At 71.7% G+C, this 56,357-nt stretch carries 49 protein-coding genes and 1 pseudogene (2 of these 50 only partly in view); 20 read left to right on the top strand and 30 right to left on the bottom strand.

All coding sequences use genetic code 11. The annotated features are described in order from the left end of the window. Nucleotides 1-561, top strand: partial view of a hydroxyacid-oxoacid transhydrogenase gene (locus tag EDC57_RS05455; RefSeq protein ID WP_123400818.1) — the 3' end only. The gene continues 720 nt to the left of window position 1, outside the view; only the last 561 of its 1,281 coding nucleotides appear in the window; its start codon lies off the left edge, out of view; its stop codon occupies nt 559-561. Between the two features lie 16 nt (nt 562-577). On the opposite strand, the gene EDC57_RS05450 is transcribed toward EDC57_RS05455, so the two are convergent. The 3 genes from EDC57_RS05450 to efp are packed head-to-tail and all read right to left on the bottom strand — an operon-like array spanning nt 578 to nt 3,970. Next, nucleotides 578-2,365, bottom strand: a complete 1,788-nt coding sequence (locus tag EDC57_RS05450) for an acyl-CoA dehydrogenase C-terminal domain-containing protein (RefSeq protein WP_123400817.1) — start codon at nt 2,363-2,365, stop codon at nt 578-580. Between the two features lie 59 nt (nt 2,366-2,424). Next, the gene (gene epmA / locus EDC57_RS05445; RefSeq protein ID WP_123400816.1) at nt 2,425-3,384 is read right to left on the bottom strand and encodes an EF-P lysine aminoacylase EpmA; all 960 of its coding nucleotides are present in this window, start codon (nt 3,382-3,384) and stop codon (nt 2,425-2,427) included. A 16-nt stretch (nt 3,385-3,400) separates the two neighbouring features. Then, complete coding sequence (efp, locus tag EDC57_RS05440; RefSeq protein WP_123400815.1) at nt 3,401-3,970, bottom strand: elongation factor P; 570 nt, start codon at nt 3,968-3,970, stop codon at nt 3,401-3,403. 74 nt (nt 3,971-4,044) lie between these two features. Between efp and EDC57_RS05435 the strand changes: the two genes are divergently transcribed. The 7 genes from EDC57_RS05435 (at nt 4,045) to EDC57_RS05405 (ending at nt 14,023) form a co-directional block, all read left to right on the top strand. Next, the gene (locus EDC57_RS05435; protein WP_245995131.1) at nt 4,045-5,082 is read left to right on the top strand and encodes a KamA family radical SAM protein; all 1,038 of its coding nucleotides are present in this window, start codon (nt 4,045-4,047) and stop codon (nt 5,080-5,082) included. Nucleotides 5,083-5,138: 56 nt separating this feature from the next. Then, nucleotides 5,139-6,842, top strand: coding sequence for a hypothetical protein (locus EDC57_RS05430; protein WP_123400813.1), 1,704 nt, complete (start codon nt 5,139-5,141; stop codon nt 6,840-6,842). Between the two features lie 12 nt (nt 6,843-6,854). After that, nucleotides 6,855-8,924, top strand: coding sequence for an EAL domain-containing response regulator (locus EDC57_RS05425; RefSeq protein ID WP_123400812.1), 2,070 nt, complete (start codon nt 6,855-6,857; stop codon nt 8,922-8,924). A gap of 84 nt (nt 8,925-9,008) precedes the next feature. After that, nucleotides 9,009-9,740, top strand: a complete 732-nt coding sequence (locus EDC57_RS12930) for a cytochrome c3 family protein (RefSeq protein WP_211331880.1) — start codon at nt 9,009-9,011, stop codon at nt 9,738-9,740. A 73-nt stretch (nt 9,741-9,813) separates the two neighbouring features. Beyond that, nucleotides 9,814-11,085, top strand: coding sequence for an HlyC/CorC family transporter (locus EDC57_RS05415; protein ID WP_123400811.1), 1,272 nt, complete (start codon nt 9,814-9,816; stop codon nt 11,083-11,085). A 17-nt stretch (nt 11,086-11,102) separates the two neighbouring features. Continuing rightward, the gene (gene amaB, locus EDC57_RS05410; protein WP_123400810.1) at nt 11,103-12,599 is read left to right on the top strand and encodes an L-piperidine-6-carboxylate dehydrogenase; all 1,497 of its coding nucleotides are present in this window, start codon (nt 11,103-11,105) and stop codon (nt 12,597-12,599) included. Between the two features lie 71 nt (nt 12,600-12,670). Then, complete coding sequence (locus EDC57_RS05405) at nt 12,671-14,023, top strand: TrpB-like pyridoxal phosphate-dependent enzyme (protein WP_123400809.1); 1,353 nt, start codon at nt 12,671-12,673, stop codon at nt 14,021-14,023. Nucleotides 14,024-14,038: 15 nt separating this feature from the next. On the opposite strand, the gene radA is transcribed toward EDC57_RS05405, so the two are convergent. The 7 genes from radA to rpsF form a co-directional block, all read right to left on the bottom strand. Further along, nucleotides 14,039-15,391, bottom strand: coding sequence for a DNA repair protein RadA (radA, locus tag EDC57_RS05400; RefSeq protein WP_123400808.1), 1,353 nt, complete (start codon nt 15,389-15,391; stop codon nt 14,039-14,041). 320 nt (nt 15,392-15,711) lie between these two features. Beyond that, nucleotides 15,712-16,815 (bottom strand): alanine racemase, encoded by a 1,104-nt coding sequence (alr, locus tag EDC57_RS05395; protein WP_123400807.1) that lies wholly within the window; start codon nt 16,813-16,815, stop codon nt 15,712-15,714. Continuing rightward, the gene (gene dnaB / locus EDC57_RS05390; protein WP_123400806.1) at nt 16,812-18,203 is read right to left on the bottom strand and encodes a replicative DNA helicase; all 1,392 of its coding nucleotides are present in this window, start codon (nt 18,201-18,203) and stop codon (nt 16,812-16,814) included. The genes alr and dnaB overlap by 4 nt, the downstream gene beginning before the upstream one ends. Before the next feature lie 49 nt (nt 18,204-18,252). Beyond that, the gene (gene rplI / locus EDC57_RS05385) at nt 18,253-18,705 is read right to left on the bottom strand and encodes a 50S ribosomal protein L9 (protein ID WP_123400805.1); all 453 of its coding nucleotides are present in this window, start codon (nt 18,703-18,705) and stop codon (nt 18,253-18,255) included. 5 nt (nt 18,706-18,710) lie between these two features. After that, nucleotides 18,711-19,622, bottom strand: coding sequence for a hypothetical protein (locus EDC57_RS05380; RefSeq protein ID WP_123400804.1), 912 nt, complete (start codon nt 19,620-19,622; stop codon nt 18,711-18,713). Nucleotides 19,623-19,685: 63 nt separating this feature from the next. Continuing rightward, on the bottom strand, nt 19,686-19,910 hold the full coding sequence (rpsR, locus tag EDC57_RS05375; protein WP_123400803.1) for a 30S ribosomal protein S18: 225 nt from the start codon (nt 19,908-19,910) through the stop codon (nt 19,686-19,688). Nucleotides 19,911-19,941: 31 nt separating this feature from the next. Next, the gene (gene rpsF / locus EDC57_RS05370; protein WP_123400802.1) at nt 19,942-20,337 is read right to left on the bottom strand and encodes a 30S ribosomal protein S6; all 396 of its coding nucleotides are present in this window, start codon (nt 20,335-20,337) and stop codon (nt 19,942-19,944) included. Between the two features lie 163 nt (nt 20,338-20,500). On the opposite strand from rpsF, the gene cimA reads away from it, so the two are divergent. From cimA to EDC57_RS05350, 4 genes are all read left to right on the top strand, one after another. Then, nucleotides 20,501-22,108 (top strand): citramalate synthase, encoded by a 1,608-nt coding sequence (gene cimA / locus EDC57_RS05365; RefSeq protein ID WP_123400801.1) that lies wholly within the window; start codon nt 20,501-20,503, stop codon nt 22,106-22,108. A 99-nt stretch (nt 22,109-22,207) separates the two neighbouring features. Beyond that, the gene (locus tag EDC57_RS05360) at nt 22,208-24,046 is read left to right on the top strand and encodes a SulP family inorganic anion transporter (protein WP_425454786.1); all 1,839 of its coding nucleotides are present in this window, start codon (nt 22,208-22,210) and stop codon (nt 24,044-24,046) included. Between the two features lie 66 nt (nt 24,047-24,112). Then, a complete protein-coding gene (locus tag EDC57_RS05355) occupies nt 24,113-24,739 on the top strand; it encodes a YbhB/YbcL family Raf kinase inhibitor-like protein (RefSeq protein ID WP_123400800.1) in 627 nt (208 codons plus the stop codon). A gap of 25 nt (nt 24,740-24,764) precedes the next feature. Continuing rightward, complete coding sequence (locus tag EDC57_RS05350; protein ID WP_123400799.1) at nt 24,765-25,436, top strand: SOS response-associated peptidase; 672 nt, start codon at nt 24,765-24,767, stop codon at nt 25,434-25,436. On the opposite strand, the gene EDC57_RS05345 is transcribed toward EDC57_RS05350, so the two are convergent. Then, nucleotides 25,381-26,151 carry a helix-hairpin-helix domain-containing protein gene (locus EDC57_RS05345; protein ID WP_123400798.1) on the bottom strand — a complete coding sequence of 257 codons (771 nt, stop codon included), beginning with the start codon at nt 26,149-26,151 and terminating at the stop codon, nt 25,381-25,383. The two genes, EDC57_RS05350 and EDC57_RS05345, sit on opposite strands and share 56 nt — an antisense overlap. 85 nt (nt 26,152-26,236) lie before the next feature. On the opposite strand from EDC57_RS05345, the gene EDC57_RS05340 reads away from it, so the two are divergent. The 3 genes from EDC57_RS05340 to EDC57_RS13295 all read left to right on the top strand — a co-directional run bounded on the left by EDC57_RS05340 (nt 26,237) and on the right by EDC57_RS13295 (nt 28,957). After that, on the top strand, nt 26,237-27,565 hold the full coding sequence (locus EDC57_RS05340; protein ID WP_123400797.1) for a YhjD/YihY/BrkB family envelope integrity protein: 1,329 nt from the start codon (nt 26,237-26,239) through the stop codon (nt 27,563-27,565). 115 nt (nt 27,566-27,680) lie between these two features. Further along, entirely contained in the window at nt 27,681-28,352 is a 672-nt protein-coding gene (gene bamJ / locus EDC57_RS05335; protein WP_148051434.1) for a BamJ family beta-barrel-assembly machinery protein, read from the top strand. Continuing rightward, nucleotides 28,235-28,957: a methyltransferase domain-containing protein gene (locus EDC57_RS13295; RefSeq protein ID WP_123400795.1), complete on the top strand. Its 723-nt coding sequence runs from the start codon at nt 28,235-28,237 to the stop codon at nt 28,955-28,957. Before bamJ ends, EDC57_RS13295 begins: the two co-directional genes overlap by 118 nt. 15 nt (nt 28,958-28,972) lie before the next feature. Here the strand turns inward: EDC57_RS13295 and hemN are convergent, their stop codons facing one another. The 5 genes from hemN to EDC57_RS05305 all read right to left on the bottom strand — a co-directional run bounded on the left by hemN (nt 28,973) and on the right by EDC57_RS05305 (nt 33,947). Further along, on the bottom strand, nt 28,973-30,361 hold the full coding sequence (hemN, locus tag EDC57_RS05325; RefSeq protein WP_123400794.1) for an oxygen-independent coproporphyrinogen III oxidase: 1,389 nt from the start codon (nt 30,359-30,361) through the stop codon (nt 28,973-28,975). Nucleotides 30,362-30,383: 22 nt separating this feature from the next. Beyond that, a complete protein-coding gene (locus EDC57_RS05320) occupies nt 30,384-30,725 on the bottom strand; it encodes a general secretion pathway protein GspF (protein ID WP_123400793.1) in 342 nt (113 codons plus the stop codon). After that, nucleotides 30,722-31,672: a 50S ribosomal protein L3 N(5)-glutamine methyltransferase gene (gene prmB / locus EDC57_RS05315; RefSeq protein ID WP_123400792.1), complete on the bottom strand. Its 951-nt coding sequence runs from the start codon at nt 31,670-31,672 to the stop codon at nt 30,722-30,724. Before prmB ends, EDC57_RS05320 begins: the two co-directional genes overlap by 4 nt. Nucleotides 31,673-31,918: 246 nt before the next feature. Continuing rightward, nucleotides 31,919-33,616 carry an ATP-binding SpoIIE family protein phosphatase gene (locus tag EDC57_RS05310; protein WP_123400791.1) on the bottom strand — a complete coding sequence of 566 codons (1,698 nt, stop codon included), beginning with the start codon at nt 33,614-33,616 and terminating at the stop codon, nt 31,919-31,921. 25 nt (nt 33,617-33,641) lie between these two features. Next, entirely contained in the window at nt 33,642-33,947 is a 306-nt protein-coding gene (locus EDC57_RS05305) for an STAS domain-containing protein (protein WP_123400790.1), read from the bottom strand. Nucleotides 33,948-34,089: 142 nt separating this feature from the next. Between EDC57_RS05305 and ettA the strand changes: the two genes are divergently transcribed. Then, the gene (ettA, locus tag EDC57_RS05300; RefSeq protein WP_123400789.1) at nt 34,090-35,757 is read left to right on the top strand and encodes an energy-dependent translational throttle protein EttA; all 1,668 of its coding nucleotides are present in this window, start codon (nt 34,090-34,092) and stop codon (nt 35,755-35,757) included. 143 nt (nt 35,758-35,900) lie between these two features. Then, nucleotides 35,901-37,310: an undecaprenyl-phosphate glucose phosphotransferase gene (locus EDC57_RS05295; protein WP_123400788.1), complete on the top strand. Its 1,410-nt coding sequence runs from the start codon at nt 35,901-35,903 to the stop codon at nt 37,308-37,310. A 16-nt stretch (nt 37,311-37,326) separates the two neighbouring features. On the opposite strand, the gene EDC57_RS05290 is transcribed toward EDC57_RS05295, so the two are convergent. From EDC57_RS05290 to EDC57_RS05235, 12 genes and pseudogenes are all read right to left on the bottom strand, one after another. Beyond that, a complete protein-coding gene (locus EDC57_RS05290; protein ID WP_245995129.1) occupies nt 37,327-38,049 on the bottom strand; it encodes a WecB/TagA/CpsF family glycosyltransferase in 723 nt (240 codons plus the stop codon). Between the two features lie 97 nt (nt 38,050-38,146). Next, complete coding sequence (locus tag EDC57_RS05285; RefSeq protein WP_123400786.1) at nt 38,147-39,319, bottom strand: glycosyltransferase family 4 protein; 1,173 nt, start codon at nt 39,317-39,319, stop codon at nt 38,147-38,149. Beyond that, nucleotides 39,273-40,739, bottom strand: coding sequence for an O-antigen ligase family protein (locus EDC57_RS05280; protein WP_123400785.1), 1,467 nt, complete (start codon nt 40,737-40,739; stop codon nt 39,273-39,275). Before EDC57_RS05280 ends, EDC57_RS05285 begins: the two co-directional genes overlap by 47 nt. Next, complete coding sequence (locus tag EDC57_RS05275) at nt 40,732-41,964, bottom strand: glycosyltransferase family 4 protein (RefSeq protein ID WP_123400784.1); 1,233 nt, start codon at nt 41,962-41,964, stop codon at nt 40,732-40,734. Before EDC57_RS05275 ends, EDC57_RS05280 begins: the two co-directional genes overlap by 8 nt. 13 nt (nt 41,965-41,977) lie before the next feature. Next, nucleotides 41,978-42,643 (bottom strand): class I SAM-dependent methyltransferase, encoded by a 666-nt coding sequence (locus EDC57_RS13105; protein WP_281272254.1) that lies wholly within the window; start codon nt 42,641-42,643, stop codon nt 41,978-41,980. 98 nt (nt 42,644-42,741) lie between these two features. Continuing rightward, the gene (locus tag EDC57_RS05265; protein ID WP_123400782.1) at nt 42,742-45,096 is read right to left on the bottom strand and encodes a hypothetical protein; all 2,355 of its coding nucleotides are present in this window, start codon (nt 45,094-45,096) and stop codon (nt 42,742-42,744) included. A gap of 129 nt (nt 45,097-45,225) precedes the next feature. Beyond that, nucleotides 45,226-45,384, bottom strand: a pseudogene (locus EDC57_RS13100) (DapH/DapD/GlmU-related protein); the annotation flags it as partial. 370 nt (nt 45,385-45,754) lie between these two features. After that, entirely contained in the window at nt 45,755-46,939 is a 1,185-nt protein-coding gene (locus EDC57_RS12635) for a lipopolysaccharide biosynthesis protein (protein ID WP_148051432.1), read from the bottom strand. Nucleotides 46,940-47,022: 83 nt separating this feature from the next. Continuing rightward, complete coding sequence (locus tag EDC57_RS05250) at nt 47,023-48,072, bottom strand: GDP-L-fucose synthase family protein (protein ID WP_123400779.1); 1,050 nt, start codon at nt 48,070-48,072, stop codon at nt 47,023-47,025. Next, nucleotides 48,065-49,147, bottom strand: a complete 1,083-nt coding sequence (gene gmd, locus EDC57_RS05245; RefSeq protein WP_123400778.1) for a GDP-mannose 4,6-dehydratase — start codon at nt 49,145-49,147, stop codon at nt 48,065-48,067. The genes EDC57_RS05250 and gmd overlap by 8 nt, the downstream gene beginning before the upstream one ends. A gap of 35 nt (nt 49,148-49,182) precedes the next feature. Further along, nucleotides 49,183-49,545, bottom strand: a complete 363-nt coding sequence (locus tag EDC57_RS05240; RefSeq protein WP_123400777.1) for a MarR family EPS-associated transcriptional regulator — start codon at nt 49,543-49,545, stop codon at nt 49,183-49,185. A gap of 88 nt (nt 49,546-49,633) precedes the next feature. Further along, complete coding sequence (locus EDC57_RS05235) at nt 49,634-50,506, bottom strand: pentapeptide repeat-containing protein (RefSeq protein ID WP_123400776.1); 873 nt, start codon at nt 50,504-50,506, stop codon at nt 49,634-49,636. A 79-nt stretch (nt 50,507-50,585) separates the two neighbouring features. Between EDC57_RS05235 and fliK the strand changes: the two genes are divergently transcribed. The 3 genes from fliK to EDC57_RS05220 are packed head-to-tail and all read left to right on the top strand — an operon-like array spanning nt 50,586 to nt 52,305. Next, a complete protein-coding gene (gene fliK, locus EDC57_RS05230) occupies nt 50,586-51,587 on the top strand; it encodes a flagellar hook-length control protein FliK (RefSeq protein ID WP_148051431.1) in 1,002 nt (333 codons plus the stop codon). After that, nucleotides 51,587-51,895, top strand: a complete 309-nt coding sequence (locus EDC57_RS05225; protein WP_123400934.1) for an EscU/YscU/HrcU family type III secretion system export apparatus switch protein — start codon at nt 51,587-51,589, stop codon at nt 51,893-51,895. The genes fliK and EDC57_RS05225 overlap by 1 nt, the downstream gene beginning before the upstream one ends. Continuing rightward, complete coding sequence (locus EDC57_RS05220) at nt 51,892-52,305, top strand: 6-pyruvoyl trahydropterin synthase family protein (protein ID WP_123400774.1); 414 nt, start codon at nt 51,892-51,894, stop codon at nt 52,303-52,305. The genes EDC57_RS05225 and EDC57_RS05220 overlap by 4 nt, the downstream gene beginning before the upstream one ends. On the opposite strand, the gene EDC57_RS05215 is transcribed toward EDC57_RS05220, so the two are convergent. After that, nucleotides 52,290-55,721, bottom strand: coding sequence for a bifunctional diguanylate cyclase/phosphodiesterase (locus EDC57_RS05215; RefSeq protein ID WP_123400773.1), 3,432 nt, complete (start codon nt 55,719-55,721; stop codon nt 52,290-52,292). The genes EDC57_RS05220 and EDC57_RS05215 overlap by 16 nt on opposite strands. A 142-nt stretch (nt 55,722-55,863) precedes the next feature. Continuing rightward, a protein-coding gene (locus EDC57_RS05210) for an ammonium transporter (RefSeq protein ID WP_123400772.1) crosses the window boundary here: on the bottom strand, nt 55,864-56,357 show its 3' end. Its footprint extends 730 nt past the window's final position; 494 of the gene's 1,224 nt are visible here — the last part of the coding sequence; its start codon lies beyond the right edge, outside the window; the stop codon is at nt 55,864-55,866.

Here is a 56,357-nt window from a genome sequence, read left to right as displayed (position 1 = left end):
TGGGCGGCGGAGGCGATCCGGCTCGGGGCGCGCTGGCTCGCCCGCGCCTACCACGAGCCGGGCGACCGCGAGGCCCGCACCCGTCTCATGCTCGCCGCCACCTACGCGGGCATGGGCTTCGGCAACGCCGGCGTGCACCTGCCCCATGCCATGTCCTACCCCATCGCGGGGCTGGTGCGCGGCTTCCGCCCCCGCGGCTGGCCGGGCGAGGGGCCGCTGGTGCCGCACGGGATCTCGGTGGCCCTCGGCACGCCGGCGAGCTTCCGCCACCTCGGCCCCCACGCCCCGGAGCGCACCCGCGAGGCCCTGCGCCACCTCGGCGGCGACGCCGGGGCGGTGGCCCCGGAGGAGGCCGGGGCGGCGCTGGCGGAGTGGATGACGGCACTGCTGCGCGAGCTGGAGCTGCCCAACGGCCTCGCCGAGGTGGGCTACACGGCGGCCGACATCCCGGCCCTGGTGGAGGGCACGCTGGCCCAGCAGCGGCTGCTGGTGAACGCGCCGGTGGCGGTGGACGCGGCGCTGCTCGAGGCCGTCTTCCGCGACAGCCTCCGGCTGTGGTGAGCGCCGCCCGCCGTCCTCAGAAGGCCTCGTCGGGCAGGGCCATGAGGGTGGCGCCGCCTGCGCGCACCGCGGCCTCGAGGGCGTGGACCTGGGGCAGCAGCCGCTGCATGTAGAAGCGGGCCACCGCGAGCTTGCCCTCGTAGAAGGGCCGCTCGGGGCCGTCGAGGCGCTCGAGGGCGACCGCCGCCGCGCGCGCCCAGAGGTAGGCGAGCGCGGTGAGGCCGAACATGCGCAGGTAGTCGGTGGCGGCGGCGCCGAGCTCCTCCGGGCGCTGCGGCCCCTCCTCCTGCAGCCAGGCCGTGACCGCGCGCAGCCTGCGCAGGGCATCCTCCAGAGGCACCACGAACTCGCCCATGCCCGCGCGCCCGTGGGCCTCGCGCACGAAGGCCTCCACCGGGGCGAAGAAGCGCCCGGGCAGGCGCCCGTCGTGGAGGAAGAGTTTGCGCCGCACCAGGTCGAGGGCCTGGATGCCGTTGGTGCCCTCGTAGATCTGGGCGATGCGGGCGTCGCGCACGAGCTGCTCCATGCCGTGCTCGCGGATGTAGCCGTGGCCGCCGAAGACCTGCAGCCCGAGGTTGCAGACCTCGAAGCCGCAGTCGGAGACGAAGGCCTTGATGATGGGCGTGAGCAGCGCCACCAGGTCGTCGGCGGCCTCGCGCACCGCCGGGTCGGGGTGCCGTTCGGCCTGGTCGATGGCGAGCGCCGCCCAGGCGCACAGGGCGCGGTTGCCCTCGTTGTAGGCCCGCGCCGTGAGCAGCATGCGGCGCACGTCGGGATGGACCACGATGGGATCGGCGGGGCGGTCCGGATCGCGCGGCCCGCCCATGAAGCGGCCCTGGAGGCGTTCGCGCGCGTAGGCCGCGGCGCTCTGGTAGGCCACCTCGCCGAGCCCCAGGCCCTGCATCCCGATGGCGAGCCGCTCGAGGTTCATCATCGTGAACATGCAGGCCAGGCCCTTGTTGGGCGGACCCACGAGGTAGCCCTCGGCGTCGTCGAAGTTCATGACGCAGGTGGCCGCCCCCCGGATCCCCATCTTGTGCTCGATGGCCCCCGGCGAGACGCCGTTGGCCTCGCCGAGGCTGCCGTCCTCGCGCACCTTGCGCTTGGGCACGAGGAAGAGGCTGATGCCGCGCACCCCCTCGGGGGCGTCGGGCAGGCGGGCGAGCACCAGGTGGACGATGTTCTCGGTGAGATCCTGGTCGCCGCCGGTGATGAAGATCTTGGTCCCCGTGATGCGGTAGCCGCCGTCGCCCGCGGGCACCGCGCGCGTGCGCAGCAGCCCGAGGTCGGTGCCGCAGTGGGCCTCGGTCAGGCACATGGTGCCGGACCAGCGCCCCTCCACCATGGGCGGCAGGAAGCGGCGCCTGAGGGCCTCGTCGGCGTGGGCGCGGATGGCGCGGTAGGCCCCGGCGGTCAGCACCGGGTAGAGGCTGAAGGCGACGTTGGCCGCGCTCCACATCTCGTGGACCTGGAACTCCACCAGGGTCGGCAGGCCCTGGCCGCCGTAGTCGGGGTCGGCGCCGATGCCGGGCCAGCCGCCCTCGCAGAAGAGGCGGTAGGCCTCGCGGAAGCCGCGCGGCGTGGACACCTGCCCGTCCTCGAGGCGGCAGCCCTCCTCGTCGCCGCTGCGATTGAGAGGGAAGAGGACCTCCTCGGCGATGCGCCCGGCCTCCTCCAGCACGGCGCCCACGAGATCCGGGGTCGCCTCCTCGCACCCGGGCAGCTCGGCGAGCGCCCGCCCGGCATCCAGCAGCTCGTAGAGCACGAAGCGCATGTCGCGCAGGGGAGCCTGATACTGGGCCACCGTCCCTCTCCTCCATCAAGGGATTGAATCGGCCCATTATAGCGGCCGCGGGGCGGCGGTCAGGCGCGCCCCTCCGGGAAGGCGAGGACCTCGTCGATGGTGCGCGCACCGGCGAGGACCATGAGCAGGCGGTCGAGGCCGAGGGCGACCCCGGCGCAGGCGGGAAGCCCCGCGCGCAGGGCCGCGAGCAGCCGCCGGTCGCCGCCCCCCGGGCGCCCCGCGCGCCGCCGCGCGCGCCGCTCGGCGATCATGCGCCGGGCCTGCTCGGCCGGGTCGGTGAGCTCGTGGAAGCCGTTGGCGATCTCCATGCCGTCGAGGTAGAGCTCGAAGCGCTCGGCCACCGCGTCGGCGCCCGCGCCGCGCACGCGCGCCAGCGCCGCCTGGCAGGCCGGGTAGTCGTGGAGGAAGGCGGGACGGCCGCCGCGCCCGAGCCGCGGCTGCACCCACAGCGCGGTGAGGGCGTCGAGCAGGACCTCGCGCGGCTCGTCGCCGCGCAGCACCACCCCGGCCGCGGCCGCCGCCGCGCGCAGCGCCGCCCGCCCGGCCCGGTGCGGATCGAGCCCCAGGTGGCGGCGCCAGGCCTCGCGCACGGTGAGCCGCTCGGCGGGCGCGAACCGTCCCGGCGCCACCGCCGCGAGCAGGGCCTCCACCTCGTCCATGAGGCGGTGGTGGTCCCAGCCCACGCGGTACCACTCGAGGATCGTGAACTCGACGTTGTGGCGCGCCCCCCGCTCGCCGCCGCGGAAGGCGCGGGTGATCTGGTAGATGTCGCCGCTGCCCGCCGCCAGCAGGCGCTTCATGTGGAACTCGGGCGAGGTCTGGAGGTGGCGGCGCCGCCCGCCGACGCGGGTGCGCAGGGGCTCGAGGGCGGGGTCGGTGACGGTGCCGGCGGACAGCAGCGGCGTCTCCACCTCCAGCACCCCGCGCGCGGCGAAGAAGGCGCGCACGGCGGCGAGCAGGCGCGCGCGCGCCTCGAGGACGGCGCGGGAGCAGGCCGGGCCCCAGTCCGGCGCGCTCACGGCGCCCGGCGCGGGCTCATTCCTTGGCGCGGGAGACGTATTCGCCGGTGCGGGTGTCGACCTTGATCCGCTCGCCCGCCTCGACGAAGAGCGGCACCCGCACCACGGCGCCGGTCTCGAGGGTCGCCGGCTTGGTACCGCCGGTGGCGGTGTCGCCGCGCACCCCGGGGTCGGTCTCGACGATCTCCAGGACCACGAAGTTGGGGGGCGTGACCGCGATCGGGCGGTCGTTCCACAGCGTGACCTGGCAGAGGTCTTGCTCCTTGAGCCACTTGGCGGCGTCACCCACGGCGGCCTCGTCGGCGGCGTACTGCTCGAAGGTCTCGGGGACCATGAAGTGCCACTGCTCGCCGTCGTGGTAGAGGTACTGCATCTCGGTCTCGTGCACGTCGGCAAGCTCCACCGACTCTCCGCTCTTGAAGGTGCGGTCGAGGATGCGCCCGGTGAGGAGGTTGCGGAACTTCACCCGGTTGAAGGCCTGGCCCTTGCCCGGCTTGACGAACTCGTTCTCCACGATGACGCAGGGCTCGCCGTCAAGCAGGACCTTGAGACCGCTGCGGAACTGGTTGGTGCTGACCGTCGCCATCGCCCCCTCACACCTCGCTGTCTGTCACCCTGGCCGCAGGGCGCCCCCCCGCGGCGGCCGCGTATAATAGCTCGATGCCCCCGCCTTCGCACGAGATGACCGGCGCCGCCCCCGCCGTCGGCGACTGGCGCCGCGCCCTCGCCGCCGCGCTGCGCACGCCCGAGGCCCTGCGGGCGGCGGCCGGACTGGGGGCGCCGGCCGAGGCCGAGCGGGCCGCCGCGGCCGACTTCCCCGTGCGCGTGACCGCCACGGTGCTGGAGCGCATCCGCCGCGGCGACCCCGCCGACCCCGTCCTCGCCCAGTTCCTCCCCGCCGCGGCCGAGCTCGCGCCCGTGCCCGGCTTCGTGGACGACCCCGTGGGCGACCTCGCCGCCCGCCGCGGCCCCGGACTGCTGCAGAAGTACCGGGGCCGCCTCCTGGTGATGCCCACCACGGCGTGCGCGGTCCACTGCCGCTACTGCTTCCGCCGCCACTACCCCCACCGCGACGGCGCCCGCCCGGAGGCGGTGGCGGCGAGGCTGCGCGCCGACCCGGGCCTGCACGAGGTGATCCTGAGCGGCGGCGATCCCCTGGTGCTGCCGGACCCGCCCCTGCGACGCCTGCTCGCGGCCGTGGACGGCGTGGCCACCGTGCGCCGCATCCGCATCCACACCCGCGTGCCGGTGGTCCTGCCCGCGCGCATCGGCGCGCCGCTCGTGGCGATGCTGTCCGCCCTGCGCGCCCGCTGCGTGGTGGTCCTGCACGTCAACCACGCCGCCGAGCTCGGGCCCGATGCGGCGGCGGCGCTCGCCGCCCTGCGCGGCGGAGGCGTCGTCCTCCTCAACCAGGCCGTGCTGCTGCGCGGCGTCAACGACAGCGTCCCCGCCCTCGCCGCGCTCTCCGAGGCCCTCCTCGACCACGGGGTCCTGCCCTACTACCTGCACCAGCTTGACCCCGTGCGCGGGGCCGCCCACTTCGGCGTCCCGGACGCCGAGGCCCTGGCCCTGCACCGGGCGCTGCGCGCCCGCCTGCCGGGCTACCTGGTGCCGCGGCTGGTGCGCGAGGTACCCGGCGATGCGGCCAAGCGGGAGCTTGCCGCCGCGGTTGAAGCCGCGGATGCGTCGCGACTATAGTCCGGCGGGATACGCCACCGACGCGCGGCCGCGGAACACCCCCGAGGGACGATCGCTTGACGACGGGCGAAGGACAGATCCCGCTGCTGCGGGTCCCCCGGACCGAGGGCGACCGGCCCCATCCGCTCGTGGAATCGCCGCGGCGGGCGCGCGGGTGGATCGGCGAGCTGCCGCTCGCGGACCCCGCCCGCGCCGGCACCGAGGTGCTGCGCGCCCTCGGCGAGAGCAACCGCCGCCCGGCGCGCCCCGGCGACCGGCTGCGCTTCGTCCTGCTGCTCGAGCCCGTCCTCGGGGACCTGGGCGCGGCCCTGCTGCGGCGGCTGCGCGAAGGCGGCGGCCGCGACCGCCTCCTGGCGCTGTGCGGGGCGCTGCACCGGGAGGCCGCCGTCGCCTACAAGCACGCCATCCTGGATCACGGCCGGGCGGGCCTGCTGGGGCGGCTGTCGCGCGGCGCCCTCGCGCTCGCGCACTGCGGCGCCGTCGGCCATCTCGCCGAGGTCCTGGTGAGCGCCTGCCGCGCCTACCATCCCTGCCCCGCCGGACTCTGGCTCGAGCTCAACCAGCTCCTGCTCAACGCCGAGGGCCTCGCCATCGCCGCGCGGCGCCCCGACGTCCCCGCGACCCTGCCGCCGACCCCAGCCGACGGCTACCGCCGCGCGGCCCTGCTCCACCTCGCCTCCCCGTGGCAGCTCTCGCTGGAGGAGCTGCAGTGGGTCTGGGCGCTCGCGGGGGCGCTGGCACCGCGCTGCCTGCTTCTCGACGAGCGCCGGGCCGACGAGCGGGACGGCCTCTTCATGGTGGATCTCCTCGCCGACGCCCCGCCCCAGCCCCTGCCCGCCCCGACCCAGACCCTGGGGCCGTTCCAGCGGCTGCTCGACACGCGGCCGCTGGTCGGCCGGCTGCGCCAGGAGAACGGCTCCCTCGAGGCCCTCGCCGGCCCCCTGCCGACGGCCCGCGAGGAGCTGCTGGCGCGCCTGGTGCGGGCATGGTCGTCCGCCGCGCGCCGCGGCTTCTCGCGCAGCCGCAGCGACCAGGCGATGGAGATCGTGCTCGGCCTGAGCGCGGTCCACGCCGCCCTCGCGCCCGACGACGCCCCGCGGGGGCCGAGCCCCCACGGGATCGAGCTCGACGTCCTCTCCGAGGACCGCCCCCGCGACCCCGGCGAGTATCTCTTCGACCCGGAGGCGGACGACGTCTGGAGCCGCGTCTACGGCCTGCCCGCCCAGGCGCGCACCGACCCCGCGCCACGCCCGGCGCCGCCGCGCCCGGCGCCGGCCACCGCCCGCGCCGTCGACGAGAGTGCAGGCGGCTACTGCTTCGAGCTCACCGCGGGCGACCGCGGCGGCGAGCTTCGCATCGGCGAGGTCTGCGCCCTGCGTCGCGAGCCCGCCGCCGTCGAGTGGACCATCGGCATGGTGCGGTGGGTGCGCCGCGAGGACGACGCGCGGACCCGCTTCGGCGTCCAGCTCATCGCCCCCAGCGCGGTGGCGGCGACGGTGCGCGAGCGGTCCGGCGAGGGCGCACGCGCCTGCCGCGCGCTGCTGCTGCCGCCGCTGCCCGCGCTCGCCCAGCCGGCGAGCCTGGTGCTGCCGGCGCGCCTCTTTCGCAGCGGCGAGCACGTCACCGTCGACGCCGGCGGCGAGCCCGTGCCCGCCCGGCTCGGCCGGCGGCTCGAGGGCGGACGTCTCTACGCCCGCTTCGAGCTCGAGCGGGGCCGCGGCGGGGGCGAGGCCGCCCCCGGCCGGGCGGTGGGGGACTGAAGCGGAGGAGCCATGGCAGGCGAAGGCGACCCCATCCTGCATCTCGTCATCGTCGAGGAATCCCTCAACGAGGCCGAGCGCTACGTGAGCATCCTGCGCAGCGCCGGCCACGCCGTGCGCCCGGCGCGGGTCGACGACGCCGAGGGGCTGCGCGAGCTCCTCTCGGCCCAGCCCGCCGACCTCGTGCTGGCCACCGATGGGGCCCCCGCCCTGGACCCGGCGGAGGCGGTGGCGGTCCTCGCCGACATGGAGAAGGACGTGCCGGTGGTGGCGGTGCTGCGCAGCGCCGGCGAGCCCGAGGTGGTGCGCCTGATGGAGGCGGGCGTGCGGGCGGTGGTGGCGCGCGGGCGCGAGCGCGAGCTCTGCCTCGTGGTGGCGCGGGAGCTCGCCGCCCTCACCGACCGCCGCGCCCTGCGCCGCGCCGAGCGGCGCTACCGCGAGCTCGAACGGCGCAACCGCGCCCTCCTCGACAGCTCCCGCGACGCCATCGCCTACGCCGTCGACGGCATGCACGTCTACGCCAACCGCGCCTGGCTCGAGCTCTTCGGCTATGCGTCCTTCGACGAGATCGAGGGCCTGCCGCTGCTGGACCTCATCGCCCCGCGCGACCACGACACCATGAAGCGGCTGCTGCGCGCGGGCGCCGCCGGCGAGCCCGAGGGGGAGGTCACGGTCCACGGCCGGCGCGCGGACGGCGACGAGATCCCTCTCACCCTCGCCTACGCCCCCTCCAGCGTGGACGGCGAGCCCTGCCTGCAGATCGTGATCCGCCCCCCGCAGCCGGAGGCCCCGACCGCCGCGGTGCCGGGGCGCGAGGACCCGCTCACCGGCCTGCTCGCCCGCCAGGCCTTCATCGAGGCCCTGGAGGAGGCGGCCAGCGCCGCCGTCGAGGGCGGCGCCCCGGTCGCCCTCGCCTCGGTGGGCCTCGACGGCGTCGATGCGATCGCGCGCACGGTGGGCATCGACGCCGTCGACGCCGTGCTCCAGGCGATCGCCGGGATCATCCGCAGCCAGGTGCCCGCCGATGCGCCCGCCGGCCGCATCGCCGACACCGAGGTCGCGGTGCTGCTGCCGGCGCCGACGCCCGAGGCGGCCGAGGGGCAGGCCGAGCGGCTCCTCGCCGCCCTCTCGGGCCGCGTGGTGGAGGTCGACGGACGCGGCGCCCCCATCGCGGCCAGCATCGGCCTCGCCCTCGTCAGCGAGGAGGCGGGCGGGGCGCGCGAGATCCTGCGCCGTGCCGGCGAGGCGCTGCACACGGCGCGCGAGGCGGGGGGCGGCCGCGTCGTGCGCTACCGCCCGCCGGCCCCGAAGGAGGACGCGGGCAGCTGGCGCGAGCGAATCGCCGCCGCCGTCGAGGAAGGGCGCGTGGGCGTGGTCTACCAGCCGCTGAGCCCCCTTCACGGGCCGCCCGAGAGCCTGTTCGAGGCCTACGCCCGCCTCCTCGAGGAGGGCGAGACGGTGCCCGCGGGGCGCTTCCTCGGCGGTCTCGACGCCGACCCCGTGGCGGCCCGGCTCGACCGCGCGGTGGCCACCGCGGCGATCCGCGCCCTCGCCGCCGAGCACGACGCCGGGCGCAGGCCGGCCGTCTTCCTCAACCTGTCCGCCGCGAGCCTCGTCGACGAGTCCTACCTGCCGTGGCTCGCCGGGGAGCTGCGCGCGGCGCACCTCGCGGCGGGCGCGGTGATCCTCGAGGTCATGGAGCCGGCGGTGGTGGCCCATCTCGCCGCCGCCCGCCGCCTCGCCAACGGGCTGCGCGCGGCGGGCTGCCGCCTTGCCATCGGCCGCTTCGGCGGCGGCCTCGGCAGCCTCGGCCTCCTCGAACAGCTGCCGGTCCAGTTCGTCAAGATCGATCCGTCCTTCCTGCGCGAGCTCGCCGGCGAGGGCCGGCCGGCCATCGCCCGCATCTGCGAGCGCGCCCGCGAGGCGGGCGTGCGCACGGTGGCCGAACGGGTCGAGGATGCGATGGCCCTGCCGATACTCTGGGAGTGCGGCGTCGACTACGTGCAGGGGCACTTCCTCCAGGAGCCGTCGGAAGAGCTCGTGTTCGACGCCGGCGAGGGGGCGGACCTGACCGGCCCGTGATCGCCGCGTGGGACCCGGACGGGCTTCACTTTTTCTCAAGATTCGCGCTGTTATAATCAGCGCATTGGATGATGGACGACCCGGATGACCGAGCGGGCGGGGAAGCGACATGGGTGGCGGGCCGCGGCGCTGGCCGCGGCGCTCGCCCTGCTTGCGCCCTGGGGCGGCTGGGCCGGGGTCGAGAACACCAAGCACAACCTCGTGCGCGGCACGCCCCAGCAGGGACCGGCGCTGTGCGTCTTCTGCCACACGCCGCAGGGCCACGGCGGGCGCGCCCAGGAGCCGCGCTGGATGCGCGTGCCGGCGGAGCAGGCGGGGGCCGGCATGAGCTTCCTCACCTACGACAGCCTCGGCCGCTCGGCGGTGGGCCGGGACGTGGCGGTGGGCTCGGTCTCCATGGCCTGCCTGTCCTGCCACGACCAGACCCAGGCCCCCGAGGTCTCGCCCCAGGACTCCCACCCCTTCGGGGTGCCCTACCGGGGGGAGGTCATCGACCCCGCCCGCCGCGCCGAGATCATGAGCGAGATCAGCCAGTTCACGCCCTTCCGCCCGGCCCGCTTCCTGAAGAACCTGTCCGGCTTCCGGCGCGCCGACTTCTCCATCATCGACGCCGTGCCGGTGTGGTGGGTGGACACCGGCGAGCCGGGCCGGCAGCGCACCGACGTCCAGCTCTACAGCCGCATCCTCAACGAGAACGAGGCCGTGCCCTTCGTCGAGTGCGCGAGCTGCCACGACCCGCACAGCGAGACCCGGCTCTTCCTGCGCGTCGAGAACGACCAGAGCACCCTCTGCCGCGCCTGCCACGCCGACTGGTAGGGCGCACGGGCTTGACAAGCCGCGCCCGTCCTCCGAACGTAGGCCCCCCGACCGGACGCAGCCGGGGACCGGCTTGAACGAAGTGCCCGCCGGCGCCCTCTTCGGCGCCCTCGTCGTGCTGATCCTGCTCTCGGGGTTCTTCTCGGGCTCCGAGACGGGGCTCATGACCCTCAACCGCTACCGCCTGCGCCATCTCGCCCGCCACGGGCATCGGGGCGCGCGCCTGGCGCAGGCGCTGCTGCGCCGGCCCGACCGGCTCATCGGGCTCATCCTCCTCGGCAACAACTTCGTCAACATCCTCGCCTCCTCGGTGGCCACCGTGCTCGCCCTGCGCCTGCTCGGCGAGGCGGGCATCGCGGTGGCGGCGGGGCTGCTGACCCTGGTGATCCTGATCCTCGCCGAGGTGGCGCCCAAGACCCTGGCGGCGCTCCACCCCGAGCGCGTCGCCTTCCCCGCCGCCTACGTCTACACCCCGCTGCTGCGCCTGCTCTATCCGCTGGTGTGGCTGGTCAACACCCTCGCCAACGGCGTCCTGCGCCTGCTCGGCGTCGACCCCGCGGCGGCCTCCGCTGAGGGCATGAGCCGCGAGGAGCTGCGCACCGTCCTGCACGAGGCGGCGAGCATGTTCCCGGGGGCGCGCGGACGCATGCTGCTCGGCATCCTCGACCTCGAGCGGGTGACCGTCGAGGACATCATGATCCCGCGCACCGAGATCGTGGGCCTCGACCTCGAGGACACCGAGACGCCGCTCGCCGAGCGGCTGCGCGCCATCCCCTACACCCGCATCCCCCTCTACCGCGGCAGCATCGACGAGGTCACGGGCATCCTGCACGTGCGCGACGCCATGCGGCTGCTCCTCGACGGCGGGGAGATCACCCCCGAGGCCCTCGCCGCGCTGGCGCGCCCGCCCCTGTTCATCCCCGAGCACACGCCCCTCAACCGCCAGCTTCTGCAGTTTCAGGGCACCCGGGAGCGGGTCGGCCTGGTGGTGGACGAGTACGGCGAGATCCTCGGGCTGGTCTCCATGGAGGACCTGCTGGAGGAGATCGTGGGCGAGTTCACCACCGACCCGCTCGGCAGCATCCCCGAGGCCCACCCCCAGGAGGACGGGAGCTGGGTGGTGGAGGGCGGCGCCAGCGTGCGCGAGCTCAACCGCGGCCTCGGCCTGCATCTGCCCACCGACGGCCCGAAGACCCTCAACGGGCTCGTGCTGGAGCACCTGGAGCAGATCCCCGAGCCGGGCACCAGCATCCTCATCGCCGGCTACCCGGTGGAGATCCTGCAGACCCAGGACAACATGGTGAAGACCGCCCGCATCTACCCGCGCCGCCGCCGGCGCGAATGACCCAGACGGAGAAGACCATGGACATCGACCACCTCATCGCCGCCCTCGGCCTCGGCGACCGCCTCGGGGGCGAGGGCCTCGCCGTGCGCACCCCCATCGACGGCAGCGTCATCGCCCACGTCGCGGAGACCTCGGAGGCGGCCTACGACGCCGCGGTGGCGCGCGCGGTCGCCGCCTTCGAGACCTGGCGGCGGGTCCCGGCGCCGCGGCGCGGCGAGCTCGTGCGCCGCCTCGGCGAGCTGCTGCGCGCCCACAAGGAGGCCCTCGGGCGGCTGGTCAGCATCGAGACCGGCAAGATCCTCGAGGAGGGCCTCGGCGAGGTCCAGGAGATGATCGACATCTGCGACTTCGCGGTGGGCCTCTCGCGCCAGCTCCACGGCCTCACCATCGCCTCGGAGCGGCCGGAGCACCGCATGAGCGAGCTCTGGCACCCGCTGGGGCCGGTGGGGGTGATCACCGCCTTCAACTTCCCGGTGGCGGTGTGGTCCTGGAACGCGGCGCTGGCCCTGGTCTGCGGCGACCCGGTGGTGTGGAAGCCCTCGGAGCGCACGCCGCTGACCGCGCTCGCCTGCGAGGCCCTGGCGCGGCGCGCCGCCGAGGGCCTGGAGGAGGCCCCGGAGGGGCTGGTGCAGGTGGTGATCGGCGGGCGCGCGCTGGCCGAGCGCATGGCCGACGATGGGCGCCTGCCCCTGGTGAGCGCCACCGGAAGCTGCGCCATGGGCCGGGCGCTGGGGCCGCGCATCGCCGCCCGCTTCGGCCGCGCCCTGCTCGAGCTCGGCGGCAACAACGCCGCCGTCGTCACCCCCAGCGCCGACCTCGATCTCGCCGTGCGCGCGGTCCTCTTCAGCGCCGTGGGCACCGCCGGCCAGCGCTGCACCACCACCCGCCGGCTCATCGTCCACGAGTCCGTCCGCGAGGAGATGCTCTCGCGCCTGCGCTCGGCCTACGCCCAGGTCCGCATCGGCAACCCCCTCGAGCCCGGCACCCTCATGGGGCCGCTGGTCTCGCGCGAGGCCTACGAGGCCATGGAGGCGGCGCTGGCGCGGGCCCTCGCCGAAGGCGGCGCCGTCGACGGCGGCGGGCGCGTCCTCGCCGAGCGCTATCCCGAGGCCTGGTACGTGCGCCCCGCCCTGGTGGAGATGCCGGCCCAGACCGAGATCGTGCGCACGGAGACCTTCGCCCCCATCCTCTACGTCCTCACCTACCGCGAGCTGGAGGAGGCCATCGCCCTCAACAACGCCGTCCCGCAGGGGCTGTCCTCGGCCATCTTCACCACCGACCTGCGCGAGGCCGAGGCCTTCACCGGGCCGGCCGGCAGCGACTGCGGCATCGTCAACGTCAACACCGGCACCTCCGGGGCCGAGATCGGGGGCGCCTTCGGCGGCGAGAAGGAGACCGGCGGCGGGCGCGAGTCCGGCTCCGACGCCTGGAAGGCCTACATGCGCCGGGTCACCTCCACCGTCAACTACGGGCGCGGCCTGCCGCTGGCCCAGGGCATCCGCTTCGGCGACTGAGGAGCGGCGGTTGCGGCCGCCGCCCGGATCGCCGAGAATCCATGCCCTTTCCAGGCCGGGGGGAACACGCGATGTCCCAGATCAAGATCCTCCTAGACGAGCACGAGATCCCCACCCACTGGTACAACGTCGTCGCCGACATGCCGAACCCGCCGGCGCCGCCGCTGGGCCCGGACGGCAAGCCGGTGGGTCCGGAGCAGCTCGGCGCCATCTTCCCGCCCCAGCTCATCGAGCAGGAGGTCAGCGCCGAGCGCTGGATCCCGATCCCCGAGCCCGTGCGCGAGGCCTACCGGCTGTGGCGGCCGAGCCCGCTCTACCGCGCCCGCCGCCTGGAGGAGGCGCTGGGGACCCCGGCCCGGATCTACTACAAGTACGAGGGCGTCAGCCCCGCCGGCTCGCACAAGCCCAACACCGCCCTGCCCCAGGCCTACTACAACCGCGAGGCCGGCGTCCACCGCCTCACCACCGAGACCGGGGCCGGCCAGTGGGGCTCGTCGCTGGCGCTGGCCGGCCGCCTCTTCGGCGTCGACGTGCGCGTCTACATGGTGCGCGTCAGCTACGAGCAGAAGCCCTACCGCCGCTCCATGATGCAGACCTGGGGCGCCGAGGTGCTGGCGAGCCCCACCGACCGCACCGAGGCCGGGCGCAAGGTGCTCGCCGAGCACCCCGACTCCCCGGGATCCCTCGGCATCGCCATCTCGGAGGCGGTGGAGGAGGCGGCGACCCGCGACGACACCAACTACGCCCTCGGCTCCGTGCTCAACCACGTGCTGCTGCACCAGACCGTGATCGGGCTCGAGGCGAAGAAGCAGCTGGAGAAGGCGGGCGAGTACCCGGACGCGATCTTCGCCGCCTGCGGCGGCGGCTCCAACTTCGGCGGCATCGCCTTCCCCTTCCTCGCCGACAAGGCCGCGGGCCGCGAGGTGCGCCTGGTGGCGGTGGAGCCCACCTCCTGTCCGACCCTGACCCGCGGCCACTACGCCTACGACTTCGGCGACACCGTGGGGCTGACGCCGCTGCTGCGCATGTACACCCTCGGCCACGACTTCGTGCCGCCGGCCATCCACGCCGGCGGCCTGCGCTACCACGGCGACTCGCCCCTGGTCTCGCAGCTCCACGCCGAGGGCATCGTCGAGGCGGTGGCGGTGCCGCAGGTGGCCACCTTCGAGGCCGGCGTCCTCTTCGCCCGCTGCGAGGGCATCATCCCCGCGCCGGAGTCGAGCCACGCCATCCGCGCCTGCATCGACGAGGCCCTGCGCTGCAAGGAGACGGGCGAGGCGAAGACGCTGCTCTTCAACCTCTCCGGCCACGGCCACTTCGACATGGCCGCCTACGACAAGTACTTCTCGGGCGAGCTCGAGGACTACGAGTACCCGCAGGAGGCCATCGAGGCCGCGCTGGAGCGCCTGCCCAAGGTCGGCTGACGGACCGCGGCCGGCTCAGTCCAGCCGCTCGAGGGCCTCGGCGAGGCGCGTCACCGCCGCCACGGCGAGGCCCTCGATCCCCCCGCGCGGGGCGTTGCCCTTCGGCACCACGGCGCGGCGGAAGCCGTGCTTGGCCGCCTCGCGCAGCCGCTCCGGCCCGCCCGGCACGGGCCGGATCTCCCCGGCGAGGCCCACCTCCCCGAAGACCACCAGGTCGCGCGGCAGCGCCCGGTCGCGCAGGCTCGAGACCGCCGCCGCGACCACCGCGAGATCGGCCGCCGTCTCCGCCACGCGCACCCCGCCGACGACGTTGACGAAGACGTCGCGGTCGTAGAGGGGGATGCCGCCGTGGCGGTGGAGCACCGCCAGCAGCAGGTTGATGCGGTTGGGGTCGACGCCCACGGCGAGGCGGCGCGCCGGCCCCCCGTGGGCCTCCTCCACCAGCGCCTGCACCTCCAGCAGCAGCGGCCGCGTGCCCTCGCGGGTCACCGTGACGACGCTGCCGGGTGCGGCGTGCTCCGGGCGCGAGAGGAAGATCGCCGAGGGGTTGCCCACCGGACGCAGGCCGCGGTCGGTCATGGCGAAGACGCCGAGCTCGTTGACCGCGCCGAAGCGGTTCTTGACCGCGCGCACCACGCGCAGCCGCCCGCCGGCATCGCCCTCGAAATAGAGCACCGTGTCCACCATGTGCTCCAGCACCCGGGGGCCGGCGAGCTGCCCCTCCTTGGTCACGTGCCCCACCAGGAAGACCGCGCAGCCCGCGCCCTTGGCCAGCCGCACCAGCTCCGCCGCGCACTCGCGCACCTGCCCCACCGAGCCAGGCGCCGACTGCAGCGCCTCGGTGTGCACGGTCTGGATCGAGTCCACCACCAGCACCCCCGCCCGCTCGCGCCGCGCCGCCTCCAGGATCGCCTCCAGGCGGGTCTCGGCGAGCAGGCGCAGCCCCGCCGGGGCCAGCCCCAGGCGCTGCGCCCGCAGGGCCACCTGGGCGGGCGACTCCTCGCCCGTGACGTAGAGGGTGGGGGTGCCGGCGGCAAGCGCCGCGCAGGCCTGCAGGAGGAGGGTCGACTTGCCGATCCCGGGGTCGCCGCCGATGAGGACCACCGAGCCCCGCACCAGGCCGCCGCCGAGGGCGCGGTCCAGCTCGTCGATGCCGGTGGGGATGCGTGGCGCCTCCTGCGGCGCCACGCGGGCGAGATCCAGCACCGCCCCGTCGGCGAGCCCCGAGTAGCCGCCGCCGCGCCGGGGAGCCGACGCCGCCTCCTCGGCCAGGGTGTTCCATTCCCCGCACTCCCCGCAGCGCCCGCTCCACTTGGGGTGCTCGGCGCCGCAGGCGGTGCAGCGGTAGACGGTGCGCGCCCGCGCCACGCTCGGCTCCTCGTCCCGGACCGGCGGCAAGCCTAGCACAGCGCGGGGCGGGACCGCCCCGGCACAAAGAAGGAGGGCGGCACGCGCGCCGCCCTCCCGGTCTCCCTTCCTGGGCCTCCCAGCCCGGCCCGATCCCTGGTGAGCTCCTCGAACCGGATCCCTATGTCCTGTGCGGGATTATAGACGCGGCCGCCCCGCCCACGCACCCGCCGCCGTCCCCACGTGCCGTCGCCCGGAACGGACGCGGTCCGCGCAGGTCGCGGATTCATCAAGGGTTTTTGTCGGATCCGCCGCCTCTGTAAGCCTGGGCCTACAGGAGATTACGACCCCGACCCCGCGTCCTCGTCCACCCAGCGGCGCGGCGGCCGCCCGGTGACGCGGCACAGAAGCTCGTAGCCGATGGTGCCGGCGCACGCCGCGACCTCGTCCACCGGCAGTTCCGGTCCCCACAGCACCACCCGGTCGCCCGGCCGCGCCGCCGGATGCTCGGTGAGGTCCACGGTGAGCATGTCCATGGAGACCCGGCCCACCAGCGGCACCCGCCGGCCCGCCACCCACACCGGTGTGCCGTTGGGGGCGTGGCGCGGATAGCCGTCGCCGTAGCCGATGGCCACCACCCCGAGCCGCGTCGGGCGCCGCGCCCGCCAGGTCCCGCCGTAGCCCACGGGCTCGCCGGCGGCGTGGTCGCGCACCGCCAGCAGCCGGCTCTCCAGGGTCATGGCCGGGCGCAGCCCCCAGCGCGCGGGATCGGCGTCGGTGAAGGGCGAAACGCCGTAGAGCATGATCCCCGGGCGCACCCAGTCGCCGCGGGCGGCGGCAAAGCCGAGCAGCCCCGCCGAGTTGGCGATGCTGCGCGGGGCCTCGAGGCCGGCGGTGGCCTCGGCGAAGCACGCGAGCTGCCGCGCCGTGGCCGGATCCGCGGGATCGTCGGCGCAGGCGAGATGGGTCATCAGCACCGGGACGCCCGCCACCTGCGCGAGCCCCGCGAGCCGCCGCCACAGGGCCGCCGCCTCCTGCGGCGCCACCCCGAGGCGGTGCATGCCGGTGTCCACCTTCAGCCACACCCCCACCGGGCGCGGCAGCGCCGCCCGCGCGAGCCGCACCACCTGCCCGGCGTCGTGCAGGGCGAGCCAGAGGTCGAGGCGGGCGGCGGCCTCCAGGTCCTCGCCGTCGGCGAAGCCCTCCAGCACCAGGATCGGGCCCCCGAGGCCGGCCTCGCGCAGCGCCACCGCCTCCTCCACCACCGCCACCGCGAAGCCGTCGGCCAGTCCCGCGAGGGCGCGCGCCACCGCCACCGCGCCGTGGCCGTAGGCGTCGGCCTTGACCACCGCGAGCACCCGCGCCGGGCCCGCGGCGGCGCGGGCGCGCGCGAGGTTGTGCCGGACGGCGGCGAGATCGACGGTGATCCGGGCGCCGCGGCTCATGCCTCGTCGGCGTAGGGGTCGTGGGCGAAGTTCTCGAAGCGGGTGTACTGGCCGAGGAAGGTCAGCCGCACCGTCCCGGTGGGGCCGTTGCGCTGCTTGGCGACGATGATCTCGGCGGTGCCCTTGTCGGGGCTCTCCGGGTTGTAGACCTCGTCGCGGTAGATGAAGACCACGAGGTCGGCGTCCTGCTCGATGGAGCCCGACTCGCGCAGGTCCGACATCACCGGGCGCTTGTTGGGCCGCTGCTCGAGATTGCGGTTGAGCTGCGACAGCGCGATCACGGGCACGTGCAGCTCCTTGGCCAGGGCCTTGAGCGAGCGGGAGATCTCCGAGATCTCCGTGGCCCGGTTCTCGCTCCCGCCCGGCACCTGCATCAGCTGCAGGTAGTCCACCACCACCAGCCCGAGCCCGCCGTCGAACTGGCGCTGCAGCCGCCGCGCCCGCGCCCGCAGCTCCGTCGGGCTCAGGGCCGGGGTGTCGTCGATGTAGATGGGCGCCTGGGCGAGCAGGGTCACCGCCGAGGTGATGCGCGGCCAGTCCTCGTCCTCGAGCCGCCCGGTGCGCACCCGCTGCTGGTTGACCCGCCCCAGCGAGGACATCAGGCGCAGGGCGAGCTGCTCGCCCGGCATCTCCATGCTGAAGACCGCCACCGGCCGCCCCCCCTTGATCGCCACGTGCTCGGCGATGTTGAGGGCGAAGGTGGTCTTGCCCATGGACGGGCGCCCCGCCACCACCACCAGGTCCGAGGGCTGCAGCCCCGAGGTCAGCTCGTCGAAGTCGGCAAAGCCCGTGGCCACGCCGGTGATGGCGCTGCCCTCTTCGTAGAGGCGCTCGATGCGCTCCACCGCGGCGGTGAGCAGGTCCTTGAGCGGCGTGAAGCCGGCCTGGATGCGGCTGCCCTGCTCGGCGATCTCGAACACGAGCCGCTCGGCGTAGTCGAGGAGCTCGCGGGTGTCGCGCCCCTCGGGGTTGAAGCCGGCGTCGGCGATGCGGGTGCCCACGTGGATGAGCTGGCGCAGCACCGAGCGGTCGCGCACGATCTGCGCATAGGCGCGGACGTTGGCCGCGGTGGGCGTGCCCTCCACGAGGGCGGCGAGATAGGCGAGCCCCCCGACCGCCTCGAGCTCGCCGCGCTCGCGCAGGCGGTCGCTGACGGTGACGGCGTCGAAGGGCTCGCCGGCCTCGGCCAGGGCCTGGATCGCCTCGTAGACGAGCCGATGCTCGCGGCGGTAGAAGTCGTCGGGGCCGACGCGGTCGGCGACCTCGTCCCAGGCCCGGTTGTCCACCATGAGGGCGCCGAGCAGCGACTGCTCGGCCTCCACCGAGTGCGGCGCGACCCGCAGCGCATCGGCGCGGCGGGCGGCCGGGCGCGTCGCCGTCGACTCCATCGGGCCTCCTCCCGGCGCGTCGGGCGCCGTCGAGGATAGCACAGGCGGCTCAGGCCTCAGGCTCGATCACCAGCCGGATGGTGGCGCTGACCTCCGAGTGCAGCCGCAGCTCCACCTCGAACTCGCCGATGGTGCGGAACGGCCCCTCCGGCAGCAGCACCTCGCGCCGCTCCACCTCGACGCCGAGCTGCGCGCTGGCGGCCTCGGCGATGTCGGCGGTGCCCACCGAGCCGAAGAGCTTGCCCTCGCCCCCGACCCGCGCCTGCACCCGCACCACCTGCCCCTCGAGCCGCTCGGCGCGCGCCCTGGCGGCGGCCACGATCTCGGCCTCGCGGGCCTCCAGCTCCGCCCGCCGCTTCTCGAACTCGGCGATGTTCTCCGGCGTCGCCGGGGCCGCCTTGCCCTTGGGAATGAGGTAGTTGCGCGCATAGCCCGGGCGCACCCGCACGCGGTCGCCGATGCGCCCCAGGTTCTCCACCCGCTCGAGCAGGATCACTTCCATCGTCGTCACTCCCCGTCGCTGTCGTCGTCACCGTCCGTCCCGCGCCGCGCCCGCAGCCGCCGGCGCAGGTCGACCCACTGATCGGCAAACCCGAGCGCCGCCAGCACCATCCCCACCTGGGGCAGCACCAGCAGCGCGAGCAGATAGAACAGCCCCAGCCACGGCCAGGGCAGGCGGGCGATGGCCGCCGCCCCGTGCACCACCGCCAGGCCCTGCACCATCTGCAGGGCGATGCAGACCGCCACCAGGTCGCGCGCCAGCGCCCCCGCCCCCCCCGGCAGGGCCCAGGCGGCCACCGCCAGCACCACCGTCGCCCAGGCCATCCAGCGCGGCAGGCGCAGGGCGTGGAACTCGGCCTGGAAGCCGCCGGGGTTGTAGAGCATCGCCTGCCACCAGCGCGCAAGCGCCAGACAGGCGGTCTGGCTCAGCACCGCGCCCGCCGCCACCAGCCCGGTCATCGCCGGCGCCACCGCGGCGACGGCCTCGTCCACGTCGCGCACCCCCATGCGCTCGAGCAGCGGCCCCGCCCCCGTGGCGAGGACGGCGCGCCAGAACCCGGCCGCGTCGCCGCCCACGAGGACGTAGAAGGCCGCGACCTGGACCGCCGCCAGGGCCGCCGCCGCCCCCAGGGCTGCGCTCCAGGAGACGGTCGCCCGCAGCACCTGCCCGAGGATCCAGAGCGGCAGCCACAGCACCGCGGCGAGGCTCGCCGCCGGCGCCGGCGTCCCCAGCCAGAGCCCGGTGAGGAGCGCCACCGCCAGCGCCCCGAGGAGGCCGACCCACGCCCCCTCCACCGCCCCGCGGCGCAGCGTCACCAGCGCCAGCGCCGCGCCGCTGATCCAACTCAGGGGCGGGGCGAGGAACGAGAGCACGGCGGCGCCGGCGGTGACCAGCACCGCCTGCGCCCGGCCTGCCATCACGAATCCGGCAAGCGCCCGCACCGCGGCACGCGTCCCGGCGGCGGCGCCGCCCGCCGCCGCTCAGTGGCGGTCGCAGTAGGGAAGCAGCGCCAGATAGCGCGCGCGCTTGATGGCACGGGCGAGCTGGCGCTGGTACTTGGCGCTGGTCCCCGTGATGCGGCTGGGGACGATCTTGCCGGTCTCGGTGATGTAGGTCTTGAGGGTCGCCACGTCCTTGTAGTCGATCTCCTGGACCCCCTCGGCCGTGAACCGGCAGAACTTCTTGCGGCGAAAGCCCTTGCTCATGACTGGATCTCCTCCGGCAGGCCCGGCGCGCTCACGCGGCCCCGGTCTCGTCCTCGGCCGCCTCCGCGGCCTCCTCGTCGTCCCGCGGACGCGCGCGCTCGCGCTCCTTGTCCTTCTTGGCCATGGGCGACGGCTCGGTGACCGCCTCCTTGCGCCGCACCACCAGGTGGCGCAGGACGGCGTCGTTGAAGCGGAAGGCGTTGGTGAGCTCCTCCAGGGTCTCGCCGTCGCACTCGATGTTCATGAGCACGTAGTGGGCCTTGTGCACCTTCTGGATCGGGTAGGCGAGCTGGCGCCGCCCCCAGTCCTCCAGGCGGTGGATGCGCCCGCCGCGGCCCTCGATGCTGCCGCGGTAGCGCTCGATCATGGCAGGAACCTGCTCGCTCTGGTCCGGGTGGACCAGGAAGACGATCTCGTAGTGTCGCATCGATGATCTCCTTGCGGTTCGAAGCCTCCCGGACCCGGCCGGTGAGGCAAGGAGCACCCTGCCGCCGCGGCGGCAAGGCGGGCGATTATAGGCGCGCGGCAGGCAGGGGGCAACGCGGCGGCCCGAGCCGCTACAATCGCCCTCTCGGCCACGGGACGGGACCATGAGCGGCGAACGCGTCTACCTCTACGACAGCACCCTGCGCGACGGCGCCCAGACCCAGGGCGTGGACTTCACCCCCGCCGACAAGGCGGCCATCGCCGAGGCCCTCGACCGGCTCGGCATCGACTACGTGGAGGGCGGCTGGCCCGGCGCGAACCCCACCGACGACGCCTTCTTCGGCGCCCCTCCGGCCCTGCACCGGGCGCGGCTCGCCGCCTTCGGCATGACCCGCCGCTCGGGCCGCTGCGCGGCCGACGACCCCGGGCTCGCCGCGGTCCTCGCCGCCGGCGCCCCGGTGGTGACCCTGGTGGGCAAGACCTGGGACTTCCATGCCGAGGTGGCCCTCGGCGTCGGCCTCGCCGAGAACGTGGACATGATCGGCGAGAGCATCGCGCACGCCGCCGCCCGCTGCGAGGAGGTAATCTTCGACGCCGAGCACTTCTTCGACGGCTACAAGGCCAACCCCGGCTACGCCCTGGACTGCGTCCGCGCCGCCCTGGAGGCCGGTGCGCGCTGGATCGTGCTCTGCGACACCAACGGCGGCACCCTGCCGCACGAGGTGGAGCGCATCGTCGGCGAGGTGCTCGCCCACGTCCCCGGCGAGCGCCTCGGCATCCACTGCCACGACGACACCGGCAACGCGGTCGCCAACTCGCTGCTGGCGGTGCGCGCCGGCGTGCGCCACGTCCAGGGGACCCTCAACGGCCTCGGCGAGCGCTGCGGCAACGCCAACCTGGTCTCCATCCTGCCGAGCCTCATCCTCAAGATGGGCTTCACCACCGGGGTCACCCCGACGGACCTGACGCGCCTGACCCACGTCTCGCGCCTGCTCGACGAGCGCCTCAACCGCCAGCCCAACCGCCGCGCCCCGTACGTGGGCGAGTCGGCCTTCGCCCACAAGGGGGGGCTGCACGTCTCGGCGGTGGAGAAGGACCCGCGCTGCTACGAGCACATCGCCCCGGAGCTCGTGGGCAACCGCCGCCACATCATCGTCTCCGACCAGGCCGGGCGCTCCAACGTGCTCGCGCGCCTGCGCGAGATCGGCCTCGAGCTCGAGGCCGACGATCCGCGCCTGGCCCAGATGGTGCGCATCGTCAAGGAGCGCGAGGGCGACGGCTACGCCTACGACGGCGCCGAGGCGAGCTTCGAGCTCCTCGCCCGCCGTGTCCTGGGCGATGTGCCCGAGTTCTTCCGCATCACCACCTTCCGCGTCATCGACGAGCGGCGCTGGGACGACCACGGCCGCCTCGTCACCCTCTCCGAGGCCACGGTCAAGCTCGAGGTGGAGGGCGAGACCTACATGACCGTGGCCGAGGGCAACGGCCCCGTCAACGCCCTCGACGCGGCGCTGCGCAAGGTGCTCACCCCTGTCTATCCCGAGCTCGCCGAGCTGCGCCTCGTCGACTACAAGGTGCGCATCCTCACCCCCGAGGCCGGCACCGCCGCGGTCACCCGGGTGATGATCGAGAGCACCGACGGCCGCGGCGAGCACTGGAACACGGTGGGGGTCTCGGGCAACGTCATCGACGCCTCCTTCCACGCCCTCTACGACAGCATCACCTACCTGCTGCTGCGCCACCGGCTGCCGGGCCGTGACCTCGCCTCATAACCGGATTTGAGCCACAGATCAAAGGGTTCGATCGAGGCCGACGCGGCCGCATGGTAGAATCCGCGGCCCGTTCCGTCGTCTCGCAAGGGATCGCGCGCCTTGAACCACGCCATCACCCCGGCAAGCTGCCCGATCTGGCTGGCCCGCCTCTTCCCGCCCATCCGCTGGTGGCACCTGGTCAACCGCGAGACCCTGCGCGCCGACTTCCTCGCCGGCCTCACCGGCGCCATCGTCGTCCTACCCCAGGGCGTGGCCTTCGCCACCATCGCCGGCATGCCGCCCGAGTACGGCCTCTACGCCGGCATGATCCCGGCCATCGTGGCGGCGCTCTTCGGCTCCTCCTGGCACCTGGTCTCCGGCCCCACCACGGCCGCCTCTATCGTCCTCTTCTCGGCCCTGAGCGCCCTCGCCGAGCCCGGCTCCACCGAATACGTCCGGCTCGCCCTGACCCTGACCTTCATGGTCGGCGTGATCGAGCTGGTGATGGGGCTCGCCCGCCTCGGGACCCTGGTCAACTTCATCTCCCACTCCGTCGTCGTCGGCTTCACCGCCGGCGCGGCGATCCTCATCGCCACCAAGCAGATCCAGAACTTCTTCGGCCTCGACCTGCCGCGCGGGCTGCACTTCTACGAGATCATCGCCCGCTTCCTCGGCCACCTCGGCGACATCAACCCCTACGTCACCGCGGTGGGTGCGCTGACGCTGGCGAGCGGGCTGGTGGTGCGCAGGCGCTGGCCGCGCCTGCCCTACATGCTGGTGGCGATGATCGCGGGCAGCCTCTTCTCGGTCCTCCTCAACGCCTGGCTCGGCCCCGAGCGCACGGGCATCCGCACGGTGGGGGCGCTGCCGGCGTCGCTTCCGCCGCTGTCCGCGCCCGACCTCTCGGTGGAGACCCTGCGCCAGCTCGCCCCGGCGGCGCTGGCGATGACGCTGTTCGCGCTGACCGAGGCGGTCTCCATCGCCCGCTCGCTCGCCGCCCGGGCCGGCCAGCACATCGACGGCAACCAGGAGTTCATCGGCCAGGGGCTGTCCAACCTCGCCGGCAGCTTCTTCTCCGGCTACGTCGCCACCGGCTCCTTCAACCGCAGCGCCCTCAACTACGCCGCCGGCGCCCGCACCCCCGTCGCCGCCGTCCTCGCCGGGCTGTTCCTCATGGTCGTGGTGGTGGTGGTGGCACCGCTGGCGGCCTACCTCCCCAACGCCGCCATGGCGGCGATCCTGTTCATCGTCGCCTGGAGCCTCATCGACTTCCACCACATCCGGCGGATCCTGCGCGCAAGCCGGGAAGAAGCCGTCGTGCTCGTGGTGACCTTCCTCGGCGCGCTGTTCCTGGACCTCGAGTTCGCCATCCTCGCCGGCGTCATCCTCTCGCTCCTCTTCTACCTGATGCGCACCTCGCGCCCGCGGGTGGTGCCGCGGGTGCCGGACCCGCGCCTGCCCGGGCGGCGCTTCAACACCGATCCCGCCCTGCCCGAGTGCCCGCAGATGAAGATGGTGCGCATCGACGGCTCGCTCTTCTTCGGCGCCGTCTCCCACGTGCAGGAGACCCTGGCCGCCTTCGAGGCGGCCCGCCCCTCCCAGCGCCACCTGCTCCTCCTCATGCAGGGGGTCAACTTCGCCGACGTCGCGGGCGCCGAGTTCCTCGCCCACGAGGCGGAGAAGCGCCGCGCCCGCGGCGGGGGGCTCTACCTCTACCGGCCCAAGGAGGGGGTGCTGGAGGTCCTGCGCCGCGGCGGCTACCTGGAGGCCATCGGCGAGGCCCACTGCTTCCGCAACAAGGGCGAGGCCATCCGCTTCATCTTCGAGCGCCTCGACCGCGAGGTCTGCGCCCGCTGCGAGGCGCGCATCTTCGAGGAGTGCGCCGGCGTGCCCCGCGCGGGCGAGGCCGAGGAGGCGGCGCGCAGGGCCGCGCAGGCGGCGGCGCAGCCGGCGGGCTGAGGGCCGCGCGCGGCGGCCGAAGCGCCTATCATGGAGGCACCGTCCACCATCGAGGGAGGTGCACCCATGGAGCTTCGCCTGAGCTTCGACGACGAGGCCTTCATCCCCGACGTCTACTGCTTCGGCAACCCCGATCCGCGCACCCACATCGTCCTCGGGCCCAACCGCAACCCGCGCGTGGCCTGGTCCGGGCTTCCCGGCGACACCCGCTCGCTGGTGCTCCTCTGCCACGATCCCGACGTGCCGAGCCGCCCCGACGACGTCAACCAGGAGGGCCGCGTGGTGCCCGCCGACCTGCCGCGGGTGGACTTCTACCACTGGGTCCTGGTGGACATCCCGCCGGGGCTCGGCGAGCTTCCCGAGGGGGCCTTCTCCGACGGCGTCACCCCGCGCGGCAAGCCCGGTCCCGAGGGCCCCTTCGGCACCCGCCAGGGGATCAACAACTACACCGACTGGTTCCGCGGCGACGCCGAGATGGAGGGCGACTACTACGGCTACGACGGACCCTGCCCGCCGTGGAACGACGAGCGCATGCACCGCTACGTCTTCACCCTCTACGCCCTCGACCTCGACCGCTGCCCGGTGGAGGGCCGCTTCGGCGGACCGGAGGTGCTCGCGGCGATCCGCGGCCACGTCCTCGACCAGGCCCGGGTGACGGGGCGCTACAGCCTCAATCCGGCGCTGCGGCCGTGAGGCCCGATCCGGGGGCGGGCTGAGCGTGTGCGGGCGCTTCGCGCTGCACGCCGCGCCGGCCGAGATCGCCGAGCGCTTCGGCGTCGCGCCGCCCGAGGGGCTGGCGCCGCGCTACAACATCGCCCCCACCCAGCCGGTGCTGGCGGTGCGCGCGGGCCCCGACGGGCGCGAGGCGGCGTGGCTGCGCTGGGGGCTGATCCCCGCCTGGTCGGCGGGCCCGGACCGCCGCTACGCCATGATCAACGCCCGCGCCGAGACCGCCGCCGCCCGCCCGGCCTTCCGCAACGCCCTGCGCCTGCGCCGCTGCCTCGTGCCCGCGAGCGGGTTCTACGAGTGGCGCCGCGCCGGCGGGCGGCGCCAGCCCTGGTACGTGCGCGCGCGCGACGGCCGCCCGCTGGGGCTCGCCGGGCTGTGGGAGCGCTGGCGGGACCCTGCCGGCGGGCTTGTCGACTCGGTGGCCGTCCTCACCGTGCCCGCCAACCGGCTGGTGGCGCGGATCCACGAGCGCATGCCGGTGATCGTGCCGCCCGACGCCTACGCCCGCTGGCTCGATCCGGACCTGCGCGACCCCGCCCTCGTCGCCGACCTCCTGGTGCCGGCCCCGGAGGAGGCCCTCGAGGCCTGGCCCGTGGCGGGGCGGGTCAACCGCGCCGATGTCGACGAGCCGGCCCTGATCGAGCCGCTGCACCGCCGCTGAGCGGGGGCCCCAGGCGGGCGCGGATGCGCCGCACGGTGGCGGGACCGACGCCGCGGATGGCCAGCAGCTCCTCGTCGCCGGCCGCGGCGAGGGCGGCGAGGCTGCGGTAGCCGGCCGCGGCAAGGCGCGCCGCGATGTCCACGCGCACCCCCGCGGCGCGCAGGAAGCGGGCGCAGACCGGCTCGAGCGCAGGTCCCGCGGGCGCCCGCGGCGGGGCGTGCGGCACCGGTGCGGGGGGCGTCGGCGGCGCCGCGGGCCGCGCGGCGGCCCCGGCCTCGCCCCCCCACCGCACCGCCAGCCGGTGCACCGCCCCGGCGAGCGCCGCCGCAAGCGCCAGCACCAGCCCCAGCGCCATCAGCGGCCCCGCGCTCCAGAGCGCGGCCAGCCCCACCGGCACCGCCCCCGTGAGGGGGGCCGCCACCGCACCGGCGCGGGCGAGGGTCGGCGAGCGCCGCCCGGTCCACGGGGCGAGCCCCGCCCGCACCAGCGGCTCGCCCGCGGCGAGCACGAGCAGCGTGGCGCCGAGGCCCGCGGCCGCGGCACGCATCCCGCCCGGCTCCAGCGCCAGCACGAAGGCGGTCTCGTAGGCGGTGCGCCCGGCCGCGAGGTAGAGTAGCCCCCCGCCCGCGGCGACCCCGCCGGCCCAGAGGAGATCGCGGCGGCGCCGCAGCGCCCGCCCCGTCCGCCGCAGGATCCTTCGCGTCCGCTCGCGCATCGGCATCACCTCCCGGATACAGGATCGGCAGCCCGGCGCCTTTCTTGCGTGACCGCGGTCGCATCCCCGGTGCTACCATCGCCCCATGGGGCGCCTGATCGCGTGGCTCGAGCGCTGGGTCTGGGGGCGGCAGCCCCTGCCGCGGGGGGCCGCGCACCTGCGCGAGGCCGCCCGCATCCTCTGGCTCGTGGGGCGGGACCTCGCCGAGGGCCGGCTCACCCTCCAGGCCATGGGGCTCGTCTACACCACGCTGCTTTCGCTGGTGCCGCTGCTGGCGGTGAGCTTCTCCGTCCTCAAGGCCTTCGGGGTCCACAACCAGATCGAGCCGACGCTGCTCAACCTTCTCGCCCCCCTCGGACCCAAGGGGGCGGAGATCGCCGCCCGCATCGTCGGCTTCGTGGAGAACGTGCGCGTCGGCGTGCTGGGCTCGGTGGGCCTCGGCCTCCTGCTCTACACCGTGGTCTCGCTGGTGAACAAGATCGAGCGGGCCTTCAACGAGACCTGGCGCGTGCGCCGCGCGCGCCCCCTCGGCCGGCGCTTCGCCGACTACCTGTCGGTGATCCTGGTGGGACCGGTGCTGGCCTTCTCGGCCCTCGGCCTCACCGCCACCATCCGCGCCTCCGACTGGCTCGCCGGGGTGCAGGCGCTGCCGGGGGTGGCGGGCCTGCTGGACGAGGCCGCGCGCCTCCTTCCCTACCTCCTCATCATGGCCGCCTTCGCCTTCGTCTACGTCTTCGTGCCCAACACCCGCGTGCGCCTGCGCTCGGCCCTCGTCGGCGCCGCCGTCGCCGGCTTCCTGTGGGAGAGCGCCGGCTGGGCCTTCGCCGGCTTCGTCGTGGGCTCCACCAAGTACACCGCCATCTACTCCGCCTTCGCCACCCTGGTCCTGTTCATGATCTGGCTCTACGTGGCGTGGCTGATCCTGCTCGTGGGCGCCAGCATCGCCTTCTACCACCAGCACCCGGAGTACCGGCACCCCACCGTGGAGCGCGCGCCGCTGGGGCCGGCGGCGCGGGAGCGTCTCGCCCTCGCGGTAGCGGTGGCGGTGGCGCGGGCCTGGTACGGGGGACGGCGCACGCGGCCCGAGGAGCTCGCCCCGGCGCTGGGCCTGCCCGCGGCCCTGGTGGAGCGCACCGTCGAGGCCCTCGCCGCGGCGGGCCTCGTGGGGCGCGCCGAGGACGGCGCCCTCCTCCCGGCCCGCCCCCCGGAGGAGACCTCCGTGGCCGAGGTGTGGGCGGCGGTGCGCCATCCCGCGGGCGGGCCGCCGGTGCCGCTTCCGCCGCCCGCGGCGCAGCTCCTCGACGAGGCCGAGGCCGCCGCCCGGCGCCGCCTCGAGACCCAGACCCTCAAGACGCTCGCCCTCGAGGGACCGAGGCCGGCCGCCGCCGGCCTTGGCCCCGTCGCCACGGTGTGAAAAGATAGCCCCCGGCCCGTGCCTGCACGGGCGGGCGCCATGGCGGCCCCGGAGGAGGCAGCAGCCCTCCGCGCCCGACGTGGCCGAGTCAGGACCCACCGAAGGAGTCACCCGCGTGACGAGACATCTGGCATTGGCCGCCGCCGTCCTCGCGGCGGCAGGCGCATGGGCGGCCGCGCCCGGCGGCGAGGACGAGAAGGCCGGCTACGCCGTCGGCTACCGCATCGGGCAGGGCCTCAAGCGCGACGGCCTGCCGCTGGATCCGGCGGCGGCCGCCGCCGGACTGCGCGACGCCCTCGAGGGCAAGCCGCCGCAGGTCTCCGGCGAGGAGATGGGCGCCTCCCTGCAGGTGCTGCAGCAGCGCATGGCGCAGCGGCGCGCCCAGGCGGCGGAGGACAACGCCGCCGCCGGCAAGGCGTTCCAGGAGGCCTTCGCGAGCAAGGCCGGCGTGACCCGCCTCGACAACGGGCTCGCCTGGCGCGTGATCAAGGAGGGCAAGGGCCCCACGCCCGGCCCCCAGGACACGGTGGTGGTGCACTACCGGGGCCGTCTCGTCGACGGCACCGAGTTCGACAGCTCCTTCCGCCGCGGCGAGCCCGCCACCTTCCGTCTCGACCAGGTGATCCCGGGGTGGCAGGAGGCGCTGCAGCGCATGCCGGCCGGCTCCGAATGGGAGGTGGTGATCCCGCCGGAGCTCGCCTACGGGGCGCGCGGCGCGGGCAACGTCATCGGCCCCAACGCCACCCTCGTCTTCGACATCCAGCTCCTGGAGGTGAAGGGCCGCTGACGGCGGATCCCCAGCGCGTCGCCGCCCACTGGGCGGCCAAGCCCGCCGCCGAGCTCGAGGCACGCGCCCGCAGCGGCGGGCGCATCCGGGCGCTCGCCCGGGCGGCGGCGCGGCTGCCGCCCGCATCGCCCTGCGTCGACCTCGGCTGCGGCAGCGGGCTGCTCGCCGCGGTCTGCGGACGCACCGACCTCGTGGGCGTGGACCGCGCCGCGGGGCTTCTGGCGGCGGCCCGCCCCCGCCTGGCCGCGGCCGTGCGTGCCGACCTGCGGGCGCTGCCGCTTGCGGGGGCGGCCTTCGCCTGCGCCGCCCTCCTCTTCGTCCTCGACGACTACGACGCCGCCGGAAAGCGCGCCATCCTGCGCGAGGCCCGCCGCATCCTGCGCCCGGGCGGACGGCTGGTGCTCGCCGCCTACCGGCCGGGGGACGCCTGGATCGCGGCACACTGGCGCCTGCCCGCCGACGGCGTCGAGCCGCCGCGGGCCCTGCGCGCCCACCTCGCCGCGGCGGGGCTCGTCCCGGAGGCGGAGGAGGCCGTGGCCGCCACCGCCGAGGACGGCACCGCCCGCCGCTTCACCCTGCTCGTGGCGCGCCGCCCGGGGCCCTGATCGGAAACCCCCGGCTCAGATCACCTTGGAGAAACGCTGCCCGCGGCTCTCGCGCAGGTAGCGGTCGAAGACCATGCAGATGTTGCGGATGAGGAGGCGCCCGCGCGGCGCCACCTCGATGCCGTCGTCACCGAGGTGCAGCAGCCCGTCCGCCTCCATGGCGCGGATCTCCTCCAGCTCCGGCGCGAAGTACTCGGTGAAGCGGATCCCGTGGGCCGTCTCGATGTCGGCGAAGGCGAGCCGGAAGTGGCAGATGAGGCGCATGATGACGTCGCGGCGCAGGCGGTCGTCGGCGTCCAGCTCGACGCCGCGGAAGACCGCGAGGCGGCCCGCGTCGATGGCGGCGTAGTAGCCCTCGAGATCGCGCCGGTTCTGGGCGTAGCTCGGCCCCACCATGCTGATGGAGGTGGCGCCGAGGCCCACCAGGTCGCAGTGGGCGTGGGTCGAGTAGCCCTGGAAGTTGCGGTAGAGGGTGCCCTCGCGCTGGGCGACCGCAAGCTCGTCGTCGGGGCGGGCGAAGTGGTCCATGCCGATGTAGACGTAGCCCGCCTGGGTGAGCCGCTCGATGGTGAGCGCAAGGATCGCCAGCTTCTCCGCCGGGCTCGGCAGGTCCTCGGCGTGGATGCGCCGCTGCGGCTTGAACAGCTCCGGCAGGTGCGCGTAGTTGAAGACCGAGAGCCGGTCCGGGGCGAGGGCGAGGATCCGATCCAGGGTCCGCCCCCAGCTCTCGACGCTCTGGAAGGGCAGGCCGTAGATGAGGTCCACGCTCACCGAGCGGAAGCCCTCGCGCCGCGCCGCCTCCAGCACGGCGACGGTCTGCGCCTCGGGCTGGATGCGGTTGACCGCCCGCTGCACCCGTTCGTCGAAGTCCTGCACCCCGAGGCTGAGGCGGTTGAAGCCGATCTCGCGCAGCAGCGCGATGGTGCCGGCGTCGGCCTCGCGCGGGTCCACCTCGATGGAGTACTCGCCGGTGTCGTCGTCGCGCAGGCGGAAGTGGCGCCGCGTCACCGCCATCAGCTCCCGCATCTGCGCCGGGCTGATGAAGGTGGGCGTGCCGCCGCCCCAGTGGAGCTGGTCCACCGTGCGCGCCTCGTCGAAGAGCGCCCCCTGCAGCGCGATCTCCCGGTGCAGCCGGGCCAGATAGGGCGCGGCGAGGCCGCGGTCCTTGGTCACCACCTTGTTGCAGGCGCAGTAGTAGCAGACCGTGTCGCAGAAGGGGATGTGGAAGTAGAGCGAGAGCGGCCGCGGCGGGCGCGCCTCGTTGCTGGCGGCGGCGAGCTCGCGGTAGCGGGCCTCGCCGAAGCCCTCGTGGAACTGCACCGCCGTCGGGTAGGACGTGTAGCGCGGCCCGGAGCGGTCGTAGCGCCGGATGAGGTCCTCGTCGAAGATCAGTGTCTGCTGCATGGCGGCCTCCCGGCCCCGCGGCTCAGGGCTCCTCCACGTCGAGCCCGTGCATGTGGGTCTCGTTGATGCGCTCGAGCAGGTCGGCGAAGGGGATCGAGGCGCCGTGGCGCCGCACGATGGCCATGAAGGGCAGCTCCCCGGTGGCGAACTGGTAGCGCCCCTCCGCCATCGCCTGGTAGAGCGCCTCCACCGCCTGCTCCAGCTCGGGCACGAAGGGGAAGCGCCGCGCCACCAGCTCGGCGTCGTCGTCGAGCTCGTACTCGAAGCAGGCGCGAAGCTCCCGCGCCTCGAAGCGGGCCTGCTTCACCCAGTCGATGTACTCCTCGGCGGTGCGCGCCCGCCGCGGCGGCCGCAGATCGCTCATGACCTCTCCATCCCGGCGCGGCGCCGCGCCTCCGCGGCGAAGGCCTCGGCGTGCTCGGCGACCTCGGCCGCGCGCAGGAGGAAGACGCCCTCGCCCCCGCGCTCGAACGCCGGCCAGAGGAAGGGCACGCCGGGGAAGAGCCGCTCCAGCGCCGCCGCGCCCGCACCCACCTCCACCACAAGGATACCACCGGGGGCGAGCCGGCCGGAGGCGCCGGCGAGGATGCGCACCACGCAGTCGAGGCCGTCCTCGCCCGCGGCGAGCCCGAGGGCCGGCTCGTGCCGGTGCTCCGGCGGCAGCGCCGCCATCGCCGCCGCGTCCACGTACGGCGGATTGGCGACGATGAGCTCGTAGCGCGCCTGCGCCGGCAGCGGCTCGAAGAGGTCGCCCTCGTGCAGCCGCACCCGCCCCTCGAGGCCGTGCTCGCGCACGTTGATGCGCGCCACCTCCAGGGCCTCGCGCGAGAGCTCCGTGGCGTCCACCTCGGCCTCGGGGAAGGCGTGGGCGAGCGCCACCGCGATGCAGCCCGAGCCGGTGCAGAGATCCAGCGCGCGGCGCACCTCCACCTCGTCGAGCCAGGGCGAGAAGCCCCGCTCGATGAGCTCGGCCACCGGCGAGCGCGGCACCAGCACCCGCTCGTCCACGTAGAAGCGGTGGCCGGCGAACCAGGCCTGGCGGGTGAGATAGGCCACCGGCACCCGCTCGCGCACGCGCCGGTCCACCGCCTCGGCGAGCCGCACCCGCTCCTCGGCCGTGAGCGCCCCGTCGAGCAGCGCGTCCGGCACCCCGTAGGGCAGGTGCAGCAGCGGCAGGACCAGGGCCACCGCCTCGTCCACCGCGTTGTCGGTGCCGTGGCCGTAGACCACGCCGGCCTCCTCGAAGCGGCTCACCGCCCAGCGGATGAAATCCCGCGCCGTGCGAAGCTCCGGCGGCACACCCAGCGACATGGCGCCTCCTCCTTTGCCCTGTTGGCCCCTCCCCGACCCTCCCCGCGGTGCGGGGAGGGGGTCTTCCGGTGCGGCCGCGGGCGCTCGCAGCCTACCACGCCCCCGTAGGCTCAGCCTGCGTCCGAACCCCCAGCCGGCTCATCGGCGGCACGATGCCAGCGGTACCGGCCGGACCACGGGGGTGCGAAGCACCCAGTCGCGGGGACGGCCGGCGTACCGCGCCCCCGGGGCACCGCCCCCCCGGCCTCAGCCTGCGTCCGAACCCCCAGCCGGCTCATCGGCGGCACGATGCCAGCGGTACCGCGCCACCACCCTGCGCCCGCCGTCCTCGTAGCGCACCGCCTCGCACAGGGCGCGCACCAGGGCGATGCCGCGGCCGGCGAGCCGGTGCGGATCGTCCGGCAGCCCCTCCGCCCGCGCGGGCTCGAAGCCGGGCCCGCTGTCCTCCACCGTGATCTCCAGCACCCCGCCGTCGGGGGCGGCCTCGTGGCGCATGGCGACGACGATGCGCCCCTCGGTGAGCCCGGCGAGCCCCGCCTCGCGCGCGCGGTAGTAGCGGGCGAAGCCCTCGGCGTCGGCCTTGAGCCCGGAGTCGAGCCGGAGCAGCCCGTGCTCGAGGGCGTTGGCGAAGAGCTCGGCGAGGACGACGTAGAGCCGCACCCGGTGGGTGTGCAGCCCGAGCACCTCCACCGCCGCGTCCACCAGGCGCGGCACGGGGTCGAGCCGACGCAGGGCGTCGGCGTCGAGCTCGACGCGCATCGACCACGGCAGCCCCAGTCCCTGCGCCGCGGGCGGGGCCTCGGCCAGAGGCCCCAGGGCCCCGTCGGCGACGAACTCCACCATGGTGAGGTCGTCCCGCTGCGGCCGCCCGCCGCGGAAGCGCTCCAGGGCCTCGCGCAGGGCATCGAGCCCCCCGCCCGCGGCGAGCGCGTCCACCACCCGCTGCTCGCCGAAGGCCTCGCCGCCGGCGCCCACCGCCTCCACCACGCCGTCGGTGTAGGCGTAGAGGCGATCCCCCTCCTCCAGCGCCCCCACCTCCGGCACCGGCGCCCAGCGCGCCGCGCCGCCGACGCCCAGGGGCAGGTGCCGCGAGGGGAAGCGCTCCACCGCACCGCTGCCCCGCACCAGCAGCACGTCGGGCAGCCCGCCGTTCCAGACCGCCACCCGCCGGCCGCGCGCGTCCACCGCGATGAGGGTGGCGGCGAGGAAGATCTCCACCGGCAGCAGCGCCTGCAGCTTGCGGTGCAGCTCCTCGACGATGTCCGGCAGATCGAAGCCCTTCTCGGTCATGCCGTGGAAGATGCCCGAGACCGGCAGGGCCCCGATGGCGGCCGAGAGGCCGTGGCCGGTGAAGTCGCCCACCAGCAGGTGCAGGCCGCCGTTGGGCCGGCGCGCCGCGAGCACGAGGTCGCCGTTGAAGACCGACTGGGGCGAGACGTGGAAGCGCACCTGGGGCAGCTCGATCCGCCCGGGATGGAGGATCCCGGAGAAGATGCGCTCGGCGAGCTCCTGCTCGCGCTCCAGGTGGCGCTGGTGCATGGCGAGCTCGTCGCGCTGCGCCTGCACCGTGGCGTGGAGCTGGCGCATGCGCGCGAAGGCGGTGATCTTGCGCAGGAGGGCGAAGCGGCTGAAGGGCTTGGTGAGGACGTCGTCGCCCCCGGCCTCGATGGCCTGGGCCAGGGTCTCGTCGTCGTCGAGGGCGGTGAGGAAGATCACGGGCACGAACCGCTCGCTCGCCCGCTCCTTGATCCGCCGCGTGGCCTCGTAGCCGTCCATCACCGGCATCAGCACGTCCATGAGGACGAGGTCCGGCTGCTCGGCCTCGTAGACCAGCACCGCCTCGCGCCCGTCCTGGGCGGTGACCACGTCCCAGCCGTCGCGGCGCAGCTGCGCCGCCAGCAGCAGGCGGTTGGTGCGGTCGTCGTCGGCGATGAGGATCTTCACGGGCGCGCCCCCGCCGCGGGCGGGGTCAGGAGATCTTGAAGAGGTGGTGGAAGTTGGAGATGGTCAGGATCCGCTTGATCTCGGGGGAGCAGTTGCGGATCTCCACGTCGGCCTGGTCGCCCCCCGCCCGCTCGCGCAGCAGCAGCAGCATGCCCAGCGCGGAGCTGTCGATGTACTCCGTGCCGGCGAGGTCCACCACGTAGCGCACGCCCTCCGCCGGCGCCTGCTCGTAGGCCTCGCGGAATTCGCGGTGCAGGTTGAAGTCGAAGCGGCCGCTGACGGCGATGGTCACGACCTTGCCGTCCTCCGACACGCTGCTGGTAAGCGGCATTCCGGTTCCGCCTCCGCGCATGGCGCCTTCCAGGGGTGAGCGAATGATAGCGGGAGCGGAGGCGCTTTGCACCGGGGCCGGTCCGGCGACGGCTATAATGCGCGCCCCGGGGCGCGCACGCGCCGCAGCAGACGAGGTCGGCATGGCCCAGTACGTCTTCACCCTCGAGCGGGTCACCAAGGTCGTCCCGCCGCGGCGGGAGATCCTCAAGGACATCTCCCTGTCCTTCTTTCCCGGGGCCAAGATCGGCGTCCTCGGCCTCAACGGCGCCGGCAAGTCCACGCTGCTGAGGATCATGGCCGGGGTCGACAAGGCCTTCGACGGCGAGGCACGCCCCCTGCCCGGGATCCGCATCGGCTACCTGCCGCAGGAGCCGCAGCTCGACCCCGCCAAGGACGTGCGGGGCAACGTCGAGGACGGGCTGCGCGAGGTCAAGGAGGCGCTCGCCCGGCTCGAGGCGGTCTACGCCGCCTACGCCGACCCCGACGCCGACTTCGACGCGCTGGCCCGCGAGCAGGAGCGGCTCGAGCGCATCGTCGAGGCCGCCGACGGCCACAACCTCGACCACAAGCTGGAGGTGGCCGCCGACGCCCTGCGCCTGCCGCCCTGGGACGCCGACGTGGCCACCCTCTCCGGCGGCGAGCGCCGGCGGGTCGCCCTGTGCCGGCTGCTCCTCTCGGCCCCGGACGTGCTGCTCCTCGACGAGCCCACCAACCACCTCGACGCCGAGTCCGTGGCCTGGCTCGAGCGGTACCTCGCCGAGTTCCCCGGGACCGTGGTCGCGGTCACCCACGACCGCTACTTCCTCGACAACGTCGCCGAGTGGATCCTGGAGCTCGACCGCGGCCGCGGCATCCCCTTCAAGGGCAACTACTCGGCCTGGCTCGAGTACAAGGAGCAGCGCCTCGCCCAGGAGGCGCGCGAGGAGGCGGCCCACCGGCGCACGGTGCAGGCCGAGCTCGAGTGGGTGCGCGCAAACCCCAAGGGGCGGCACGCCAAGAGCAAGGCGCGCCTCGCCCGCTACGAGGAGCTGGCCTCGAAGGAGTTCCAGCGCCGCAACGAGACCCGCGAGATCTACATCCCGCCGGGGCCGCGGCTCGGCGAGCTGGTGGTGGAGGCCGAGGGCATCGCCAAGGCCTACGGCGAGCGCGTCCTGTTCGAGGACCTCAGCTTCAAGGTCCCGCGCGGCGCCATCGTCGGCATCATCGGCCCCAACGGCGCCGGCAAGTCCACCCTCTTCCGCATGATCGCAGGGCGCGAGCAGCCCAACGCGGGCACCCTGCGCATCGGCGACACCGTCCGCCTCGCCTACGTGGACCAGATGCGCGACGCCCTCGACCCCGACAAGACGGTCTGGGAGGAGATCTCCGACGGCGCCGACGTCATCGAGGTGGGCAGCTACCAGGTGCCGTCGCGGGCCTACGTCGGGCGCTTCAACTTCAAGGGCGCGGACCAGCAGAAGCGCGTCGGCGAGCTCTCCGGGGGCGAGCGCAACCGCGTCCACCTCGCCAAGCTCCTGCGCAGCGGCGGCAACCTCCTGCTCCTGGACGAGCCCACCAACGACCTCGACGTGGAGACCCTGCGCGCGCTGGAGGAGGCGCTGCTCGCCTTCCCCGGCTGCGTCATGGTGATCTCCCACGACCGCTGGTTCCTCGACCGCATCGCCACCCACATCCTCGCCTTCGAGGGCGACAGCCGCGTGGTCTGGTTCAAGGGCGGCTACAGCGACTACGCCGCCGACCGGCGCCGACGCCTCGGCGAGGAGGCCGACCGCCCGCACCGGATCCGCTACAAGCGCCTGGCCACCTGAGGGGCGCGGGCCAGGGGGCGCGTGCCGCGCACGCGGTGCCGCTTATCGGGGCCCACGGATTCCGCCATAATAGGCGGCCATAACGCACCGCCGCGAACGGCGCACGGCGCGCGCCGGGGTACGCCGACCACGGGAGGGTCAGCATGAGGGCAAGGGGTCTGCTGCGCGAGTACGCGCGGACGCTGTCGGTCGTCGCCCGCACGCTGGATGCGCTCGCGGTGGTCCTTGCGGCCCTTGCCGCATACGGGCTCCGCTTCGGCGAGCTCCATCTCCCCCGGCACTACCAGATCGCCCTCGTCGTCGGCGCGCTCCTGACCCTGGTGGTCTTCCCCTACTTCCACGTCTACCAGTCCTGGCGCGGGCGCAGCGCCTTCGCCCACCTGCGCCAGGTGGCCCTCGCCTGGGCGGCGGTGGCGGCGGGGCTCGTGATCCTCGGCACCGCGACCAAGACCTCCGTCCTCTTCTCGCGCCACTGGATGTGGATGTGGGGCGCGGGAGGCTTCGCGATGCTCCTGCTTTTCCGCCTCGTCCTCACCTACGTCCTGCGCCTCATGCGCGCCCGCGGCCTCAACCACCGCCGCGCCCTCATCGTCGGCACCGGCCGCCAGGCCCGCGAGATCGCCCGACGGCTGCGGGAAAACCCCTGGGTCGGGATCGACCTCGTGGGCTTCGTCGCCGAGAACGGCGGCCCGGGCTCCGGAACCCTGGACGGCCACCCCATCCTCGGCCGTATCGACCGCCTCGGCGCCCTCGTCGCCGAGCGCCCGGTGGACGAGGTCTGGATCGCCCTTCCCCTGCGCGCCGAGGAGCGGCTGCAGCAGATCCTGCACGAGCTTCGCCACTGCACCGCCAACATCCGCTACTTCCCCGACCTCTTCGGCTTCCGGCTGCTCAACCACGCCGTCACCGAGATCGCCGGGCTGCCGGTCCTCGACCTGAGCGTCACCCCCATGAGCGGCATCAACCGCCTCGTGAAGGCCGTGGAGGACCGCGTCCTCGCCGCCGTGATCCTGGTGCTCGTAAGCCCCCTGATGCTGCTCATCGCCATCGGCGTCAAGCTCTCCTCGCCCGGCCCCGTCCTCTTCAAGCAGCGCCGCCACGGCTGGGACGGCCGCCCCATCAAGGTCTACAAGTTCCGTACCATGGTGGTCCACGAGGAGCCGCCCGGAAAGCTCACCCAGGCCCGGCGCGACGATCCGCGCGTCACCCGCTTCGGCGCTTTTCTGCGCCGCACCAGCCTCGACGAGCTGCCGCAGTTCTTCAACGTCCTCCAGGGGCGCATGTCCATCGTCGGCCCGCGCCCCCACGCCGTGGAGCACAACGAGCAGTACAAGGAGCTCGTCGAGGCCTACATGCTCCGCCACAAGGTGAAGCCGGGCATCACCGGGTGGGCGCAGGTGAACGGCTGGCGCGGCGAGACGGATACCATCGACAAGATGCGCAAGCGCGTCGAGTACGACCTCTACTACATCGAGAACTGGTCGCTCTGGTTCGACCTCAAGATCATTTTCTTGACACTCTTCCGTGGGTTTGTCCACCGGCACGCGTACTAAACCCGACCACGCGGGCTCAGTCGCGGATTCCCCCGCTCATGAGCTGGGCGGCTGCGAGGGCGGCAAACCGCAGGTTGTGCCGGAGATAACGGCGCCACAGTCGCCGCGGCTCCTGGACCAGGCGATGCACCCACTCCAGCCCCGCCTCGCGCATCCAGCGCGGCGCACGGCGCACCGTCCCCGCGTGAAAGTCGAAGGCCGCCCCGACCCCGAGCATGACCGCGCGGACCCGGCCGCGGTGTCTTGCCATCCACCACTCCTGCTTCGGGCATCCGAGGCCGACGAACAGGATCCCCGCCCCGCTGTCATTGATCCTGCGGACCTCCCGCTCGTCTTCCTCTGAGGACAGTTCCCGGAACGGTGGGCTCCACGCGTAGGGGATCTCGAGGCCCGGAAACCGCTCGCGGACTCTTGCCACCAGGCGGTCAAGGACTTCGCTGCGCCCGCCAAAGAACCCGACCCCCACGCCTTCCGCCGCAGCCGCGGCGCAGATCGCCGGCATGAGATCGGGGCCGCACACCCGGTCCTGACCTCGCACGCCCTGCCGCCGCAGCATCCATGCCAGCGGCATGCCGTCCGGTGTCACAAGGTCCGCCCCGTTCACCACCGCCCGAAACGCGGGATCGTCGCGAGCCTCCATGACCATGTGGACGTTGGCGAGGCACACGTACCGGCTCTCCTTCCGCCGCGCCCAGGTCAGCACCCGCTCCGTGGCATCGTCATAGGACGTCGCGTCCACCCGAACGCCGAGCACCCCTCGCGTCTGCCTCCCCGCCGCGGCGCTCCCTGTCCTCACGTAGCCTTCCCCCGTCTCACCTGCCTCGTCCCGTCGACGGTCAAGCGCGTGCCTCTGCGATCGCCTGCCGGTAGATCGCCATCAGACGCTCGTAGTTGGCATCCGCCGTGTAGCGCGCGAGATACGCGCTCCGCGCCTCCCGTCCCATCTCTTCGCACCGCCTCCGGTCCCCCCAAAGGGCCGCCACCGTCTCGGCAAGGCCCTGCGCATCTCCCGGCTTGAACAGCAAGCCCGTCCGGCCGTCTTCCACGATCTCCGCCATCGCCCCAAGCCGCGATGCCACCACCGGCAGTCCGCATGCGAAGGCCTCGGCCAGTGTCACAGGGAATCCCTCGTACCAGACCGACGGAAACACCAGCACCCGGGCGTCCTTCATGAGCCGCAGCACCTCCTCGCGCCCCCGCCGGCCCATGAACTCCACCTCGACCCCGCCGTCCCGGGCGCGCTCCTCCATCTCCCCCCGCAGAGGCCCGTCCCCAACCACCCGCAGCGGGATCCCCCGCAACCCCTTCCACGCCTCAAGCAACGTCCGGACCCCTTTCTCCGCCGACAGTCGCCCCACGAAGAGCGCGTACCCCCCGTCGTGCGCCCCCGCTCCCGGGTCCGGATCCACAAAGTTCGGTTTCACTGCGATACGGTCCGCGGGCACCCCCCCCTCCGCAAACCTCCTTCTAGCGACCTCGGTCAGCGCGATGTAGCGATCGACCTTTCTCTCCCACGTCCCCAACGCCCGATGCACCGCAACCATCGCGGCCACAACCGCCGTCTGCGCCCGCGACCCCCGCCAGCAGCCGTGCACCGCCCCGGGCCAGGGCACCTTCCTGCCCACGCACGTCTCACACACCCGCCCGTCCCGCATGAGGAGCGCCCCGGGGCAGACCAGGCGGTAGTTGTGCAGGGTCTGCACCACCGGAAGCCCCATCGCCTTCACCGTGTAGTAGGCCGCGGGCGAGATGCGCAGGAAGGTGTTGTGGAAGTGGACCACATCGGGCCGGGTTTTTTCAATGAGCCGCTTTAGGCGCCGCTGCGTTTCCCTGGACCACACCGCCTCCACCGCCGCTTTGAGGGGATTCACCCCGTCCAGCCGGGCATTGTCCTCCACGAAGGTCACCACCCGGTGGCCCATGCGCTCCAGCAGGGCCCTCTCCGCCTCGAAGACGGCGTCCTCACCGCCGGGCTGGGTGTAGCGGTTGTGGATGAGAAGGATGCGCATAATGCCGCCTCAAGAACTCGGCATAGCCCAGCGCTAAAAGCCATGTGAGGGCCGGATGCCATATAAACGATACAGAAAAAATGGAGCGCACGCTGAGCAGTGTCATGACCCCAACGGCCTCTAAACGGAGTTGTTCACGTAGTGTTCTACTCTGAGACGTGCGAGCCCTGACTAAAACAAACCACGTACTGACTACTGCAGCGATCAAGGGGATGAGGCCTAAAACACCTGTACCAATCAACACTTCCGGCCAAGTCCCGTGGAGACTACTCAACGTAGAGCCAAACTCGGTTGCAACAAGAAATCTACCCCCAGCGTACGCGCCGTATCCGAGAAGCGGATTTTCGAGAATAAATTGCAAAGCCGCCTCCCAGTAGTAAACTCTTCCTGAAAGAGAAAAGAAGAGCTCCTGCGACTGGCCACGCAGGAAGAACTGCCAAAAGTAGGCGCCCAGAGGAGAAAGTAGCCCCGCTCCCAGAAGGAGCAGGCCGAGAAAGGCGACCAACCCAATTTTCCCCGCTGCGAAAAGAATGATTAACATCGCCAGCAAAAAGCCCGCCAAGGGGGACCGGCTCTGGGAAAGGGCCAGTGTAACCATGCCGATAACAAACACTGCAAGGTAAAGTCGACGGGAAACCCCCTTTGCAAAGAATAAACGAACCATTGTCACAATGCCCAATAGTGCTCCAAGGTCACCGACACCGTTTGCTGCGACTCTGGGGAAGAGTCCGTGAATCTGAATGCCCAGTAACCCAACTCCCTGGGAGATCGCTTCCTCAGGCCGTAATATGACTCCTACCCATACGCTTAAAGTTTCAAGCCCCACCAAAAGCCATGTCCAATCAAAAAGGCTCTTGAATTGCACCTCTGAACGCATGCTGGCCACAATTACCCCAATGAGGACCACGCCCAGCACGTACTCCAGCGATTTGTACAAGGTCCACGAGGGATACACGGACCACAGGGTGCTCGCGATACAAACGAAGGCATATAATGACAATAATCCGATAAGCCCCCCAAACACACGGTTAAGTCCAAGCCCGCGACGGAGCGTCAAAGCCCCTAACAAAATAATTCCAACAATGCCAACCAGGGCAACACGATAAAATGCCGCCGCATCCAGCGGGTTCTCAACAGTGCTTTCCGTGTCCCTGACCCGAAACGTCAGGCCGCCGAGAAAGTATAAAGCCCAAAAAACGTGCCACCACCCTAGTCGTCGGCTAAGGCGCTTGACCTTCGACCACCCGGCAGGCACGGAGATGAGAATCCCCACTCCAATGGGAATGATAAGTACGCCAGCGACCAGAAACGCATAGCCCACATCATCCGCTACGACGGCCAGCGCCACTCCCACCGCCATGGAGAAAATCACGAAGGGAATCCAAAACGAAAAACGCTGCGGCACGGACAGGTCACGCATTTTTTAGCACCCACTTGTATACCTTTTGAATCTCTTCCCCACGCCGCTCCCAGCTGAAGGCTTCCTTCACCCTCTTTCTTGCCGCCTCGCCCATTCTCCGGCGAAGCTCGGGGTCTTCGGCCAGCTTGCGCATCGCCTTCGCCATCTCCTCCACCGCCTGCTCCGGCGTGCGGGCGGGGATCTTGAAGCCGGTCTCCCCGGTCACCTGCAGGGCAGGACCGCCCAGGTCGAGACAGATGACAGGCTTTCCGGCGGCCATCGCCTCCACACAGACCCATCCGCCCGAGTCGTGCAGGCTGGGATGCACCAGCACATCGCACTCAGCCAGTTTCTGTAGAGCCTCGTGGCGACGGAGAGCGCCCCAGAACTTCACCTTTTCCGCCACCCCCAGCCTTCGGGCGAGCCGCTCCAGATTTTTCCTCTCCGGACCATCGCCCACCAGCCAGTACTCGCTCTGCGGAACTTCTTTCACCAGCCGGGCAAAGGCCTCCATGCCCAGATGGAAACCCTTCAAATGAAGTAAATTTCCCATGCTCACAAGCCGAAACGGATTGCCCTGACGCGGCGGGATGGCCCCGAGCCGGGCGATCTCATCAGAGGCAAGGGCCACCTGGGAGAGAACCTGAACGTTGCGCGCCCCAAGCTTTGCCAGCCTTTGGGCCGTCTCCTCCGTTGTGGCCAGGGCAAGGGCACTCTTCCTTGCCGTCATCCGGGTGAAAGGGTCATGCTCCCCGAGCCAGCGGGCCAGGTCCCGCAGGGTCTCGTAAATCTTTCCTCGCAGCGAGAAGGTCTGGTAGAAAGCCTTCGGCGCCGACTCTCCGCCGCCCACCGGCCCCCAGATGAAGGGCGAGGGAAGAAGAGCAAGGAAACTGGGCATCCAGTAGTTGACAAAGGTCACATGATGAACCAGGTCAAAGCCCACCTGCCGGTGGAGCCGGCGGGCGAGGAAATAATTGCCGATCTGCCAGAGGTAGTAGTAAAGGTGCACGCCCCGCTGGCCCTTCTTCCAGAAACGCGCCCAGCGGGGGAGGTCAAAATAGACCCAGCGCACATTCGGGAGGGGCTCCTCCGCCAGCGCCTTCTCTATCGCTTCCCGGTTGTTCGCCCGGGTGATGACCCATACCTCCTCGGCAAGGCGGGCGCTCTGGCGCACCCAGTTCCACCCCACCCCGGGCTCCGAACCCTTCCCCGGCTCACAGGCATAGGCCGAGATGAGGACTTTCATCTCATCCTTGAGTTCATTTCCAACCGAGATAGCGTAACTCACCATCTACTCCGAGCATCTGCATACCGTAGTTTAAGATTATTCGTACAGGGTTACGGTGAAACCGAATCAGCCATTTCAATCTTTCCACCTTTAAAAAGCCGGCTTCGAGGAGCATCTTTTCCAATGTCCTCGGGGAAGGGAAAACCAGATGGCCTGCTTTTTTCGCTTCTCGCCAATTACTGCCATTAACTCTTGCATTCAGCCCTAGGGGATTGCCTGTTGCCACATACAGCCATCCCTTTTCTTTGAGCAGCACATTTAAAGTTTTCAATGTATCCCATGGAGAATGGAGGTGCTCAACCACATCTATGGTGACAATCCCATCAAACCTACCCACAACCTCAGAAAGTTGCTCATACCCCTCAAACCCCTGGGATTCCAAATAGACCTTCCCGTATGTTTCTACGCCAACCACTTCAGCACCCAGCTCCTGTAATGCTTTGAGCATATTTCCCCGCCCGGCGCCAAAGTCCAAAATGCGAAGCCCCTGGAATGAGGAGAGCCCCAGAGCGCGCAAAAGACGATTCGCGTATACCCTTGCGAGTGCAAGAGAAGTGCCTCCTGTTTCCGAAGTGCATTGTTCGGGATCAGTCCAGGAGGATTCGTAAAGAGTGTCAAGTTCCTGTTGGGTTGGCATGGGATTACGGAAGTAAAGACCGCATTCCTGACAGTAGTCCCAACGCGGACCGTCCCATATACGATGTACGCTGTTACTGTGACAAAATGGACAGGAATTCAGATTTTCCGGCATATCATCAATTCTCCTTCGCATGGATTCATAAACTTGATAAGCCTATAGGCAGATTTCAGATCATTGATTTCCCTCTTGAGTACTGCTTTGCCGAGCAAAGACAGACTGAACAATAGCGTAATTAATTCATCATCGTCAATTTCTAACGAGTTTCTATCAGTTAAAACTCGCGGAAGGTTCCTCTCACTCAATCTCAAGATTTCTCTCATTGCTTTCCCATCCACCAGCCACGCCCGCTGCACGACGAAGTGAAAGAGGTCGTAGCCCGCAGGGGCACTCTCCAAGGCATACTCCCAGTCGTAGAGGTAGAGCCGGCCGTTCACCCGAAGGGCGTTCCAGGGGGCGAAGTCGCCGTGGGCGGGATGGAAGTGTAGTTCCACATTTCCCCATCGGTTGAGAATCTCGTCCATGGCTTGTTCCACCATATGCCGCCGGTAACCCGCTTCTATCCCGGAGATACAGCCGGTCAGTTCTTTCCAGAAGGGGCTCTCCTTGAGCCGGTAGCGCCGGACGCCGAGGGAAGCCAGGCCCTGGAGGGCCTCTTCATAGAGGGGATGCCATTCCGAAGGCGCGGGAGCGGCTCCGGCGGGAGGAGCCGATTGCACGCAGAGGTAGCGCCCCTGCCACTCGCCCGAAAAGAGCACCTCGGGGATGAGGAAGGACAGGTTCTCACCTTGCAGGCGCTGCAGGGTTCGGGCTTCGTTCTCCACCAGCCGGCGGGTCGCCTCGTTCCACCCAATCTTCACATAACCCAGCACTTCACCGCTGAAGTTCATCACCTGCACCACCGGCTTGCGGTGGGGTCCGGGTGTGCCGAGGGAGACCGCCAGGGAGAGGTCACGCTCCCCTAAAATCTCCGCCAGGAATCCTTCCAACTCCCGTGTACCCAACTGAACTTTTGGAAGCATATGCCGGGCAACTCCCAGGCGGAGCCCTGTCTCCAGGGCCTTTCTGAGCGCCTTTGCCTTCGGCTTCTGGGGTGCGTAGAGGGAGAGCCCCCTCACAGCAGCCCGGCGGGCGTTTGCGGGAAGGAGAAAGCCCCTTCCGTCGGGAAGGGCGAGACGCAAAAAAGCCTGCCCCGGATTGGAGGCGATAGCCCCGAGGGCTTTCTGGAGGTACCCCTGTTCCTCCTCCAAGGAAGCGCCGGGGAACCAGAGGGAGCGCCGGGAAAGGTAGCGTTCGTGCAGATACTCCAGAATCACCTCCTCCGCCTGGCGGGCTACTTCCTCAGGCGGAAGAGAGCCGTCCAGGAGCACGGCGTTGGGGAGTTCGCCTGCCAGATTACGGTAAGCTTCTCGCTGGCGGCGCAGTTCATCCAGAGGCACCTCCTGCTTTCGGCGCAGGAGTTCCTCTTCGGGCACATCCAGGATGAACCACAGGTCGGGCCTTGGGATGAAACGGCGCAGCCTCCGGGCAAGCTCCATCGGACCGCCGTAGCGGTAGCGTTTCGGGTCCACCAGAAGGTCGTCGTAGTAGCGGTCAAAGAGCACCAGGGTGGAGCGCACCAGCGCCGGGCGGACTTTGAGCCAGTAGCCCAGATTGTAATCCAGCAGGTAGTATACCAGTTTCAGTACCGAAGCGAGCCAGGAACGCGGGGCCTTCCCGTGGGGATCAGTCACCGGGCCGCCATCGCCCTTCTTTCTGAGAATTCCAGGCATTAGGTGAAAGCGGGCCGTGCGGCGGAAAGCGCCGGCGAGGTCCCTCTCCAGGCGTTCAAGGAGCGTGCTTTTGCCGGAACCGTCGGGTCCCAGAACGACCACAAAGAGCCCGGTTGGATAGCGCCAGCGCCGGAAGATACGCCTGCCCTCGGGAAGCCAGTAACGGAGGGGATTTAGCGGGTCCTTCCGGAGCCGCTCCCGCTTGAGGGCTTTCTGAAGTCGGGAGAGGTGTTTTTCAAACGCACCCCAGTTGCCATCCCGAATCCAGCGGAAGACCTGCTCACCGAGCGCCTCACCCAGGAGTTCATCGCAAAACTCCAGGGCTTTCCCGTCTAACTCCTCTGCTAGTTCCTGGATCCTTCTTGCCGAATACTCCGGCACCGCGCCCTTGAGGAGCTTTTTGACCAGGAGATACCTGAACTCCACCTCCAGGGAGGCCACCCAGAAATCCTTCCAGCGCCGGCGTCCTTTCAAAAGTTCTTCGGCGGAAAACCAGACCCGCCCATTACGGCGGTAGTCCGTGGCAGCATCTACAGGCAGAAACTTGGGTTTACCGTCCTTCCAGAAAGCAAGGACGAAGTAGTAGCAGGTGGATTCGTGCTGGAGCAGGTTGACCAGCCGGGCATCGGAGCGATTCACAAGCTCCGCCTCCAGCCTCGGCAGGTCCTCCGTTGCGACCACAATATCCAGATCCGATGGCAGATGCTCCGGAAGTCCTTGCCAACCAGTCAAACAACAGTATCGTTTTTTTGTAAAAATTGCGGTTAAGTTGAACACTGCTTATTTTTTTCCTTGTTTCAAACGATCTCCACGATAACGAATAACTCTTGCAGGGTTTCCTCCTACAATTGCTTTAGGAGGAACATCCTTTGTAACAACAGCGCCGGCGCCTATAACAGCCTGATCGCCTATTTTTACGCCCGGCAGAACGATTGCCCGAGTGCCTATCCATACATCATTCCCAATAACTACAGGGCGAACTGGCATCTTCCCCTGTTGATTTATAGGGATATCCAATCGTTCAAAAGCGTGGTGATTGGTCATAATAACTACGTCTGGCCCCATTACGACATCATTACCAATTGTTACATATTGATCTATTCTTGCATTATGCCCGATTTGAGCCCTATCACCAATTTGTAATCCTTTTCCGCTACCAATATAGGCTCCTTGTTTTATAATTATATTTTTTCCGCATTTGTCAGCAATGAACTTCATTAACACTCTACGCAACCAATAACCAAATTTGTACCCCGGCATTGGCTGGGTAGGGAAACGAATAGCTATCATATAGTAGATGATCAAAGCAAAAATCTTTGAACTCGTTTTGAGAAGAATTCTAACGTTTTCCTTCATGGCCAACCTTTTTAATAAAATAGCGGAAAGAGCCAAACGTCGCCAAAGCATAACCAACCAATAATGCAAATACAGCTCCCTTCACATTCAAAATCTGCATAAGAGGAATCGCCAATGCGCTGGTAACCAATGTGGAGATAGTCCATATCTTTGTAACATCCGCGACATTGCCAGATGCTTTGAGAACTGATACAAATGCTCCTGTGACAGCAGAAAAAGAGAGGGCAACTCCCAAAAGAACGATGAGCACCCAGTGCTCATCGTATTTCCCACCATAAAGCAAATGCAATATCGGCCTGGAAAACACGCTGACAATGAGGCTGTAAAGGCCGACTCCGCCTCCAAAGAGCAACGCTACAAAAGTAGCTTCCTTGCGTAATCGCTCCCGGCCGCCTGGCCCTGAGACAGTACGCGAAAACACCGGCAGTACCAGTGAACCGAGCGCCTGGACGGTCTGTTGTACGGGCCGGTAAAGAGTCAAGGTCGCCGCCACCGCGGCACTTGCCTCAAGTCCCAGAAAAATGGGTATGAGCACCATTAAGATCTGCCCGGAAGCCCAGTAGAGGGAAAAAGCCAGAATGTTCCACTTTCCGTATTCCCGGTGGTCCCCAACCACCATAGAAGCCGTCGGGGTTCCCACATACCCCGCCACCTGCGGCTTCAAGATCGTAGCGATGAAAAGCGAGGCAAGTAGCGCCCCCGCTCCCAGAGCCAGAAAACCGTTGAAGGAGGAAATCTCCCGCCACCGCCAGAGCAGAAAGAGACCGCCCAGCACGACAAGAAAGTTCACCCCGCTCCCCACCACCGCCCATATCGGCCTGAGCTGCGCGTAGCACGCCCTGCGGGTGAGCCAGAGGAGGAGCAAGAAGGGAGAAGTAACGGCGAGTCCGAAGAGAGCCTGCGCCATGGGGGTCGAGCCCAGGCGGTGGAAGACCCAAGCAGCGATGCCCAGCCCCAGGGCGATGAGCGCGCTCACACCCCAGTGGCCCCACAGCACCATGCCCAGATACTTGCGGAAGTGCTCCCGGTACTTCCCCGCCCCGAAGATCATCATGGGCTCGGTGAGTACCGCCGTGTGGAATCCGGCCAGGAGGTAGAAGACCGAGAGCGCTACGGCGAAGGCCCCGTACTCCTCAGGGGGAAGCCAGCGCGCCAGCAGGATGTTCACCAGGAAGTTGGCCCCGGAGAAGAGCCCCTGGTCCAGGACGGCCAGGGCACCCTTCCTTCCCCACGAGAGCCATCGAGAGGGTTTCAAGTTTCCCGCTCCCGGTCGGTGCGTTCCGCAACGCGTCGAATGCCGTCTTCTAATTTGATCTGATGCGTCCAACCCAGGCCTCTTAGCTTCGAGACATCCAACAGCTTCCTCGGCGTGCCGTCAGGTTTTGAGGTGTCCCAGATCACCTCGCCCTCGAAGCCGACGATGCCTTTCACCATCTCCGCAAGCTCCCGGATCGTCACGTCCTCGCCCACGCCGACGTTGATGATCTCCTCATCGCTGTAGCGCTGCATCAGAAACAGGCAGGCATCGGCCAAGTCGTCCACGTGCAGAAACTCCCGGCGGGGGCTGCCCGTGCCCCAAAGGCGCACCACCGGCGCTTTGCCGATGCGTCGAAAGCCTGTGGCCGTGCGTTCGAGGCCCAAGGCCTCGAGGATGTCCTCCGGGATCCTGCCGAAGCGCCGCTCGTCTTTCGCGATCGCCTCCAGATCGCCGCGTTCCGCCAGCTTCGCCAGGTGGAATTTCCGGATCATCGCCGGCAGCACGTGCGAGGTCTCGAGATCGAAGTTGTCATCGGGCCCATAGAGGTTCGTCGGCATCAAGCAAATGGCGTCAAAGCCGTACTGCCTGCGATAGGCTTGGCACATCTTGATGCCCGCGATCTTCGCGATCGCATACCACTCATTGGTCTTCTCCAAGGGGCCCGTGAGCAGGTATTCCTCCCGGATCGGCTGCGGGCATTCCCGCGGATAGATGCAGGAGGAGCCAAGGAACAGCAGCTTCTTCACGCCATGCCGCCGGGCCGCGTCGATCACGTTGGTCTGGATCTGCAGATTGTCCCGGATGAAATCGGCAGGATAGGTATTGTTGGCATGGATGCCGCCCACCTTCGCTGCAGCAAGAAACACGTAGTCCGGCCGCTCCTCGGCAAAGAAGCGGTCCACCGCAGCCTGATCGCGCAGATCAAGTTCCTCGGATGTGCGCAGCACCAGGTCGTGAAACCCTTCCGCCCGCAGCTTGCGCACGATCGCAGAGCCCACCAGTCCCCGATGGCCGGCGACATAGATTCGATCCGTCTTATTCATGTTGACTCAGCACCCGGTAGCCGTGGTTCTTCACGAGCAGATGCTTCTCCGCCTCCTTGAGATCCTCGCGCATCATCTCGGCCACCAACGCCTCGAAGCCGACCTTCGGCTCCCAGCCGAGCTTCGCCTTGGCCTTGCTGGGATCGCCGAGCAGGGATTCCACCTCGGCGGGCCGGAAATAGCGCGGATCGACCTCGACGATGCAGCGCCCATGCTGATCGTACCCCTTCTCATCGATACCGCTGCCGCGCCATTCGATCTCGATGCCCACCTCGCGGGCCGCGGCCTCGACGAACTCCCGCACCGAATGCTGCTCGCCCGTGGCAATCACGAAATCCTCCGGCTCATCCTGCTGCAGCATCAGCCACTGGGCTTCCACGTAATCGCGGGCATGGCCCCAGTCCCGCTTGGCGTTCAGGTTGCCCAGATACAGACGATCCTGAAGCCCCAGCTTGATGCGCGCCAGCGCCCGCGTGATCTTGCGCGTGACGAAGGTTTCACCCCGGATCGGCGATTCGTGGTTGAACAGGATGCCGTTGCAGGCGAAAAGCCCGTAGGCCTCGCGGTAGTTCACCGTGATCCAGTAGGCGTAGAGCTTGGCCACTGCATAGGGGCTACGCGGGTGAAACGGCGACTCCTCGTTCTGCGGCGGCGGCGTGGAACCGTAAAGCTCCGAGGTCGAGGCCTGATAGAAGCGCGTCTTCTTCTCCAAACCCAGGATCCGGATCGCCTCGAGAATCCTGAGCGTGCCCAGCGCATCGGAATCGGCTGTGTACTCAGGCTCCTCGAAGGAGACCGCCACATGCGATTGCGCCGCGAGGTTGTAGATCTCGTCCGGCTGCACCTGCTGGATGATGCGAATCAGGCTGGAGGAGTCCGTCATGTCCCCGTGATGCAGAAAGAAGCGCACACCCTCCTCATGCGGATCCCGGTAGAGATGATCGATGCGATCGGTGTTGAACAACGACGTGCGCCGCTTGACGCCGTGGACTTCGTAACCCTTGCCGAGGAGGAACTCGGCAAGGTACGCCCCGTCCTGCCCGGTGACTCCCGTGATCAGCGCCTTCTTGGTCATCGCACCCCTCGTTGTTTTCTGCTCGAGATCCGCCTTCACTCCGTCGGCTCGGCAGCCGGCCCCTCCCCCGCCTCCGACGGACGTCGGACCTCCCTCCGCAACGCCTCGATCTCGCGCTCGAGGGCCTCGTATTCGGCCAGCTTGCGCTGCAGGAACCGGCGCGCGGCGCGCGCCTTCTCCTCGATCCCGCGCGGGGTGAGGAGGTAGGCATAGACGCGCTTGTCTGGGTTACGGCGGAAGTTGCCGGCCTTGACGAGGCCCTTGTCGATGAGGGCGCGCAGGCAGTAGTGGGCCTTGCCGAGGCTCACGCCGAGACGGCGCGCGAGCTCGCGCTGGCTGAGCCCGGGATCCTCCTCGAGGAGCTTGAGGATCCGGTAGCGCATCTCGTCCGTGAGCATCCGACACCCGTTCAGGCCGTGAACGAACCGCGCTATTCCGCCCCCGCGGAGCGGTCCTGTCAAGCGCGAGCGGCCTTCGGTCCGGACCCTACCGGCACGCGCCGCGCGAGCCCACGGCGCAGATGCGCCGATCGACCCACACCGCCTTGTCGAGACGGGCCCCGTCCAGGTGGGCCCCGGCCAGGCGCGCGCCGGTGAGGTTGGCGTAGGCGAGGTCGGCGCCCTCGAGGTCGGCGCCGGCGAGATCGGCGCCCGCGAGGTCCGCTCCCACGAGACGCGCCCCGCGCAGGTCGGCGTGGGCGAGGCGGGCGCCGCCCAGGGCGGCGAAGGAGAGGTCCGCGGCGGTCAGGCGCGCCCCTGCGAGATCGGCACGGGCCAGGCGGGCCGAGCGCAGCCGCGCCCGCGCAAGATCCACCGCACCGAGCCGAACGCCGTCGAAGACGCAGTCGCGCCAGTCGACACCGGGGGCGGGCGGTGCGTCGCAGCGGAGCGATGGCTGGGGGCTTCGCACCGGGGCGACGGCATAGAGGGCGACGATGACGCCGGCGAGGAGCACCGCCACGGCGAGCCCGAGCCGCTGCAGCCGGCCGCCGGCCACCACCTGCGGGCGCAGCGCCCGCGCGCGGCGCAGCGCCTCGGGCTCTTCGGCGCGGCGCTCGCCGCGCCGCCGCCCGCCCCTTCCCGGCCCGCGGCGCCGCTCGACGCCGCGCCGCTCGTCCTCGCGCCGAAGCGCGAGCAGGTAGCGCTCGCGTCCCTCGGGGGTGTCCCTGAGCCGCAGCTCCTCCGGCACCAGCTCCGGGTGCTCGCCGAGCCGCGACCACGCCACGCGGTCGAGGCTCACCTCGTCCTCCGGGCGCAGCCTGCCGAGGAGGACGAAGCGGCGCACGAGCCCGGTGGGAAAGGGACCGCGCACCGCGCCGCCGCGGCGGGTGTACCAGAGGGCGTGCGGGGGCCGTTCCATGGCGCCAGTATGCCGGAGGCCGCCCGGGGGCACGAGCGTTGCGGCCGCTATACTGGCGGACGGTACCGAGGGCGAGCCAATGCGGGTCGATCTTCTGCCGACGATACCGGGGCGTGCGCTGCCCCAGGCCCCGCGGGCCTGGCAGGCAGGACAGGTGCTCCTCGCCCGCGTCGAGGGCCGCGAGGGGGAGCTGACGCTGCTGCGCATCGGCGGGGCGCTCTACCGCGCCGAGGGCGCGCCGCCGCTCCCCGCCGGCCAGGAGCTCGCCCTCGAGGTGGCCGAGCCCGGGCCGCCGCCGGTGCTGCGGCTCCTCCGGGGGGCCGACGACGGGGTCCTGACGGCGGCGCTTGCGCGGGCGGCGCTGCCGCGGCAGCTTCCCCTCGCCGAGGCCCTCGGGCGCCTGCTGCGGCTCCTCTCCGGGGAGCGGCTCGCCCCGCCGGCGCGGGAGGCGGCGGCGGCCCTGCGGGCGCATCTTGCGGCGCCGCGCGACCCCGAGGGGCTGCGGCGCGCGGTGCTTGCGGCCGGGCCGTTCCTGGAGGCGCGCCTCGCCCGCGCCGCGGCCGAGGGACGCCCGCCGCCGCAGGACGATCTCAAGGCGGCGCTGCTCCGCCTCGCCGCCCACCTCCCCGAGGGCGGGGCGGCCGAGGCGCTGGAGGGGGCGCTTGCGCGGATCGAGACGGCGCAGCTCGGCGCCCTGCCCCGCGCGGGGGAGCCTGTGGTGCTCGCGGTGGAGCTCCCGCTCCCGCAGGGGGAGGGGCTTGCGCCGCTGACGCTGCGCTTCGAGCGCGAGGCGCGCCCGGGCATGGCGGCCGGGGAGGGATGGTCGGTGACGGTAGGGATCGAGCTTCCCGAGCTCGGCCCGGTCTGGGCCCGCATCCGCCTGCGCGGGGACGATGCGGCGGTGACCCTGTGGGCCGAGCGCGAGGCCACCCGGCGTCGCCTGGCCGACACCGAGGCGCTGCTTCGGGCGCAGCTCGAGGCCGCGGGGCTCGCCGCGGGGGGGATCCACGTGCGCGCCGAGCCGGCGCCGCCGCTGCCGCAGGCCCGGCCGCCGGGGCCGGTGGTGGACGAGGAGGCCTGATGCCGGGGCGGACGCCGCCGCGGCGCGCCGTGGCCCTGCGCTGGGACGGCAGCGGGGCGCCGCGGGTCACGGCCAAGGGGCGCGACGCGCTCGCCGAGCGCATCGTGGCGCTCGCCCGCGAGGCGGGGGTGCCGCTGCGCCACGACCCCGCCCTGGTGCGGATCCTCGCCGGGGTGCCGCTGGGGGAGGAGATCCCCGAGGCCCTCTACCGCGCGGTGGCGGCGGTGCTCGCCTACGCCTATCTGGTGGCGGGGCGCGAGCCGCCCGTCTCGCCGCGCCGGCGCGGATCGGGGACAATGGGCCCATGAACAGCCGCTACCGGGTCACCCGCACGGTGCACTTCTGCTACGGCCACCGCCTCCTGGGCCACCCCGGCCGCTGCCGCCATCTGCACGGGCACAGCGCCCGCGCCGAGATCACGCTCGCCGCCGACGGCCTCGACGCCCTCGGCATGGTCGCCGACTTCGGCGAGATCCAGCGCGCCGCGGACGCCTTCATCGACGCCGAGCTCGACCACAACCTGCTTTTGCAGGCGGGCGACCCCGTGCTGCCGACGCTGCAGGAGGCGGGCGAGCGGGTGTTCGTGATGGAGGCCCCGCCCACGGCCGAGAACATCGCACGGCTCATCTGCGAGCGGCTGCGCGGCGCGGGCCTGCCGGTGGTGGAGGTGGCGGTGTGGGAGGGCGAGGCCTCCTGCGCCCGCTACCGCCCCGCCTGACCGGCCTCCCCGCCCCGCGAGGCGAACCGCAGCAGGGCCTCGAGCTCCATCGGGGCGGCGAGGGCGAAGCCCTGGGCGCGGTCGAAGCCGAGGCGGCGGGCGAGGGCCACCAGCGCCTCGTCCTCCGCCTGCTCGGCGATCACGGTCAGGCCGAGGCCGTGGGCGAGGTCCACCAGGGCCTCCACCACCCGCGCCGCCGCCGGTGTCGCCGCCGCCTCCCGCAGGAGCGAGCCGTCCACCTTCACCGCCTCGAGCGGCATGCTGCGCAGCCGCGTCAGCGAGGCGTTGCCGGTGCCGAAGTCGTCGAGGATGACGCCGATGCCGTGGGCCTGCAGCCAGCCGAGGCGCGCGGCCGCCCCCCGCGGGCCCTCCTCGCCCGCCGCCTCGCGCACCTCCACCGCGAGGCGCCAGGCCGGCGCGCAGCGCCCCGCCGCCTCCACCACCTCGTGCAGGAGGGCGCCGTCGCGGAGCAGCCGGGCGGCGAGGTTGACCCCCACCGGCAGCGGCGCAAGCCCCGCCTCGCCCCAGCGCGCGGCGTCGCGGACAAGCCGCGCGAGGACCCAGCGCGTGAGCGGCCCCAGCAGCCCCGCCTCCTCGGCGACGGCGAGGAAGGCCTCGGGGGCGAGCAGGCCGCGCTCCGGGTGGTGCCAGCGCAGCAGGGCCTCGAGGCCGGCGAGGCCCTCCCCGGCGAGGTCCCACACCGGCTGGTAGACCAGCGCGAGCTCCTCGCGCGCAAGCGCGGCGCGCAGGGCCTGCTCCACCGCCGCGCGCTCGGCCGCCTCGGCGTCCATCTCCGGGGTGAAGAAGCCGTAGGCGTTGCGCCCGGCCTCCTTGGCCCGGTACATGGCGGCGTCGGCGTGGCGCAGGAGGGTCTCGGCGTCCTCCCCGTCCTCCGGGAAGATGGCGATGCCGACGCTGCCCGAGATCTGCACCTCCTGGCCCTCGAGGACGTAGGGGCGCTCGAGCTCGGCGAGGATCGCCCGCGCCACCCGCTCGGCGTCGGCCGCGCGCCGGATCTCGGCCAGCACGACGGTGAACTCGTCCCCCGCAAGGCGCGCCACGGTGTCGCTCTCGCGCACGCAGCGGGCGAGCCTGCGCGCCGCCTCCTGCAGCAGCGCATCGCCCGCGGCGTGCCCGAGGGTGTCGTTGACCCACTTGAAGCGGTCGAGGTCCACGAACAGCACCGCCAGCCGCCCGCCGATGCGCCGCGCGGTGGAGACCGCGCGCGCGAGGCGGTCGAAGAAGAGGGTCCGGTTGGGCAGCCCCGTCAGCGCGTCGTAGTTGGCCTGGCGCCAGATGCGGGCCTCGTCCTCCTTGCGCCGGGTGATGTCGGCGAAGACGGCGACGTACTCGGTGGTCCGGCCGGCGGCGTCGCGCACCGCGGCGATGGACAGCCACTCGGGGAACACCTCCCCGTTCCTGCGCCGGTTCCAGATCTCGCCCTCCCAGCGCCCCTCTCGTTCCAGCGCCTCCCACATGGCCCGGTAGAAGTCCTCGGCGTGGCGGCCGGACTTGAGGATCGCCGGGGTCTGGCCCACCGCCTCCTCGGCGCTGTAGCCGGTGATGCGGGTGAAGGCGGGGTTGACGGCGCGGATGCGTCCCTCGGCGTCGGTGACCATGATCGCCTCGCCGCTCGCCTCGAAGACCGCCGCCCCCACGCGCAGGGCCTCCTCCCGCCGCGCCCGCACGAGTTCGCCCGCGGCGCGCGGGGCGAAGATCCGCAGCGCCCAGCTCACCTCCTCCGGATCGCGCGGGCGGCCCGCGTGAAGCACCACCAGCATCCCCATGGGCGAGCCGTCGGCGTCCAGCAGCGGCTCGCCGGCGTAGGTGCCGACCCCGAGCCGCCGCAGCAGGATCGCGCCCGGGAAGCGCTCCGTCACGTCCTCGATCAGCACCGGGCGGCGGGCCGCGAGGGCCTGCTCGCAGGGCGCACCCCGCAGGGGATAGGCGAAGAGGGGGCCGTCGCCCTCCGACCCGGCCACGGCCACAGCGCGGATGCGGGCCTCGCCGCCCCCCTCCTCCAGCTCGCCGACGTAGACCCAATCGGCCTCCAAGACCTCGCGCAGGTAGCGCACGAGGCAGCGATGCCAGGCCCTCCCGGAGGCGCCGGAGAAACCCACGGCCGCGGTCTCGAGCATCCGCTCCAGGCGGCGCTCGCGCGTGACCTCCACCGCCACGCCGATGAGGCCCCTGAGGCGCCCCTCGTGGTCGCGCCAGGGGGCCTTGTGCACCACGAGCTCACGCCCCCGGCCCCCGGGCCCCGGCAGCCGCAGCGGCATCGCCCGCGCCTCGCCGGCCGCAAGCAGCGCCTCCTCGGTCGCCTCGCACTCGGCCGCCTGCTGGGGCAGGAGCTCGGCGATGCGCCGCCCCGCAAGCCCGCCGGGACCCACCCCGAAGAGGCGCTCGGCGGCCGCGTTGCCGCCCAGTAAGCGCCCGTCCAGGCCCTTGTGGAAGACCGGCAGCGGCACCGCCTCCAGCAGCGCCCGCTGGAACAGGAGCTGCTCCTCCACCGCCGCGGTGGCCTGCCCCACCCGCCAGCGCAGCCGCAGCGGCCAGGCCACCAGCAGCCCGGCGGCCGCCCCCAGGGCCGCCGCGAGCAGCGCCGCCACCAGCCAGAACCGCGCCCGCTCCTGCCGCGCCGCCGGCCAGCCCCCGGCGGGCGCCGCCGCAAGCTGCCAGCTCCCGTGCGGCAGCGCGATCTCGAACCGCACCGCGTCCCGCCGGAAGAGCTCCGGCGGCCCGTAAAAGACCTCCCCGCGCGCGCCGAGGCCGTCGCGCCCGCGCAGGGCCACCATCAGCCCCGCGGGCGGCGGCACCAGCCCCCCGGCCCGCAGCACCGGCTCCAGGTCCAGGAGGACGATGGCGAAGCCCCAGAAGCGCTCCCCGCCGGCGGCGGCGGGCAGGTACACAGGCAGGCGGGCGATGATGCCGACCCCGCCCTGGCGCAGCTGCACCGGCCCCGCGACCACCATCGAGTGCTCGCGGATGGCCCGCTCGGCCGCCTCGCGCCGCGCCGGGTCGGCCAGCAGATCATGGCCGAGGGCGGCCTCGTTGCCGGCCAGGGGGTAGACGTGGCGCACCACCGCGCCCGGGGCGAGCTGCAGACTGCGCACGTCGGGATAGATCCGGTGCAGCGCGGCGGCGTAGAGGCGGAAGGCCTCGGGGGTCAAGCCGGGCTCGGCGCGGACGAAGGCGGCGAGCCCGGTGGCGAGGTGCAGGCGCTCGTTCACCGCCTGCTCGAGGCGGACCCTGAGGTGCGAGGCCGTCTCCCACACCGCGACCCGCGCCCGCGCGCGGGCCTGCTCCGCCTCGATGCGCTCGAGCCGCCAGGCCGCGGCGAGGACGAGCGCCGCCGCCGCCAGCGCCGCAGCGCCCCCGGCGATCCAGGCGCGCCATCCCGCGCGTGCCCCGTCCACGGTCCCGCCGGCCCTCTCTTGCCCTCCTGTGTGCATTCTGCCCGCCGCTGGAGGGGAACGGCAAGGAACTGATCATTCCTGATAGATTCGACTGGAAATTCCGGTGGATCACCGCGGCCGGCGGGCGCCCGCGGCAGCGGGGTCAGCCTTCGCCGAGGCTGCGGCCGAGTCCGGTGTCCAGCTCGGGTGTCGCGCTGATGCGGTGGATGGCGAGATCGGCCCCGGCGAACTCCTCTTCCTCGCCAAGGCGGATGCCCACGGCGGCCTTGAGCAGCCCGTAGACCACGAAGCCGCCGGCAAAGCCGATCGCGACCCCGGCCGCGGTACCCGCCGCCTGCGCCGCCAGGCTCACCCCGCCGAGGCCGCCCAGGGCCTCGGCCCCGAAGAGCCCGGCGGCGATGCCGCCCCAGGCGCCGCAGAGCCCGTGCAGCGGCCACACGCCGAGGACGTCGTCGATGCGCCACCGGTTCTGCGCCAGGGTGAAGGTCCAGACGAAGAGCCCGCCGGCCACCGCACCGGTCACGAAGGCCCCGGCCGGGTGCATGAGATCGGAGCCCGCGCACACCGCCACCAGCCCGGCCAGCGGGCCGTTGTAGAGGAAGCCCGGATCGTTGCGGCCGGCCAGCAGCGCGGCCA

It is taken from the genome of Inmirania thermothiophila, assembly GCF_003751635.1.
GTDB classification, from domain to species: Bacteria; Pseudomonadota; Gammaproteobacteria; order DSM-100275; family DSM-100275; genus Inmirania; species Inmirania thermothiophila.
The sequence above is the reverse complement of the archived record's forward strand: the minus strand, read 5'-3'. Positions and strand labels throughout refer to the sequence as shown.

What these genes read in the sequence shown, in the direction of transcription:
- efp (WP_123400815.1), bottom strand. Translation starts at nt 3,970, where the DNA reads ATGGCGACGGTCAGCACCAACCAGTTCCGCAGCGGTCTCAAGGTCCTG.
- EDC57_RS05435 (WP_245995131.1), top strand. Translation starts at nt 4,045, where the DNA reads ATGCCCCCGCCTTCGCACGAGATGACCGGCGCCGCCCCCGCCGTCGGC.
- EDC57_RS05425 (WP_123400812.1), top strand. Translation starts at nt 6,855, where the DNA reads ATGGCAGGCGAAGGCGACCCCATCCTGCATCTCGTCATCGTCGAGGAA.
- EDC57_RS12930 (WP_211331880.1), top strand. Translation starts at nt 9,009, where the DNA reads ATGACCGAGCGGGCGGGGAAGCGACATGGGTGGCGGGCCGCGGCGCTG.
- amaB (WP_123400810.1), top strand. Translation starts at nt 11,103, where the DNA reads ATGGACATCGACCACCTCATCGCCGCCCTCGGCCTCGGCGACCGCCTC.
- EDC57_RS05405 (WP_123400809.1), top strand. Translation starts at nt 12,671, where the DNA reads ATGTCCCAGATCAAGATCCTCCTAGACGAGCACGAGATCCCCACCCAC.
- alr (WP_123400807.1), bottom strand. Translation starts at nt 16,815, where the DNA reads ATGAGCCGCGGCGCCCGGATCACCGTCGATCTCGCCGCCGTCCGGCAC.
- dnaB (WP_123400806.1), bottom strand. Translation starts at nt 18,203, where the DNA reads ATGGAGTCGACGGCGACGCGCCCGGCCGCCCGCCGCGCCGATGCGCTG.
- rplI (WP_123400805.1), bottom strand. Translation starts at nt 18,705, where the DNA reads ATGGAAGTGATCCTGCTCGAGCGGGTGGAGAACCTGGGGCGCATCGGC.
- EDC57_RS05380 (WP_123400804.1), bottom strand. Translation starts at nt 19,622, where the DNA reads ATGGCAGGCCGGGCGCAGGCGGTGCTGGTCACCGCCGGCGCCGCCGTG.
- rpsR (WP_123400803.1), bottom strand. Translation starts at nt 19,910, where the DNA reads ATGAGCAAGGGCTTTCGCCGCAAGAAGTTCTGCCGGTTCACGGCCGAG.
- rpsF (WP_123400802.1), bottom strand. Translation starts at nt 20,337, where the DNA reads ATGCGACACTACGAGATCGTCTTCCTGGTCCACCCGGACCAGAGCGAG.
- cimA (WP_123400801.1), top strand. Translation starts at nt 20,501, where the DNA reads ATGAGCGGCGAACGCGTCTACCTCTACGACAGCACCCTGCGCGACGGC.
- EDC57_RS05355 (WP_123400800.1), top strand. Translation starts at nt 24,113, where the DNA reads ATGGAGCTTCGCCTGAGCTTCGACGACGAGGCCTTCATCCCCGACGTC.
- EDC57_RS05345 (WP_123400798.1), bottom strand. Translation starts at nt 26,151, where the DNA reads ATGCGCGAGCGGACGCGAAGGATCCTGCGGCGGACGGGGCGGGCGCTG.
- EDC57_RS05340 (WP_123400797.1), top strand. Translation starts at nt 26,237, where the DNA reads ATGGGGCGCCTGATCGCGTGGCTCGAGCGCTGGGTCTGGGGGCGGCAG.
- EDC57_RS13295 (WP_123400795.1), top strand. Translation starts at nt 28,235, where the DNA reads ATGGGAGGTGGTGATCCCGCCGGAGCTCGCCTACGGGGCGCGCGGCGC.
- hemN (WP_123400794.1), bottom strand. Translation starts at nt 30,361, where the DNA reads ATGCAGCAGACACTGATCTTCGACGAGGACCTCATCCGGCGCTACGAC.
- EDC57_RS05320 (WP_123400793.1), bottom strand. Translation starts at nt 30,725, where the DNA reads ATGAGCGATCTGCGGCCGCCGCGGCGGGCGCGCACCGCCGAGGAGTAC.
- prmB (WP_123400792.1), bottom strand. Translation starts at nt 31,672, where the DNA reads ATGTCGCTGGGTGTGCCGCCGGAGCTTCGCACGGCGCGGGATTTCATC.
- EDC57_RS05305 (WP_123400790.1), bottom strand. Translation starts at nt 33,947, where the DNA reads ATGCCGCTTACCAGCAGCGTGTCGGAGGACGGCAAGGTCGTGACCATC.
- ettA (WP_123400789.1), top strand. Translation starts at nt 34,090, where the DNA reads ATGGCCCAGTACGTCTTCACCCTCGAGCGGGTCACCAAGGTCGTCCCG.
- EDC57_RS05295 (WP_123400788.1), top strand. Translation starts at nt 35,901, where the DNA reads ATGAGGGCAAGGGGTCTGCTGCGCGAGTACGCGCGGACGCTGTCGGTC.
- EDC57_RS05285 (WP_123400786.1), bottom strand. Translation starts at nt 39,319, where the DNA reads ATGCGCATCCTTCTCATCCACAACCGCTACACCCAGCCCGGCGGTGAG.
- EDC57_RS05280 (WP_123400785.1), bottom strand. Translation starts at nt 40,739, where the DNA reads ATGCGTGACCTGTCCGTGCCGCAGCGTTTTTCGTTTTGGATTCCCTTC.
- EDC57_RS05275 (WP_123400784.1), bottom strand. Translation starts at nt 41,964, where the DNA reads ATGAAAGTCCTCATCTCGGCCTATGCCTGTGAGCCGGGGAAGGGTTCG.
- EDC57_RS13105 (WP_281272254.1), bottom strand. Translation starts at nt 42,643, where the DNA reads ATGCCAACCCAACAGGAACTTGACACTCTTTACGAATCCTCCTGGACT.
- EDC57_RS05250 (WP_123400779.1), bottom strand. Translation starts at nt 48,072, where the DNA reads ATGAATAAGACGGATCGAATCTATGTCGCCGGCCATCGGGGACTGGTG.
- gmd (WP_123400778.1), bottom strand. Translation starts at nt 49,147, where the DNA reads ATGACCAAGAAGGCGCTGATCACGGGAGTCACCGGGCAGGACGGGGCG.
- EDC57_RS05240 (WP_123400777.1), bottom strand. Translation starts at nt 49,545, where the DNA reads ATGCTCACGGACGAGATGCGCTACCGGATCCTCAAGCTCCTCGAGGAG.
- EDC57_RS05235 (WP_123400776.1), bottom strand. Translation starts at nt 50,506, where the DNA reads ATGGAACGGCCCCCGCACGCCCTCTGGTACACCCGCCGCGGCGGCGCG.
- fliK (WP_148051431.1), top strand. Translation starts at nt 50,586, where the DNA reads ATGCGGGTCGATCTTCTGCCGACGATACCGGGGCGTGCGCTGCCCCAG.
- EDC57_RS05225 (WP_123400934.1), top strand. Translation starts at nt 51,587, where the DNA reads ATGCCGGGGCGGACGCCGCCGCGGCGCGCCGTGGCCCTGCGCTGGGAC.
- EDC57_RS05220 (WP_123400774.1), top strand. Translation starts at nt 51,892, where the DNA reads ATGAACAGCCGCTACCGGGTCACCCGCACGGTGCACTTCTGCTACGGC.